55 protein-coding genes and 1 pseudogene (2 of these 56 only partly in view) are annotated in these 55,672 nt (G+C 65.6%); 27 read left to right on the top strand and 29 right to left on the bottom strand.

What is annotated here, in order from left to right:
- Positions 1-66, top strand: partial view of a sulfur carrier protein ThiS gene (gene thiS, locus GO615_RS08750; RefSeq protein ID WP_169127008.1) — the end only. 186 nt of this gene lie to the left of the window's left edge; the window shows 66 of its 252 coding nt (coding positions 187-252); its start codon lies off the left edge, out of view; it ends in the stop codon at positions 64-66.
- 7 nt (positions 67-73) lie between these two features.
- On the opposite strand, the gene GO615_RS08745 is transcribed toward thiS, so the two are convergent.
- Positions 74-1,408: a protein kinase family protein gene (locus GO615_RS08745; RefSeq protein ID WP_169127006.1), complete on the bottom strand. Its 1,335-nt coding sequence runs from the start codon at positions 1,406-1,408 to the stop codon at positions 74-76.
- A gap of 279 nt (positions 1,409-1,687) precedes the next feature.
- Here GO615_RS08745 and GO615_RS08740 point away from each other — a divergent pair, with 279 nt between their 5' ends.
- The 3 genes from GO615_RS08740 (at position 1,688) to GO615_RS08730 (ending at position 3,483) form a co-directional block, all read left to right on the top strand.
- Complete coding sequence (locus GO615_RS08740; protein ID WP_169127004.1) at positions 1,688-1,996, top strand: hypothetical protein; 309 nt, start codon at positions 1,688-1,690, stop codon at positions 1,994-1,996.
- A 66-nt stretch (positions 1,997-2,062) separates the two neighbouring features.
- On the top strand, positions 2,063-2,767 hold the full coding sequence (locus tag GO615_RS08735) for an ABC transporter permease (protein WP_169127046.1): 705 nt from the start codon (positions 2,063-2,065) through the stop codon (positions 2,765-2,767).
- A gap of 2 nt (positions 2,768-2,769) precedes the next feature.
- Entirely contained in the window at positions 2,770-3,483 is a 714-nt protein-coding gene (locus GO615_RS08730; RefSeq protein WP_211167006.1) for an ABC transporter ATP-binding protein, read from the top strand.
- Between the two features lie 5 nt (positions 3,484-3,488).
- Here the strand turns inward: GO615_RS08730 and GO615_RS08725 are convergent, their stop codons facing one another.
- A complete protein-coding gene (locus tag GO615_RS08725; RefSeq protein ID WP_169127002.1) occupies positions 3,489-4,385 on the bottom strand; it encodes a LysR family transcriptional regulator in 897 nt (298 codons plus the stop codon).
- Between the two features lie 106 nt (positions 4,386-4,491).
- On the opposite strand from GO615_RS08725, the gene GO615_RS08720 reads away from it, so the two are divergent.
- The 9 genes from GO615_RS08720 (at position 4,492) to GO615_RS08680 (ending at position 12,319) form a co-directional block, all read left to right on the top strand.
- On the top strand, positions 4,492-5,364 hold the full coding sequence (locus GO615_RS08720) for an SDR family oxidoreductase (protein WP_169127000.1): 873 nt from the start codon (positions 4,492-4,494) through the stop codon (positions 5,362-5,364).
- A gap of 38 nt (positions 5,365-5,402) precedes the next feature.
- A complete protein-coding gene (locus tag GO615_RS08715) occupies positions 5,403-5,945 on the top strand; it encodes a cytochrome b (RefSeq protein WP_169126998.1) in 543 nt (180 codons plus the stop codon).
- 26 nt (positions 5,946-5,971) lie between these two features.
- Positions 5,972-6,565 (top strand): YceI family protein, encoded by a 594-nt coding sequence (locus tag GO615_RS08710; RefSeq protein ID WP_169126996.1) that lies wholly within the window; start codon positions 5,972-5,974, stop codon positions 6,563-6,565.
- A 60-nt stretch (positions 6,566-6,625) separates the two neighbouring features.
- Entirely contained in the window at positions 6,626-7,204 is a 579-nt protein-coding gene (locus GO615_RS08705; RefSeq protein WP_169126994.1) for a YceI family protein, read from the top strand.
- Between the two features lie 99 nt (positions 7,205-7,303).
- Positions 7,304-7,549: a CDGSH iron-sulfur domain-containing protein gene (locus GO615_RS08700; protein ID WP_169126992.1), complete on the top strand. Its 246-nt coding sequence runs from the start codon at positions 7,304-7,306 to the stop codon at positions 7,547-7,549.
- 266 nt (positions 7,550-7,815) lie between these two features.
- The gene (locus GO615_RS08695) at positions 7,816-8,337 is read left to right on the top strand and encodes a hypothetical protein (RefSeq protein WP_169126990.1); all 522 of its coding nucleotides are present in this window, start codon (positions 7,816-7,818) and stop codon (positions 8,335-8,337) included.
- Positions 8,338-8,763: 426 nt separating this feature from the next.
- Complete coding sequence (locus GO615_RS08690) at positions 8,764-9,105, top strand: c-type cytochrome (protein ID WP_339379988.1); 342 nt, start codon at positions 8,764-8,766, stop codon at positions 9,103-9,105.
- Between the two features lie 68 nt (positions 9,106-9,173).
- Entirely contained in the window at positions 9,174-10,130 is a 957-nt protein-coding gene (locus GO615_RS08685; RefSeq protein ID WP_169126988.1) for a DmsE family decaheme c-type cytochrome, read from the top strand.
- Positions 10,131-10,150: 20 nt separating this feature from the next.
- Positions 10,151-12,319 carry an MtrB/PioB family decaheme-associated outer membrane protein gene (locus GO615_RS08680; protein ID WP_169126987.1) on the top strand — a complete coding sequence of 723 codons (2,169 nt, stop codon included), beginning with the start codon at positions 10,151-10,153 and terminating at the stop codon, positions 12,317-12,319.
- A 159-nt stretch (positions 12,320-12,478) separates the two neighbouring features.
- Here the strand turns inward: GO615_RS08680 and moaC are convergent, their stop codons facing one another.
- On the bottom strand, positions 12,479-12,973 hold the full coding sequence (gene moaC, locus GO615_RS08675) for a cyclic pyranopterin monophosphate synthase MoaC (protein WP_169126985.1): 495 nt from the start codon (positions 12,971-12,973) through the stop codon (positions 12,479-12,481).
- Between the two features lie 79 nt (positions 12,974-13,052).
- On the opposite strand from moaC, the gene GO615_RS08670 reads away from it, so the two are divergent.
- Both GO615_RS08670 and GO615_RS08665 read left to right on the top strand, forming a co-directional pair.
- Complete coding sequence (locus tag GO615_RS08670) at positions 13,053-14,501, top strand: beta-barrel assembly-enhancing protease (protein ID WP_169126983.1); 1,449 nt, start codon at positions 13,053-13,055, stop codon at positions 14,499-14,501.
- 77 nt (positions 14,502-14,578) lie between these two features.
- Positions 14,579-14,809, top strand: a complete 231-nt coding sequence (locus GO615_RS08665; RefSeq protein ID WP_018990453.1) for a sulfurtransferase TusA family protein — start codon at positions 14,579-14,581, stop codon at positions 14,807-14,809.
- Between the two features lie 92 nt (positions 14,810-14,901).
- Here GO615_RS08665 and GO615_RS08660 read toward each other — a convergent pair whose 3' ends face one another.
- The 4 genes from GO615_RS08660 to GO615_RS08645 form a co-directional block, all read right to left on the bottom strand.
- The gene (locus GO615_RS08660) at positions 14,902-17,748 is read right to left on the bottom strand and encodes a valine--tRNA ligase (protein ID WP_169126981.1); all 2,847 of its coding nucleotides are present in this window, start codon (positions 17,746-17,748) and stop codon (positions 14,902-14,904) included.
- Positions 17,749-18,076: 328 nt separating this feature from the next.
- A complete protein-coding gene (locus GO615_RS08655; protein ID WP_169126973.1) occupies positions 18,077-18,556 on the bottom strand; it encodes a hypothetical protein in 480 nt (159 codons plus the stop codon).
- Positions 18,553-18,993: a DNA polymerase III subunit chi gene (locus GO615_RS08650; RefSeq protein WP_169126971.1), complete on the bottom strand. Its 441-nt coding sequence runs from the start codon at positions 18,991-18,993 to the stop codon at positions 18,553-18,555. Before GO615_RS08650 ends, GO615_RS08655 begins: the two co-directional genes overlap by 4 nt.
- Positions 18,994-19,010: 17 nt before the next feature.
- Positions 19,011-20,510, bottom strand: a complete 1,500-nt coding sequence (locus tag GO615_RS08645; RefSeq protein WP_169126969.1) for a leucyl aminopeptidase — start codon at positions 20,508-20,510, stop codon at positions 19,011-19,013.
- A 108-nt stretch (positions 20,511-20,618) separates the two neighbouring features.
- On the opposite strand from GO615_RS08645, the gene lptF reads away from it, so the two are divergent.
- On the top strand, positions 20,619-21,698 hold the full coding sequence (gene lptF / locus GO615_RS08640; protein WP_169126967.1) for an LPS export ABC transporter permease LptF: 1,080 nt from the start codon (positions 20,619-20,621) through the stop codon (positions 21,696-21,698).
- A complete protein-coding gene (lptG, locus tag GO615_RS08635) occupies positions 21,695-22,774 on the top strand; it encodes an LPS export ABC transporter permease LptG (protein ID WP_169126966.1) in 1,080 nt (359 codons plus the stop codon). The genes lptF and lptG overlap by 4 nt, the downstream gene beginning before the upstream one ends.
- Before the next feature lie 77 nt (positions 22,775-22,851).
- Here the strand turns inward: lptG and GO615_RS08630 are convergent, their stop codons facing one another.
- A complete protein-coding gene (locus GO615_RS08630; RefSeq protein WP_169126964.1) occupies positions 22,852-23,091 on the bottom strand; it encodes a hypothetical protein in 240 nt (79 codons plus the stop codon).
- Positions 23,092-23,264: 173 nt separating this feature from the next.
- On the opposite strand from GO615_RS08630, the gene GO615_RS08625 reads away from it, so the two are divergent.
- Entirely contained in the window at positions 23,265-23,702 is a 438-nt protein-coding gene (locus GO615_RS08625; RefSeq protein ID WP_169126962.1) for an Rrf2 family transcriptional regulator, read from the top strand.
- Positions 23,699-24,874, top strand: a complete 1,176-nt coding sequence (locus GO615_RS08620; RefSeq protein ID WP_169126960.1) for an HPP family protein — start codon at positions 23,699-23,701, stop codon at positions 24,872-24,874. Before GO615_RS08625 ends, GO615_RS08620 begins: the two co-directional genes overlap by 4 nt.
- 32 nt (positions 24,875-24,906) lie before the next feature.
- Here GO615_RS08620 and GO615_RS08615 read toward each other — a convergent pair.
- Positions 24,907-26,085, bottom strand: a pseudogene (locus GO615_RS08615) (MFS transporter); the annotation flags it as partial.
- 138 nt (positions 26,086-26,223) lie between these two features.
- On the opposite strand from GO615_RS08615, the gene GO615_RS08610 reads away from it, so the two are divergent.
- The gene (locus tag GO615_RS08610; RefSeq protein WP_169126956.1) at positions 26,224-27,123 is read left to right on the top strand and encodes a LysR substrate-binding domain-containing protein; all 900 of its coding nucleotides are present in this window, start codon (positions 26,224-26,226) and stop codon (positions 27,121-27,123) included.
- A gap of 24 nt (positions 27,124-27,147) precedes the next feature.
- On the opposite strand, the gene GO615_RS08605 is transcribed toward GO615_RS08610, so the two are convergent.
- The gene (locus tag GO615_RS08605; RefSeq protein ID WP_169126954.1) at positions 27,148-27,948 is read right to left on the bottom strand and encodes an ABC transporter substrate-binding protein; all 801 of its coding nucleotides are present in this window, start codon (positions 27,946-27,948) and stop codon (positions 27,148-27,150) included.
- Positions 27,949-28,160: 212 nt separating this feature from the next.
- Between GO615_RS08605 and GO615_RS08600 the strand changes: the two genes are divergently transcribed.
- Positions 28,161-28,805: a pseudouridine synthase gene (locus GO615_RS08600; protein ID WP_169126952.1), complete on the top strand. Its 645-nt coding sequence runs from the start codon at positions 28,161-28,163 to the stop codon at positions 28,803-28,805.
- Between the two features lie 24 nt (positions 28,806-28,829).
- Here GO615_RS08600 and GO615_RS08595 read toward each other — a convergent pair whose 3' ends face one another.
- Positions 28,830-29,720, bottom strand: coding sequence for a cation efflux transmembrane domain-containing protein (locus tag GO615_RS08595; RefSeq protein WP_339379987.1), 891 nt, complete (start codon positions 29,718-29,720; stop codon positions 28,830-28,832).
- 196 nt (positions 29,721-29,916) lie between these two features.
- Here GO615_RS08595 and GO615_RS08590 point away from each other — a divergent pair, with 196 nt between their 5' ends.
- The 5 genes from GO615_RS08590 to arsB are packed head-to-tail and all read left to right on the top strand — an operon-like array spanning position 29,917 to position 34,080.
- A complete protein-coding gene (locus GO615_RS08590) occupies positions 29,917-30,288 on the top strand; it encodes an ArsR/SmtB family transcription factor (protein ID WP_169126950.1) in 372 nt (123 codons plus the stop codon).
- Positions 30,285-30,764, top strand: a complete 480-nt coding sequence (locus GO615_RS08585) for an arsenate reductase ArsC (protein WP_169126948.1) — start codon at positions 30,285-30,287, stop codon at positions 30,762-30,764. The genes GO615_RS08590 and GO615_RS08585 overlap by 4 nt, the downstream gene beginning before the upstream one ends.
- A 42-nt stretch (positions 30,765-30,806) precedes the next feature.
- A complete protein-coding gene (gene arsD / locus GO615_RS08580) occupies positions 30,807-31,166 on the top strand; it encodes an arsenite efflux transporter metallochaperone ArsD (RefSeq protein WP_169126946.1) in 360 nt (119 codons plus the stop codon).
- Between the two features lie 16 nt (positions 31,167-31,182).
- A complete protein-coding gene (arsA, locus tag GO615_RS08575) occupies positions 31,183-32,958 on the top strand; it encodes an arsenical pump-driving ATPase (protein WP_169126944.1) in 1,776 nt (591 codons plus the stop codon).
- Positions 32,959-32,973: 15 nt separating this feature from the next.
- Positions 32,974-34,080, top strand: a complete 1,107-nt coding sequence (gene arsB, locus GO615_RS08570) for an ACR3 family arsenite efflux transporter (RefSeq protein ID WP_211167005.1) — start codon at positions 32,974-32,976, stop codon at positions 34,078-34,080.
- Positions 34,081-34,161: 81 nt separating this feature from the next.
- Here arsB and GO615_RS08565 read toward each other — a convergent pair whose 3' ends face one another.
- The 14 genes from GO615_RS08565 to GO615_RS08500 all read right to left on the bottom strand — a co-directional run bounded on the left by GO615_RS08565 (position 34,162) and on the right by GO615_RS08500 (position 50,286).
- Positions 34,162-35,538, bottom strand: a complete 1,377-nt coding sequence (locus GO615_RS08565; protein ID WP_246262204.1) for an OprD family outer membrane porin — start codon at positions 35,536-35,538, stop codon at positions 34,162-34,164.
- A gap of 192 nt (positions 35,539-35,730) precedes the next feature.
- The gene (locus GO615_RS08560; RefSeq protein WP_169126942.1) at positions 35,731-36,828 is read right to left on the bottom strand and encodes a 4-oxalomesaconate tautomerase; all 1,098 of its coding nucleotides are present in this window, start codon (positions 36,826-36,828) and stop codon (positions 35,731-35,733) included.
- A gap of 98 nt (positions 36,829-36,926) precedes the next feature.
- Positions 36,927-37,916 (bottom strand): D-2-hydroxyacid dehydrogenase family protein, encoded by a 990-nt coding sequence (locus GO615_RS08555; RefSeq protein ID WP_169126940.1) that lies wholly within the window; start codon positions 37,914-37,916, stop codon positions 36,927-36,929.
- A 15-nt stretch (positions 37,917-37,931) separates the two neighbouring features.
- Positions 37,932-39,092: a tricarballylate utilization 4Fe-4S protein TcuB gene (gene tcuB, locus GO615_RS08550; protein WP_169126938.1), complete on the bottom strand. Its 1,161-nt coding sequence runs from the start codon at positions 39,090-39,092 to the stop codon at positions 37,932-37,934.
- On the bottom strand, positions 39,079-40,506 hold the full coding sequence (gene tcuA / locus GO615_RS08545) for an FAD-dependent tricarballylate dehydrogenase TcuA (protein ID WP_169126929.1): 1,428 nt from the start codon (positions 40,504-40,506) through the stop codon (positions 39,079-39,081). Before tcuA ends, tcuB begins: the two co-directional genes overlap by 14 nt.
- 124 nt (positions 40,507-40,630) lie before the next feature.
- Positions 40,631-41,566 (bottom strand): LysR family transcriptional regulator, encoded by a 936-nt coding sequence (locus tag GO615_RS08540; RefSeq protein WP_169126927.1) that lies wholly within the window; start codon positions 41,564-41,566, stop codon positions 40,631-40,633.
- A gap of 212 nt (positions 41,567-41,778) precedes the next feature.
- Positions 41,779-43,137 (bottom strand): class-II fumarase/aspartase family protein, encoded by a 1,359-nt coding sequence (locus tag GO615_RS08535; RefSeq protein WP_169126925.1) that lies wholly within the window; start codon positions 43,135-43,137, stop codon positions 41,779-41,781.
- Positions 43,138-43,191: 54 nt separating this feature from the next.
- Positions 43,192-44,013 carry an HpcH/HpaI aldolase/citrate lyase family protein gene (locus tag GO615_RS08530; protein WP_169126923.1) on the bottom strand — a complete coding sequence of 274 codons (822 nt, stop codon included), beginning with the start codon at positions 44,011-44,013 and terminating at the stop codon, positions 43,192-43,194.
- Between the two features lie 18 nt (positions 44,014-44,031).
- The gene (locus GO615_RS08525; protein WP_169126921.1) at positions 44,032-45,213 is read right to left on the bottom strand and encodes a CaiB/BaiF CoA transferase family protein; all 1,182 of its coding nucleotides are present in this window, start codon (positions 45,211-45,213) and stop codon (positions 44,032-44,034) included.
- Between the two features lie 10 nt (positions 45,214-45,223).
- Positions 45,224-46,069, bottom strand: coding sequence for an HTD2 family dehydratase (locus GO615_RS08520; protein ID WP_169126919.1), 846 nt, complete (start codon positions 46,067-46,069; stop codon positions 45,224-45,226).
- Between the two features lie 73 nt (positions 46,070-46,142).
- Complete coding sequence (locus GO615_RS08515) at positions 46,143-47,426, bottom strand: TRAP transporter large permease (protein WP_169126918.1); 1,284 nt, start codon at positions 47,424-47,426, stop codon at positions 46,143-46,145.
- Entirely contained in the window at positions 47,423-48,103 is a 681-nt protein-coding gene (locus GO615_RS08510) for a TRAP transporter small permease (RefSeq protein ID WP_169126917.1), read from the bottom strand. The genes GO615_RS08515 and GO615_RS08510 overlap by 4 nt, the downstream gene beginning before the upstream one ends.
- A gap of 69 nt (positions 48,104-48,172) precedes the next feature.
- On the bottom strand, positions 48,173-49,174 hold the full coding sequence (locus GO615_RS08505; RefSeq protein ID WP_169126916.1) for a DctP family TRAP transporter solute-binding subunit: 1,002 nt from the start codon (positions 49,172-49,174) through the stop codon (positions 48,173-48,175).
- Positions 49,175-49,224: 50 nt separating this feature from the next.
- Positions 49,225-50,286 carry a 4-oxalomesaconate tautomerase gene (locus tag GO615_RS08500; protein ID WP_339379989.1) on the bottom strand — a complete coding sequence of 354 codons (1,062 nt, stop codon included), beginning with the start codon at positions 50,284-50,286 and terminating at the stop codon, positions 49,225-49,227.
- 166 nt (positions 50,287-50,452) lie between these two features.
- Between GO615_RS08500 and GO615_RS08495 the strand changes: the two genes are divergently transcribed.
- Entirely contained in the window at positions 50,453-51,340 is an 888-nt protein-coding gene (locus GO615_RS08495; protein WP_169126915.1) for a LysR family transcriptional regulator, read from the top strand.
- 84 nt (positions 51,341-51,424) lie between these two features.
- Here the strand turns inward: GO615_RS08495 and GO615_RS08490 are convergent, their stop codons facing one another.
- From GO615_RS08490 to GO615_RS08475, 4 genes are all read right to left on the bottom strand, one after another.
- Entirely contained in the window at positions 51,425-52,273 is an 849-nt protein-coding gene (locus GO615_RS08490; RefSeq protein WP_169126914.1) for a TorD/DmsD family molecular chaperone, read from the bottom strand.
- A gap of 163 nt (positions 52,274-52,436) precedes the next feature.
- Complete coding sequence (nrfD, locus tag GO615_RS08485; RefSeq protein ID WP_169126913.1) at positions 52,437-53,561, bottom strand: NrfD/PsrC family molybdoenzyme membrane anchor subunit; 1,125 nt, start codon at positions 53,559-53,561, stop codon at positions 52,437-52,439.
- 13 nt (positions 53,562-53,574) lie between these two features.
- Complete coding sequence (locus tag GO615_RS08480; RefSeq protein WP_211167004.1) at positions 53,575-54,333, bottom strand: 4Fe-4S dicluster domain-containing protein; 759 nt, start codon at positions 54,331-54,333, stop codon at positions 53,575-53,577.
- A gap of 13 nt (positions 54,334-54,346) precedes the next feature.
- Positions 54,347-55,672, bottom strand: the 3' portion of a protein-coding gene (locus GO615_RS08475; RefSeq protein ID WP_169126912.1) for a molybdopterin-dependent oxidoreductase. 1,164 nt of this gene lie beyond the right edge of the window; 1,326 of the gene's 2,490 nt are visible here — the last part of the coding sequence; its start codon lies beyond the right edge, outside the window; its stop codon occupies positions 54,347-54,349.

Raw genomic sequence — 55,672 nt, 5'->3', positions numbered from 1 at the left:
CGCGCCTCGCGCGCGCTCGCGGACGGCGACGAACTGGCCATCTGGCCGCCGATCGCCGGCGGATGAACTCCCGCTAGAGAACACTTCCTGCCCGGCGTGGCAGCGACGCGAGGCTGGCGCGTGCGAGGATCATGGCGCGCAATGCCTTATCCTGCCACCCGGCGCAGTGACGCGCGAAGCATCGGTGCGCCTCTCGCAGCAGCGCGAACTGCAGATGCCAGTCGAGTTCGGTTTCCGCCAGCCTGCCGCCGCAGTGCGCCCGATAACGCGCGACGAAATTCGCCGCCAGCTGTGCCCAGTCGGCCTTGCCATCGTCGCGGCACAGCAGGTTGCTGACGAAGCCGGAGACGTCGCGCGCCGGCGAATCGATGGTGAAACTGTCATAGTCGAAGAGCGCAATGCGTCCGTTCCACCACTGCATCCGGTCCACGTGAAAGTCACCGTGCGTCGTCACCACGCGACGGGGCCGTGCCGCGCCGCGCTCGAGGTGAAACAGCAGTGCGTCCAGATCGGCAGCAAAGCGCCCGTCCTCGGCCCCGAGTTCGGCGCACCACGTACGAGCCTGCGTCACGGTTGCGGCCAGCTGACGCGCCTCGCGCACAATCAGCGGACCGGCATGCAGCGCCGCCAGCGCCGCGGCCACCGCATCCAGCGTCGCTTCGGCATGCGGACCGGCCAGGCGCAACGCGAGCGGCTCGCCGCGCACTTCCGCCTGCCACACCGCGTGCAACGCCGGGCACGAGCCGAGCGGTCGGCCGACGACGAAGGCCTGCGGATCGACGCAACCGGTGCACCACAAGGAATGCATGCAGTCGCGCGCGTCGCGCCATCTTTCCCCCGCGTAGCTCTTCCCGTAGATCGCTTTCTCGTCTGCTGCGCCGGGAATGGCGATTCGCGCGAGGCAATGCTCCTCGGGCTCGTAGCGCACCACGCTCACCTCGCCGATGCCTCCCGACCCCTTGGTCCCCAGCGCACCGGAAGGCAGGTGCGGTCTGACCGCAACCGGATCGAGCAGGGCAGGGAGTTGCTCCATCACCGGATCATTCGGCAGCGGCCACACCACGAGGTCGAGTTCCGGCATGTGCATCACCGGTTCCCCCAAGCCGGGAACCACGCATGCAGCGGGCAGCGCCGCCCGGAACGCATCGGCGCTGCGCCCAAGCGAGTAGGCCTTCGCATACAGCCACAGTGCCTGCCGTGCGCCGCGGTCCCGGTCCTGCAGGGCGAGCCGGTAACATATGTCGAGCCACGCGCTGCCATCGCCGGACGCGGGCCGTGCGGCGTGCCGGCGAGCCTGCACGACGCGGCATTCATCAATGTCCCAGCGCGTGTTGCCGTCTCCCGTCAGCCGCTGCAGCAGCGGGCGGGCCATCGCGTCTCCGTCGGTCAGCAGCGCGGCGATTTCCATGTCGCTCTCGTAGCACCGCGGAACTGGCACCACATGGGTAGCGGCGTTGCCGGGGCGCGGTGCGATGGGGTTGGAGGTTTGCGACCACATGACTGTTTCGCATGCGACCGTACGGGGCAGTCTTACTGCACCTGCAACAAGCAGGCCAGCTCAATAATTCGGCAAGTGACTGATTCGCAGATCGAATATTCTGAAACGGGTTGGCCGCGTGCCCCCGCTTTCGGGTGATATGCCCAGAATGTCGGGGACTGCATCCCCCAGATCAAAGGAGAGGATTCCATGGCTTTCGTAAGCGGCCCGGTGCCCGAGCGCTTCGAGCGCGAGGTGACTGCCTCTGTGGCCGAGTTCGAGCGCGATCTGCGCAAGGCCTCGCCGTGCGCAGTCGAAACCGTCGCCCCCCGGCACTTCCGCCTGCGCGTCGGGCCGACCCGGCTCGACATTCACGTTTCCGCGCGCGGTGTGCGGCGGCTCGGCATCCTCCAGTTGCAGACCCTCGGCGTGCGCTACGAGTTTTCCGGCGGCACCGAGTCGGACCGCAGGGCCATGCTTGTTCCGCTCGACCGCGCGATGCAGCGCGGCGGCGGGTGAGGCGGTTTCCGTTCTGCATGCCGCGCAGGGCTCCCGAAACGCAGCGCTTGCGCTATGCTCCGACGCATGTACGGACTCGCCGCGACCTTCGCTGACGCCTTCGCTCTACTTGCCACCTTCGATCACCGCGCGGTCGAAATCGCCGTCCTGTCGCTGCAGGTCAGCGGCTCGGCCGTGATCCTCGGCACAGTCATCGGCCTTCCCCTCGGCGCCTGTCTGGCGGTAGGTCGCTTCCCCGGCCGCAGTGCGGCGCTCGTCGTCGTCAGTGGCTTGATGGGGGCTCCATCCGTGGTGGTCGGAGTGGTCGTGTATCTGGTCCTGTCGCGCTCGGGCCCGCTCGGCGGGCTGGGCATGCTCTACACGCCTGCGGCGATGGTCGTCGCGCAAACCCTGCTGGTCGTGCCCCTGATGGCCGCCATCGCACGGCAGATCATCGACGATTCGTGGCAGCGCTATGCCGAAGAATTCAGGGCGATGCGCTTCACATGGATGCAAAGCGTCACGACCCTCTTGTACGACTGCCGCCATTCGCTGCTCGTTGCCGTCCTTGCCGGACTCGGGCGGGCCATGAGCGAAGTGGGTGCGGTGATGATCGTCGGCGGCAACATCGACCACGCCACGCGCGTCATGACCACCGCGATCGCGCTGGAAACCAGCAAGGGCGACCTGCCGCTCGCCATTGCGTTGGGCATCGTGCTCGTCGCGGTCATTCTCGTCCTCAATGCCGCGGCATTCGCGATGCGAGGCTGGGCGATGCGCAGGTACGGCTGAACATGTTTCCCCTGCGTCTGTGCGACATCCGATTCCAGCCCAACGGCCGCAGCGTCCTCGATGGCATCGAACTCGAACTCGGCGGCGAGGGCATCACGCTCGTGCTCGGCCCCAACGGTGCCGGCAAAAGCGTGCTGCTGCGCACGATCTGCGGCCTGCTCGAACCCACGGGCGGGCGGATCGACTGGGGCGGGGGCGCGCGCCCCCATCTCGGCGTGATGATGGTGTTCCAGCACCCGATGATGCTGCGCGCCTCGGTGCTGGAAAACGTCGCCCTGGCGCTCAAGCCCCACGGCATCCCGCGCGTCGAGCGCAGGCGTCGCGCCGCGCGGATGCTCGATCGCGTCGGCCTCCTGGCGCGTGCGTCCGAGAGTGCGCGATTGCTGTCCGGCGGCGAACAGCAGCGCCTGGCGCTCGCCCGTGCATGGGTCACTGCGCCGCGCCTGCTGCTGCTGGACGAACCCACCGCCAGCCTGGATCCCTCCGCGACTGCCGAAGTCGAGCGCATCGTCCGCGAGATCCGCACCGACGGAACGCGCATCCTCATGACCACGCACAATCTCGGCCAGGCTACCCGCCTGGGCGACGACGTCGTCTTCATGAGCGCCGGACGGGTGCGGGAGCACGCCTCGGTGCAGCGCTTCTTTTCCCGCCCCGCCTCGGACGAAGCCCGCCTGTTCATCCAGGGTGAGCTGCCGTGGCGGATGACCTTCTGAGCGGGTCAGTCCCAGTACGGAACCGGTCCGATGCGCTCGGCCAGATAATCGACTAGCGTGCGCACGCGGTGCGGCACATAGCGTGTGCCGGGAAACACCGCGTAAATGTGCAATTCCGTCGTCGAGTATTCCGGCAACAACACCTCCAGCAGGCCGGCCCGCACCGCCTGCGAGGTCAGGAAGCTCGGCTCGCGCACCACCCCCAGCCCGCGGATCGCCGCATCCAGCAGGGCATCGCCGTTGTTGGCTCGGAAACGCCCCTTTACCGGCACCGAATGGGTTTCCCCGTTTACAGTGAAATTCCAGCCCAGGCTGGACCCCAGCGTGTACGTGAGGCAGTGGTGCTGCAGCAACTCGTCGGGATGCTGGGGCCGACCGTGCCGATCCAGATAATCGGGCGAGGCGACCACCGCCAGCGAACTCCGGCTGAGACGGCGGATCACCAGAGACGGATCGATCTGTTCGGAGATGCGCACGGCGAAATCCATGCCTTCCTCGATCAGATTCACGCGGCGGTCGCTGAACTCGACGTCGACGCTGACTTCCGGATAGGTGGTGATGAAGTCCGCGACCAGCGGCATCAGGTGGCGCACACCGAAGCTCATCGGCACGCTTGCGCGAATCTGCCCGCGCGGCGCCTGCTTCTCGCCCGCCAGGTCCCCCTCCGCCGCCTCGACCATCGCCAGGATTTCGCGGCACTTTTCCAGGTAGGCAGAGCCGGACGAAGTCAGGCTCAGTCTCCGCGTGCTGCGGGCGAGCAGCTTGGTGCCCAGGTGTGCCTCCAGCGCCGCGATCTGCCGCGTGATCGCCGAGCGGGCGACATTCAGGCGGTCCGCGACCGCGGTGAAACTTCCGGCTTCCGCAACGCGCACAAACACTTCCATTGCCTGCAAGCGATCCATTGTTCTCCTCGGTGCAACAAAGAGTTTGCTTGGGTCCGCTATTTTAGAACCAATCAATCCCATAAAGTGCGCTTACACGCTAAGCACGCACCCCAAGGACGCCAATATGATTCTCGTAACCGGAGCAACAGGGCAGCTAGGACTGCACATCGTGCAGCAGCTCGCCGTGCGGCTGCCGGAGGCGGGAGTCGGCCGGCTCGCCGTCAGCGTCCGCAATCCTGAGCGCGCCGCGGCGCTTGCAGCACGAGGCATCGAAGTGCGCCGTGGCAACTTCGACGAAACCGAAGCCCTGCGTGCGACCTTCGCCGGCGCAACGCGGCTGGTGATCGTCTCCACCGACGGCCCCAAGGCGCAGCGCATCGCCCAGCACCGCAACGCAATCGAAGCCGCACGCGCCGCCGGGGTCGAACACATCCTCTACACCAGCTTCCTCGGCGCCGACGCAGCGTCGCCGTCGGAATTCGCGCAGGTGCATGCCGACAGCGAAGCGGCACTTGCCGCGTCCGGCGTCGCTTACACCATCCTGCGCAATGGCATGTACGCGGACTTCCTGCCCATGACCTTTGCCGGCGCGCTCAGTTGCGGCCTGCTGCAATTGCCGGCCGGGGAGGGCAGGGCGAGCTACCTGTCACGCAGCGAGCTTGCGGGGGCGATCGCCGCCGCCGCAGTCGCGCCGCGGCTCGAGAAACGCATCTACGAACTTACCGGCCAGACTGCCCAAGACTATCACGACCTCGCTGCGCGGGTCGGTGCCGCGACCGGCAAGACGCTGCGTTACGAACCGCTCGGCGAGGACGCCTACGCCGCCATGCTCGAGGGCGCCGGCATGTCCGCCTGGCTCGCCCGCGCCATGGCGAACATGTACACCGCGGTCGCCGCGAACAACATGGCGCGCACCACCAACGATTTCGCCGCACTGGTCGGTCATCCGCCCAAGTCGATCGACTGCCTGATAGCTGAGTTCTTCCGCGCAGTCTGAGCGCCGAAACGATAACAACGGAATCAGGGGGAAACGCAATGAATGCAAGCAACAAATACTCAAAACCGGCGGTGATCGTGCACTGGATGGTCGCCATCCTGGTGCTCGTTGCACTGCCGCTCGGCTACTACATGACCGACCTGTCCCTGTCACCGCGCAAGCTGCAGCTCATCTCGTGGCACAAGTGGATCGGCTTCACCGTGCTTCTGCTGCTCATCCCCCGCCTGTTCCTGCGCCTCACGCGACCGGTGCCTGCGCCGGTCGATACCATGCCCGGTTGGCAACGCGCGGTGGCGTCGCTGACCCATGTCGTGCTTTATGTGCTGATCATCGCCGTGCCCCTCACCGGCTGGCTCATGAGTTCGGCCAAAGGCTTCCCGGTCGTCTATCTGGGGCTCATTCCGCTGCCTGATCTCGTAGGCAAGGACGAGGCCCTGGGCGACCTGCTCAAGTCGGCCCACGAAGTCCTCACTTCCGGCCTGTTGATCCTCGTCGGCCTGCACATCGCGGCCGCGCTCAAACATCACATCATCGACCGCGACGAAACGCTGGTGCGCATGGTGCCCCTGCTCAAACGCTGATCCGGACAATCAAAGGAATCCACGCCATGCAAGGCAAGAAAATTCTCGCTGCCACCATCCTGTCGCTAGCGCTGCCCCTGGTCGGGATGGGCGCCCACGCGGCGCAACCCGCAGGTACCTTCGATCAGGTGCAGCCCGCCAAGAATCGCATCGACTTCGTCTTCAAGCAGATGAACGTGCCGGTGAAGGGGCACTTCAAGAAGGCCAAGGTGGATCTCGTCTTCGATCCGGCCGCCCCGGCGAATTCCACCGTGCGTCTCGACCTCGACCTCGCCAGCATCGATGCGGGCTCCGCAGACGCGAACAGCGAGGTCGTCGGCAAGCCCTGGTTCGACATCAAGTCCTTCCCCACCGCGACCTTCGTGTCGTCGTCCGTGAAACCCCTCGGCGGCGACCGCTACGAAATGACCGGCAAGCTCACGATCAAGGGCAAAACCCGCGACGTGACGACGCCGGTAACCGTCACGCAGAACGGCAACACCGCTGCGTTCGACGGTGGCTTCACCTTGAAGCGGCTGGAGTTCGCCATTGGCGACGGCAGCTGGTCGGACACCTCGATCGTCGCCGACGAGGTCAAGGTCAGCTTCCACGTCGAAGCCGAACGCCGCGCTGCGAAATAAACCTCCCTGCAACAAGACCCACTTCCTATCCGAACCAAACCTGAATTCAGGAGATTCAAGATGAAGCAACTCAAGCGCCTCGCCCTCGCGTCCATCCTCGCCGCCACCGTCTCCGCCCCCGCGATGGCCGCCCCGGAAACCTTCGATATCGACGGCTCGCACACCTTCGCGCGTTTCGCCTACAGCCACTTCGGCTATTCGAAGCAGGAGAGCCGCTTCAACAAGACCTCCGGCACGATCAAGCTCGATCGCGCCGCCAAGTCCGGCGTGGTCGACGTCACGATCGATGCCAAGTCGGTCGATACCGGCTTTGAAATGTTCAACGGCCACATCCAGGGCGAGGACTTCTTCCACACCGAGAAGTACCCGACGATCGCCTTCAAGTCGACCAAGCTGAACTTCAGCGGCGACAAGCTCGCCTCGGTCGACGGCAACCTGACCATCAAGGGCGTCACCAAGCCGGTGAAACTCGAGGTCACCTCCTTCCACTGCATGGAGCACCCCATGCTCAAGAAGGAAGCCTGCGGCGCCAACGCCTCCGCCGTCGTCAAGCGCTCCGATTTCGGTGCCGGCAAGTTCGCCCCCCACGTCGGCGACGAAGTCACCCTCGAGATCGCCGTCGAGGCCGTCAAGCAGTAATCCGGTTTTCCGTCTCCATTGATCCCGCCCCCTGGGGATCACTTTCGCCACCCCGTAATCCGGGGTGGCTTTTTTATCCACCGCATGAGGAGTCGACGCATGTCGAACGAAACCGCAAAGATCGCCCAGAAATCCCCCTACGCAGTCGACATCGAGGCTGGCAAGAGCTACTGGTGGTGTTCCTGTGGCAAGAGCGCCAAGCAGCCTTTCTGTGACGGGTCCCATCAGGGCAGCAGCTTCACCCCGGTCGAGTACAAGGCCGAGGAAAGCAAGACCGCTTACTTCTGCGGCTGTAAGCAGTCGGGCAACGGCGTGATGTGCGACGGCGTCCACCAGAAGCTGTAAATAATCATCGCTCCGGCGCGAGACCGCTCATTCGCGGGTCTCGTGATCGGGCAAAACTCCCGTTCGTCCGGCAATTGTGGGGAATCTCACCCGCAACACCTCCCTTCTTGTGTGCAGTTGTAAAAGCAGTCCGATCAACTCGATGTCGATGTGATAATCGCGCCACGAGCACGCTCCGGCCTGCCCTCACCGCGGGATGCCCAATCCCCGGTATCGGCAACCCTCGCCGATCGCGTACTCCGTCTCCAACTGATCGGGCTGCAAACATGAGACGTTGCGCCGCGGCCTTTGCCGCATGTCTTCCGCTCCTTGCGCATGGCGCCTGGACTGCCGGCGAGCACAATCGTGATGCAGCGCGCAGCGACGCGCACGGAGCCGAGCACTTCGGCGCCCAGCTCGTGCTCACTCCTGACGAGATGCGCTTCCTGCAGGCGTGGCGGATGGCGAGCACGCCCCTCCAGTTGCCCGCCACTGCGACCGTCAAGCGCGGATCGTCGGTCACGGCCATGCTAGTCTTCCAGGGATGTGCGAGGGATGCGACCGGCCGATGCGATGTCGTCGCCGAGCTTGCGCTCGAGGGTCCGGACGGCGGCTACATTCCCGCCGGCTCGATGTCCCTGTGGTCTGCAGAATCCATGCCGGGGCGTCTCCATCTCGGCAACGGCAGCATGCAGGTCAGTTTCGATCCGCACGACCGTACCGGCCGGTACAAGGTGATCGCAACCGTCCGCGATCGCGTGTCCGGCCAATCACTCGTCCTGAGTTCGGGACTGCAAGTCCTCGAATAGCCGGCGGGCATCGCCCCGACCATCGCCGGCGCGTCAGGCTCTTCCGACCGCGGCGTTGCCGGAAGGCAATGTGTCGGCTGCCCCCATTACTACTTCCCGCAGTGACGACCGACCGGTTCCCGGATCGGCAAGGCCGCGGTCCGCTTGCTTCATGCGAACATCACAATGTGCTAATTAAGATGTGTTGCATATACATTCAATTAGCCATCAGTAATATGCAGCGGAGCAGTGAAATACGGATCCTGTATAAAAAACCGTCAGTGTGTCAAGGTCTTGTGTTGTAACGAGGCAATTGTGTCTTTTTGTACGCTCGTGTCGAACACCCTTTCAAAATTTGGGGGTATATTCCACCAGCAAAATATCCGGAGGGTCTCGCTCCGACGCCCACGGGTATTTGGATGTGCATATATCGAAAGGAGAATCAGCGTGAAGGCACGAATTCTTGCGAGCATGATCCTGGTCGGACTGACGGCAGCCCTCGCTACCCCGGCCGCAATGGCCGTGGACGCCGACGCGGCCAAGGCCACCGCCAAGCGCAACGACTGTTTCAAGTGCCATGCGGTCGACAAGACCAAGAAGGGCCCGTCCTACAAGAAGATCTCGGCGAAGTACAAGGACAAGGCGGATGCCGAGCAGAAAATGATCGAGCAGGTCACCAAGGAGCACAAGGTGAAGCTCGAGGACGGCACCGAGGAAACGCACAAGGTGATCGACACCACCGACAAGGCCGAGATCAAGAATCTCATCGACTGGATCCGCGCCCAGTAACACGCGGCAAGAGATCCGGCGCGCACCGCCACGGTGCGCGCCACTCATCAGCAAATCAGGGGGTTAATATGAAGCTGCTAGGAAAAGCGCTGCGCACGTGCGCATTCGCCGTCCTCGCCGGGAGCCTGTTTCCGGCGTTGACTGCGACCGCTGCCGAGAAGGAAGCGCCCAAGGACATCGTCCTCACGGGCGATGCAAAGTGTACGAGCTGCCACGACGAGAACGACTCGCCCGAAGCCCTGCGCATCGGCAAGACCAAGCACGGCACCGTTGCCGACAAGCGCACGCCGGGCTGTACGAACTGCCACGGGGAGAGCGAGAAGCACGTAAAGGAAGCCGGCCGTGGTAGCGGCCCGACGCCGCTCGTGGACGTCGGCTTCACGAAGAAGAACACCGCGACTTCGGCTGAGGCCCAGAATGCCGCCTGTCTGAGCTGTCACCAGGGCAGCACCCGCATCTTCTGGCAGAACAGCACCCACGCGCGTCGTGACGTGACCTGTGCTTCCTGTCACACGGTCCACGACGGCCACGACAAGGTTCGAGAAGCCAAGTCGCAGCCCGAAGTGTGCTCGAATTGCCACAAGGAGCAGCGCGCCCAGTTCGCTCGTCCCTCTCACCACCCCGTGCCGGAAGGCCAGATGAGCTGTTCGTCCTGCCACAACGTGCACGGCGACAATCCCTCGCAGCTCCAGAAGGCCAGCGTGAACGACACCTGCTATTCCTGCCACATGGAAAAGCGTGGCCCGTTCGTGCATAACCACCAGCCGGTGGCCGAAGACTGTGCGATCTGCCACAACCCGCATGGCACCAACGTCGCAAACCTGTTGAAGGCGCGCGCGCCCTATCTGTGCCAGGAATGCCATAGTCACGACAGCCACCCCAGCAGTCTCGCTGGCCTGCCGACCGATCGCGCGGCCAATAGTAATGCCTATACCGTCGGTCGTGGTTGCGTGAATTGCCACACGAACATTCACGGAAGCAACAGCACCGTGAACAGCGCAACTGCCGGACGCTTCCGTCGCTGATCGGTCCGAGGGAGATTGACATGAAAAATTTCAATACGACGTTCAGGTTGACCGCGATTGCTGCGGCCATGCTTGCAGCATACGGTTCGGCTTTCGCGGAGGACGATGATCTCGAGGCGCTCACCAAGCCGGATAGTTCCATCTCGGTGGGTGCCGGTTACTGGACCAACGATCGTCAGCAGCAGGGCATCTTCGACGGAATGCGGGATGACCACGGTTATGCCCTGATCGATGCCGACGTCGTCAAGCGCGATGACGCCACGGGCACTTGGTTCAAGTTCGAGACGGACAATCTCGGGCTTGAAAGCCGCAAGATTTCCGCCGAAGTGCAGCAGCAGGGCAATATGGGCGGGTTTATCAGCTATTCGCGCATTCCCCGCGTGAATCCGCTCAAGATCAGCTCGGGAATTCAGGGCGTAGGATCGGAAAACCTTCGGATTAGCGGGGCGCGCACCAGTACTACTGACAGTAGGTTGCCGTTCCATGACGTTGACTTGGCTACATACCGAGATCTGGTGCATGTCGGGTTCAACAAGAACCTGCTCAAGGACTTCGATCTCAAGCTCAGCTTCAAGAACGAGGAGAAGAACGGCAGCCGGCACTGGGGCCTCGGGAGCGCGGCGCTGTTCACTGCGGAGCCGATTGACAGCACGACGCAGCAACTCGACGTGACATTGGAGTACACCGGCGAAAAACTGCAGCTCGCAGGCGGTTATGCGGGAAGCTGGTATCGGAACAAGAACGACATGGTGTGTGCGGGCGTTAACGTCAATAACAATCCCGTTAACTGCCTTACCGCGACTGGCAGCGCGAGCTCCCCTTCCTGGACTCCCCTGTCATTGCCGCTCGACAATCAGGCGCACCAGTTCTTTGTCAATGCGGGGTATTCGTTTACTCCTTCGACGCGGGCAACGTTGAAGCTTTCGCGCAGCGTTGCGACGCAGGACGAGACCATTCCGAGCATTCGGTTGGGTGGTGTCAATGCGCCCTTTTCCGGGGCGCCGAGCAAGCTCGATGGCGAGATCGTGAGCACTCTGGCGGAACTCGGCCTGAGTTCGCGGCCGACGAGCAAGCTGTCGCTGAACGCGAACCTGCGCTATTACGACGTCGATGACAACACCCCGCTGTTCGGTTTCGTCGGCAACAACACGACGCGTGCAGTGACGGTTCATAACACGCCGCACTCGTATGAGACGAAATCCGGAAAGTTCGAAGCCAGCTATCTTCTGCCTGAACGCTTCAAGCTGATCGGGGGCATCGACATCAAGGACCAGGACCGTTCCGCGCCGAAGTTTGTCGATGAGCGTTATGTCCCGTTTGTCGAAAGCGTCGACGAGACCACGTACCGTCTGCAGTTGCGCCGCTCGATGTCGGAGACCCTTAACGGCTCCGTCGCAATCCTCCACAGCGTCCGTGATGGTTCGTCCTGGGTAGCGCCGCATGAGCCTAATACCCTGCGCGACGGAGGGTCCATCTACGACAGGATCAACCCGCTCCACATCGCCGACCGCACTCGAAACAAGTGGCGGCTGTCGCTAGACTGGGCGCCGGTCGAGGCCTTCAGCCTAAACTTCAACATTGAGGACGCGCGCGACGACTATCAGCGAGAGGATGGTCGGCCTTTCGGCCTGAAGGATGGCCGTGCGTCTTTGGTGTCAGTCGATGCACGCTACGCCTTCTCCGACAATTGGCAAATTACCGGCTGGGCGTCGCACGACGTGACTCGTGCGAAGCAACTTTCGGGTCGGTGGGCACGTAATACCACCTCGTCGGTGCCTAATATGCTGAAGGACGCCGACCTGAACGACACGGGTGACTCCGTCGGTTTCGGGTTGCGCGGTACGCTGACTGCGAAGCTGAAGATTGGAGCAGACGTTCAGTGGACCCGTACGCAGAGCTCGTATGATGAAGATACGTCCGCGGCACGAACGGCTTCCGAAATTCCGCTCGCGGACATCGAAAGCAGGCTGACCCGTCTGTCCATGTTTGCGAAGTACGCGCTTCGCAAGAACGCCGACCTTCAGTTCGACGTCATTCACGAGCGCTGGAAGACCGACGACTGGAGCTGGAGTTTCGCCAATGGCTCGGACTTCACCTACGGCACGACGACCGACGGTACCGTCGTCTCGAACAAGCCCAAGCAGACCGCCAATTTCATTGGCGCACGCTACATCTACAAGTTCCAGTAAGCGGATCTTGTAACGTGGCTCAGGACGGGGCGGCGTAAGCCGCCCCGTTTTTTTTAAGTGCAAGTGTGTGGAAACGCTTAAGGCGCGGCAGCCAAGGGAGCGCTTCGGCTGCGGGGGGGCGACCGGCGCTAAACGGCTAGTGCTGGAGGTTGGGTAGGGTTATTGCCCCGCGACCCAGTGCCCCGACTTCCCGCCGAGCTTCTCCATCAGCTGGATGCCATCCATGCGCATGCCGCGGTCGACGGCTTTACACATATCGTAGATGGTGAGCAGGGCCACGTTCACGGCCGTCAGCGCTTCCATCTCCACGCCGGTCCGGCCGACCGTCTCGGCGGTGACGCTGCAGTCGATGCGGCTTTGCGCCTCGTTGAGTTCGAATTCGACGGCGACACGGGTGAGCGGGATCGGGTGGCACAGGGGGATCAGGTCGCTGGTCCGCTTCGATGCCTGGATCGCCGCGATGCGCGCGATGCCGATGACGTCGCCCTTTTTCGCATTGCCGGACTTGACCATCGCAAAGGTCTCGGGCTTCATGCTGATCGAGCCGTGGGCGACGGCAACGCGGCGGGTTTCGCTCTTGCCGCCGACATCGACCATGTGGGCCTGGCCTTGGGCGTCGAAGTGGGTGAGGGCGGAAGCTTTCTGCTCGGTCATGGCTCGGTGTGCGCGGTCTCGTACAGAGGGATACATTCCGCGCTGAACGGTTGGTGGTGGGCCGGTATCATAGCACCCGATGATCAGACGAATTCTTATCCTGCTGATGTGCGCCGCCCTCGTGCCGCCGGTGAATGCGGCCGGTTTGCCGGATCTCGGCGACGTGGGCGCCTCGGAACTTTCGCCGCTTGCGGAACGCAAGCTCGGCGAGTCGATCATGCGCGAGATCCGTTGGCGCGAGGCGAGCTATCTCGACGATCCCGAGGTTGAGGATTACATCAACCGCATGGGACGCCGTCTCGTTGCGGCGAGTTCGGCACCGGAGCTGGAGTTCGAATTCTTCGTCGTGCGCGACGGCACGCTGAACGCCTTCGCGATGCCGGGTGGCTTCATCGGCGTGCACACCGGGCTGATCGTTACCGCCGAGTCCGAGTCGGAGCTGGCCTCGGTGCTCGGGCACGAGGTCGCGCATGTGACGCAGCGGCACATCGCACAGATGTTCGGCAAGCAGAGCCAGACCAGCATGGTCATGCTGGCCTCCATGCTGGTGGCGGTGCTCGCGGCGCGCGGCGACGGGCAGCTCAGCCAGGCGGCCATCGCCGCAGGGCAGGCAGGGGCGCTGCAGGCGCAGCTCGGCTATACGCGGGATTTCGAGCGCGAGGCCGATCGGCTGGGCCTGCAATCGCTCGAAGGGGCCGGCTTCGACGTGCGCGGCATGCCCAGCTTCTTCGAGCGGCTGCAGCGTTCGAGCCGCTTGTACGAGAACAATGCGCCGAGCTACCTGCGCACGCACCCGCTTACCCAGGAGCGGATCTCCGACATGGGGAACCGCGTGGCGCAGTTGCGTTACCGACAGGTTCCCGATTCGCCCGACTTCGGTTTCGTGCGCGCGAAGCTGCGCGTTGGAGCGATGCCGGCGATCGATGCCGTGCGCGACTTCGAGGCACAGATCGCGAAGAACGGCAGCGATGTCGCACAGCGGTACGGTTATGCGCGCGCGCTGCTTGCGGCGGGCCGTCTCGACGAGGCCGGCAAGCAGGTCGAGGCGCTGAGGCGCGAGGCGCCTCCGTCGTCCTTCGTCGACATGCTGGCAGCGGAGCTGCGGCTGGCGCAGCGCGATGGCGCCGGTGCGGTGCAGATCCTCGAAGCGGCGCAGAAACGCTTCCCCGAGAGCCAGGCGCTGCGGTACGCGCTGATGGATGCGATGCTGCAGGCGGGGCGTGCACGCGATGCCGGCACAATGGCGCGGACGGCGGTGCAGAGTCGCAAGGAGGATCCGCGCTTGTGGGCCTTCCTGGCCCGTTCGGAGGCCGAGCAGGGGCGTCGCGCGGCCCAGCACCGCGCGCAGGCGGAAGTCTATGTGCTGCGCGGTGCGGTTCCGGCTGCGATCGAGCAGCTGGAGCTCGCGCGCCGGGCAGGGGACGGCAATTTTTACGAACTTTCCGCAGTCGATGCTCGCCTGCGCGAACTGAAGGAACAGGAACGAGAACGCCGCCGAGAGGAGCGCAAGAACGGCCGTTCGGAATGATTTCACCGGTACCGTCCGCAGGCGCGGATATGGCTGTGGGGTAGAATTGCGGTAACTGTCAGTGAGGGTTACGCGTAATGGAGTTTCAAAAGGAAGTCGATGCGCGCGGGCTGACCTGCCCGCTGCCGATTCTGCGGGCCAAGAAGGCGCTCGCCGAGATGAGCGCCGGCCAGGTGCTGCGGGTGCTGGCCACCGATCCCGGTTCGGTGAAGGATTTTCAGGCGTTTGCGCGGCAGACCGGGAACGATCTGCTGCAGCAGGGCGAAACGGCCGACAAGGCGTTCGAGTTCTATCTGAAGCGCAAGTAGGAGCCTGATCGTTCCGGCCGGTTCGGGCTTGGGACAAGAGAAAGGGGCCGCCCGAACGCCGGGCGGCCCCTTCCTTTTTGGCGCGATGTCGCTTAGCTGCGATCGAGCTTTTCGAGCTGCGGGCGCAGTTTTTCCAGCGTCGCGACGAAGGCGTCGAGGCGATCGCGTTCCTGCTGCACGACGGCGGCGGGAGCGCGTTCGACGAAGCTGGCGTTGCCGAGCTTGCCTTGGGCCTTGCCGATCTCGCCTTCGAGACGGGCGATCTCCTTCGCGACGCGCTCGCGCTCGGCCGCGATGTCGATCTCAACGCGCAGCATCAGCTTGAAGGCACCGGACACCGACACCGGGGCGAGTTCGTCGGCGCCGATGTCAGCGACGATCTCGACGCCCGAGAGGCGCGCGAGGCCGGCGAGGTAGGGGGCGTAGACGTTCAGTGCGGCGGCGTCGCCTGCCGCGACCAGCGGCATGCGCTGGGCGGGCGAGATGCCCATTTCGCTGCGCAGGTTGCGGCAGGTGCCGACGATGGCCTTGAGCTCCGCGATCTTCGCTTCGGCTGCCTCGTCGATGCGGCCGAGGTCCGCTTCGGGGTAGCGCGCGAGCATGACGCTGTCGGCGTCCTTGCGGCCGGCGAGCGGTGCGACGGTCTGCCACAGCTCTTCGGTGATGAAGGGGATCAGCGGGTGGGCGAGGCGCAGCACGGTCTCGAGCACGCGCAGCAGCGTGCGGCGGGTGGCGCGCTGTTGGGCTTCGCTGCCGTTCTGGATCTGCACTTTTGCGAGTTCCAGGTACCAGTCGCAGTACTCATCCCATACGAACTCGTACACGGCCTTGGCGACGAGGTCGAAGCGGTAGTCCTTGAAGTGCTGCGCGATGTCGGCTTCGGTGCGCTGCAGGCGGGAGACGATCCAGCGGTCGGCGAAGGAGAAATCGAGCGTTTCCGCGTTGCAGGCGGCGCTGCCGGCGACGGCGTCGATGCCGCAGTCGTGGCCTTCGCAGTTCATCAGCACGAAGCGGGTGGCGTTCCACAGCTTGTTGCAGAAGTTGCGGTAGCCTTCGCAGCGCGACAGGTCGAACTTGATGTCGCGGCCCGGCGTGGCGAGCGAGGCGAAGGTGAAGCGCAGCGCGTCGGTGCCGAAGGCGGCGATGCCTTCCGGGAATTCCTTGCGCGTCTTCTTCTCGATGCTCTGCGCCTGCTTCGGGTTCATGAGGCCGAAGGTGCGCTTCTTGACCAGATCCTCGACGGAGATGCCGTCTATCAGGTCGATCGGGTCGAGGACGTTGCCCTTCGACTTCGACATCTTCTGGCCTTCGGCATCGCGGATCAGGCCGTGCACGTAGACGTCGCGGAAGGGGATCTTGCCCGTGATGTGCTTGGTCATCATGACCATGCGGGCGACCCAGAAGAAGATGATGTCGAAGCCGGTGACGAGCACCGAGGACGGCAGGTAAAGGTCGAGCGCGTCGTTCGACTTGGCCGGCCATTCGGGCGTCCAGTCGAGGGTCGAGAAGGGCCACAGCGCGGACGAATACCAGGTGTCGAGCACGTCCTCGTCGCGGCGCAGCTTGCCGGTGTAGCCGTCTTTCGCCGCGAGGGCCTTCGCTTCGTCTTCGCTGTGCGCGACCCACACGCGCGCGTCGCCTTCGACGTCGGCGTACCAGGCCGGGATCTGGTGGCCCCACCACAGCTGGCGCGAGATGCACCAGTCCTGGATGTTGTTGAGCCACTGGTTGTAGGTGTTGACCCAGTTCTCGGGGTAGAAGCGGATCTCGCCCGAGGAGACGCATTCGAGCGCCTTTTCGGTGATGCTCTTGCCGTCCGCGCCGGGTTTCGACATCGCGACGAACCACTGGTCGGTGAGCATCGGCTCGATGACGGCGCTGGTGCGGTCGCCGCGCGGGACCATGAGCTTGTGCGGCTTGACCGCGGCGAGGAGCCCGAGGGCTTCGAGGTCCTGCACGATCTGCTCGCGCGCGACGAAGCGGTCGAGGCCGCGATACTTCTCGGGGGCGTCGTCGCTGACGTGGGCGTCGAGGCGCAGGATGCTGATCATCGGCAGCTTGTGGCGCAGGCCGACGGCGTAGTCGTTGAAGTCGTGGGCCGGCGTGACTTTCACGCAGCCGGTGCCGAATTCGCGGTCGACGTATTCGTCGGCGATGATTGGGATCTCGCGGTCGCACAGCGGCAGCGTGACGGTCTTGCCGATGAGGTGCGCGTAGCGCTCGTCCTCGGGGTGCACCATCACGGCGACGTCGCCGAGCATGGTCTCGGGACGGGTGGTCGCGACGGTGAGGCCGGGCAGGCCTTCGATCGGGCCGTCAGAGAAGGGGTAGGTGATGTGCCACAGGAAGCCGTCTTCTTCCTCCGACACCACTTCGAGGTCGGACACCGCGGTGCCGAGCTTGGGATCCCAGTTGACGAGGCGCTTACCGCGGTAGATCAGGCCTTCGTTGTACAGGCGGACGAAGGTCTCGGTGACGATTTTCGACAGGCCGGCGTCCATCGTGAAGCGCTCGCGCTTCCAGTCGGGCGAGGTGCCCATGCGGCGCATCTGGCGGGTGATGGTGCCGCCGGAATATTCCTTCCACTCCCACACCTTCTCGAGGAACTTCTCGCGGCCGAGGTCGTGGCGCGAGACGCCCTTGGCGTCGAGCTGGCGTTCGACGACGATCTGCGTCGCGATGCCGGCGTGGTCGGTGCCCGGCTGCCACAGCGTGTTGAAGCCGCGCATGCGGTGGTAGCGGGTGAGCGCATCCATGATGGTCTGGTTGAAGCCGTGACCCATGTGCAGCGTGCCGGTTACGTTGGGCGGCGGCAGCAGGATGCAGAAGGCGTCGGGGTTGGACTTGTCCAGTCCGGCGTCGAAGTGACCGCGCGATTCCCATTCCGGATACCAGCGGGCTTCGATGTCCGCGGGCTCAAAACTCTTGGCCAGTTCCATGGTGTGCTCTGGGGCTGAAGGCAAAGGGCGGATTATAGCGGATGGAGGCCGCCTGCCTTCCCGCCGGGGTGTTTGCGGTCAGGTAATCGCACGAACCCTCGCTCTGTGTCGCGCGCGATGAATTTTTCTCCGTCCGTACGAAGATCCCCGCCGTCCCCGGCGCGCGGGCGTTTCCCTGTGGGAGCGGCTTCAGCCGCGAATAGGCCGCGTGATGTGCACTACCGCCCTTTCGCGGCTGAAGCCGCTCCCACAGCGGAATATCCGTCCTTTCGAGGCTGAAGCTCCCACACGAAGCCGTTCGTGCGATTGCCGCAAGCGTTTGCGGTGCTCAGGACTGATCCGGGGGGAGAACGTCGGTGTTCTTCTCGAGGTGGCGGGAGATGTGCGCGGACAGCTCCGGCAGCAGGGTGGCGCGCAGGTGGGCGAGGGCCTGTTCGCGGATGCTGGTGCCGATGCGGTCGAGTTCGCGTGCGACGATCTGCGGCAGTTCGGCGTGGAACCAGGCTTCGACGGCGCGCGACACCTCGGTGTCGAGGCTGATGAGCTGTTCCGCGAGTTCGCTGGCGGAGCGTTTCGGCTGCGGCGGACGGGGCGAACTCAGTTCGGCGGGCAGGTCTTCCGGGGCGACCACTTCGGTCAGGACGGGAATGTCCTCGTCGTCCAGTGAGACTACTTCCTCCGGGGCGGGCGGCTGCGGTTCCGGGACGCGGTGCCGCTTGAGCAGGGCGTCGGCCTTGCCGAGGAGGAGGTCGGCGGCCTTGAGGTCGTCGTCCGGTTCGAGGCGTGGTGGTAGGGGCCAGGTGCTCACAGTGCCTCCCTGCGGATCGCGTCGAAGGCCTGCAGGGGCAGGTCCTGTTGCTTGTAGTGCATCCAGCGTGCCCGTGCGGGGAGCTTCTGCGCTTCGCCCTGGCCGATGATCTCGATCAGCATGCGGAAACGTTCATGGCCCGGCGGGATGTCGTCGGCGAGGTTGAAGAGGATCTCGCTGTGCGGCCATTCGTTCGGCGCTTCCGCATGGCCGATGACGACCGGCGTTTCGCCCGCGAGCGGCGAGCCGGCCATCACGTGCGGCACGAAGGACTGCTGCTCGAAGCTCCACAGCAGCTGGTCGAGCTGGCGGGCGGACGCCGCATCGCGGGTGCGCAACGCGACCTTGCGGCCGCTGCCGTAGGCCCGCGCGGCGAGTTCGCAGGCGAGCGCCAGCGGGTTCTCGGCGTTGTGGTAGAACTGCACCCGCGGTGCCATCGCGACCGTTCCCCGGTTCAGGCCGCTGCGCCCAGGCTGCGCGCGATCAGGAACTCGGCGAGCAGCGGCACGGGGCGGCCCGTTGCACCCTTGGCGTCGCCCGACAGCCAGGCGGTGCCGGCGATGTCGAGGTGCGCCCATTTGTACGCCTTGGTGAAGCGCGCGAGGAAGCAGGCCGCGGTGATGGTGCCGCCGTAGCGCCCGCCGATGTTGGCCATGTCGGCGAAATTGCTCTTCAGCAGCTCCTGGTATTCGTCCCACAGGGGCAGCTGCCACACGCGGTCGCCGGACACGGTGCCGCAAGCAGTGAGTTCGCGCGCAAGGTCGTCGTCGTTGGCGAGCAGGCCGCTGGGAATCTTGCCCAAGGCGACGACGCAGGCGCCGGTCAGGGTGGCGATGTCGACGACGCAGGCCGGCTTGAAGCGCTCGGCATAGGTGAGCGCGTCACACAGGATGAGGCGGCCTTCGGCATCGGTGTTGAGGATCTCGATGGTCTGGCCGCTCATCGAGGTGACGACGTCGCCGGGCTTGGTCGCGCCGCCGCCGGGCATGTTCTCGGTGGTCGGGACGATGCCCACGACGTTGATCGGCAGCGCCATGCGCGCCAGCGCCTTGAAGGTGCCGAGCACGCTGGCGGCGCCGCACATGTCGAACTTCATTTCGTCCATCTCGGCGCCGGGCTTGAGCGAGATGCCGCCGGTGTCGAAGGTGATGCCCTTGCCGACGAGCACGACGGGCTTGTCCTTGGCCTTGCCGCCCTTGTAGTGCAGGACGATGAACTTGGGCGGCTGGTGCGAGCCGCGTGCGACGGACAGCATGGAACCCATGCCGAGCTTTTCCATGTCCTCGCGTTCGAGCACCTCGACCTTGAGCTTGAACTGCTTGCCGAGCTCGACCGCGGTTTCGGCGAGGTGGGTCGGCGTGCAGAAGTTGCCCGGCAGGTTGCCGAGGTCCTTCGCCAGCGCCATGCCTTCGGCGATGGCCTGGCCGCGCTTGACGGCGGCCTCCAGGGCGGCGGAAATCTTGCTGCGCGTCGCGAGCACGACCTTGCGTGCGCCGCGCGGCTTGTCGTCCTTCTTCTTCGACTTGGTGACGTCGTAGCGGTAGGTGCCATCGGCCAGGATGCGGGCGAGTTGCTGCAGCGCCCATTCGAGGTCGCGTCCGGGAGGTGCGACGTCGGCGAGGCAGACCGCGGCGTCGTGGGCGGGCGAGGCGGCGAGGGCCTTGGCGACGGCGCCGACGGCGTCACGCCAGGCGCGATCGGCGAGTTCGTCCTGCTTGCCGAGGCTGACGACGAGCACGCGCTCGGCGGCGCAGCCGGGGAGTTCATGCAGCACGAGCAGCGCGCCGGCCTTTTCGTCGAGGTCGCCGCGCGCGATCAGGGCGGCGAGCTTGCCTTTGGCCGCCTTGTCGAGGGCAGCTGCTGCGTCGGTGAGCGTACCGCCGGCAAACGCTCCGACGACCAGACAGCCGGTCTTGAGCTTTTCCGGGGCTCCGGTCTTTATGGTAAATTCCATGCCCTGTTCCTTTATAAGACGCGTCGTTCCGATTGCCGCCGATTATGGCCCGTTCGCGGCAAACGCGTCAAAAACCCCGCACTCCAACGAGATCCAGGCTTTCGCGCGATGATTTTCAGCCGCGCCCTCCGGCGTGAATTCTCCCAGTCGGCAGCCGGTGTGTTCGTCGCCCTGTTTGCGATCGTCATCACCGTCGTGCTGGTGCGCCTGCTCGGCCAGGCGGCCGGCGGCCGCGTACCCCCGGACGCAGTGCTGGCGCTGATCGGTTTCGGCGCCCTGACCGAATTGCCCATCGTGCTGTCGCTGACCGTGTTCATTTCGGTGCTGATGCCGCTGTCGCGCTCTTACCGCGATTCGGAGATGGTCGTGTGGTTCGCCTCCGGCGTGCCGCTGACGGGCTTCATCCGACCGGTGCTGCGCTTCGCGCTGCCGATGGTCGTCGCGATCGCCGCGGCGACGCTGTTCCTGTCGCCGTGGGCGCATACGAAGAACGCGGAGTTCCAGGCACGGCTCGACTCGCGCGACGACGCGTCGCGCGTTGCGCCCGGGGTGTTCCGCGAGTCGGCTTCCACCCAGCGTGTGTTTTTCGTCGAGATGGGAGCGGGCGAGAACGGCAAGGTGCGCAACGTGTTCGTCAGCTCGGAGCAGAACGGGCGCCTGAGCGTCATCGTCTCGGCCGAGGGGTCCCTGCACACCGATGCGAACGGCGACCGCTTCGTCGTGCTCGAGAAGGGGCGGCGCTACGAGGGCGAGCCCGGGACGCCCCAGTATCGCGTGATGGAGTTCGAGCGTTACTCGGTCCTGATCGAGGAACGCAAGGTGGCGAGCCAGTCCTCGCGCACCCGCGTGATCCCGACGCTGGAGCTGCTGCAGTCGCCGACGGACCGTAACCTGGGTGAGCTGCTCGGGCGCATCGGGGTGCCCGTTGCCGCGCTGCTGCTGGCGCTGATGGCGATACCGCTGTCCTTCGTGAATCCGCGCGCCGGGCGGGCGAACAACCTGCTTTTCGCGATTCTGACGTATCTCGTGTATAGCAACGCGATCAGCATCTTCCAGTCCTGGGTCGGCCAGGGGCGGCTGCGTTTCGAACTCGCCGTGTGGCTGCCACACGTCGTCGTGCTCGCGGTCCTCGCGCTGATGTTCTACCGGCGCCTGGCGGTGTCGCCGTTCTGGAGGGCGCGCGCGTGATGAAGGTGCTGACGCGCTACCTCGCGCGGGAGGTCGTCGGGGCGACCTTCACGGTGCTGCTCGCCTTCCTCGGCCTGTTCGCGTTCTTCGATTTCCTCAACGAACTCGATTCGGTCGGCAAGGGCGGGTACGAGCTGCATCATGCCCTGCTGTACGTGGCGATGATCCTGCCTGGCCGGGTGTATGAGCTGCTGCCGATCGCAGTCCTGATCGGGACCCTGTATTCGCTCACGACGCTCGCGCGGCATTCGGAGATCACCGTGATGCGCGCGTCGGGGATGTCGACGCTGAAGATGTTGCGCGTGCTCGCGGCGATCGGTTCGATCTTCGTCGTGGCGACCTTCGTCTTCGGCGAATACATCGCGCCGCCGGCCGAGCGGGCAGCGCAGCAGTGGCGCCTGACCGCGACCAATTCGACGGTTTCGAGTCAGCTGAAGTCCGGCCTGTGGGTGAAGGATGGCCCGCGTTTCGTTAACGTGCGGACCATGCAGCCCGACCGCAGCATGGAGAAGGTGCGGATCTTCGAATTCGACGAGCGTCACGTGCTGGTTTCGGTGACCGACGCGGCCACGGGGCGATACTCCGCCGACGAGAACAGCTGGCGCCTGAACGGCATCCGGCAGACGCGCTTCCTTGGCGATCGCACCGAGGTCGTGGACCTGCCGGAAATGGACTGGAAATCCGAGCTGACACCCGAGGTTTTGAGCGTGCTGATGGTGCTGCCGGAGCGGATGTCGGTTGCTACTCTGGTGGCGTACGTGAATCACTTGCGCGAGAACCAGCAGAACTCGGACCGCTACGAGATCGCGCTGTGGAAGAAGCTGATCTATCCGTTTGCCGTGCTGGTGATGATGGCGCTGGCGCTGCCTTTCGCGATGACCCACGACCGCATGGGCGGGGTGAGCGTGAAGGTCTTCCTCGGCGTGATGCTGGGGGTGGGCTTCCACCTTCTGAACGGGCTGTTCTCCAACCTCGGCGTGATCAACAGCTGGCCTCCGGTCCTCGCGGCGTCGACGCCGAGCCTGATGTTCCTGCTGGCAGCCGCCGGGCTGCTGTTCTGGGTCGAGCGGCGCTGAGGCCTGTCCCGGGGGGGCGCTTGGCGGCGCCCTTCGACCTATGTTCGTGAGGGGCGGCGCCGAAGCGGCAAGCCGGTTCAACCGGCCGACATGTTGCCGAGCGCGTGGTGCGATGCGAGGCGCACGACGTATCCGATCTTGAAGAAGGCCGCGGAGATGGGCAGCACGAGGTGCCCCGTGATCTGCATCCCCATGCCGAATCGTTCCGCAAAGGGATAGGCGACGAGGGTGGCGGCGATCATGCCGATCACGGAAAGGACCATCGTTGCGCGTCCGAGCGCAAGCGTGTGGCGGGGGTTGAGACGGTCAGGGCGCATCGCTGTTCCTCCTGGGGCAAGAAATGGCGTGCGGCAGGCGGACGGGACCGGGTGCCGGCTTTAAGAGGAATATAAAGTGACTCTTTAAAAAGAGTCAACAAATATGAATCTTTTGTCCCCGTTGCGTATAATGACTTTCATCGCCTGGCCCGATGGCCGCAGCAGGAACGCTCATGCATCTGACCCAGCACACCGATTACGCCCTGCGCGTGTTGATCTACCTCGCGGTGAACGCGGATCGTCTCGTCACGATCGCTGAGGTGTCCGAGCGCTTCGACATCTCGCGCAGCCACTTGATGAAGATCGCGAACCATCTCGTGCGGGACGGGTTCGTCGAAGGTTTGCGGGGCAAGGGCGGCGGCTTGCGGCTTGCCCGTACGCCCGAGGCCATCAATATCGGGGCGGTGGTGCGCAGCATGGAGCGCGGCATGGCGCTCGTCGAATGCTTCGGGAGCGGCAGCCAGTGCCTGCTGACGCCGGATTGCAGGCTGAAGGGCGTGCTGGGCCGTGCGCTGGAGGCTTTTCTGCAGACCCTGGACGGGGTGTCATTGGCCGAACTGGTCGACAAGCCCCAGCGCGAGAGGCTGCACGTGCTGCGGCGTAGCGCGTGAGCGGGGTGTCGTCCTGGCTGCGCGGCTTCGTCCCGGCAGCCCATGTGGTGAGCCGGCGCGAACGGGTGGCCGGAGTGGCGGGGGCGCTGCTGGGGCTGTTCCTCAGCGAGTGGATCGGGCGCATGGCGCTCGGGCAGTCGAGCCCCTGGTTCATCGCGCCCATGGGGGCGTCCGCGGTGCTGTTGTTCGCGGTGCCGTCGAGCCCGCTGGCGCAGCCGTGGCCCCTCGTGGCGGGCAATGTCATCGCGGCGTTGATCGGCGTGACCTGTGCAAAGCTGGTCGGGCATCCGGGCCTTGCCGGGGCCTTGGCGGTGGCCCTGACGATTGCCGTCATGTTTCCGCTGCGCTGCCTGCATCCGCCCGGGGGGGCCGTGGCCCTTACCTGTGTGCTCGGCGGGCCGGCGGTGAGCGAACTCGGCTACGGTTTCGCCTTATGGCCGGTGGGCATCGATTCGCTGTGCCTGCTTCTGATCGCCCTGGTATTCAATGCCGCGGCGGGGCGCCGTTATCCGCACCGGCACGTGGACGCCGCCCACCCCCACCGGACGGCCGACCCCTTGCCGAGCGCCCGAGTCGGCGTGACCGCGGAAGACCTGAATGCGGTGCTTGAGGCGCGTGGCGAGTGGGTGGACATCAGCAGTGACGATCTCGAGGAGATCATCGTGGCCGCCGAAGCAAGGGCATACCGCCGTCGCCTGGGGACGGTCCGCTGCGGCGACATCATGGCTACGGACGTCGTCACGGTCGGCCCGGATGCGCCACTCTCGGAGGCGTGGAGACTGCTTGCGCGCCATCGCGTGAAGGCGCTTCCCGTCGTTGCGGCCGACCGCCGCCTCGCCGGCATCGTGACGCTCCATGATTTCTTCGTGCAGGCCGACGGCATGCCGCGGCCGCTCGTGGGCGAGGGGCCGGAGCGGCGTGGCCGCGTGCGCGACGTCATGGCGGCGCGCGTGGTGACGGCCCGGCCTGAGCAGTCGATCGACGAGATGGTCGGACTCTTTTCGGACGCCGGATTGCATCACCTGCCGGTGGTGAGCGTGGCCGGTACGGTGATCGGGATGGTGACGCAATCCGATCTGGTCGCCGCGCTGGCGCGCATGCGGCTGGACGACCCGGCCGCGAATGCGCCCTCGCGCGAACGGGCGGACCTTGGCTGGAAGATGTCGGCCTAGGGTGCTGTGGCGGCCTTTCGCGGGCCGGATGGTTAGCCTGCCGGGGTGAGGGCGGGCGGTTGCGCCATGGGCTGTAGCGTGCGCAGTTGCCAGGCGCACAGCAGGCCCAGGGCGACGCACAGGGTGAGTGCGGCAGTGACGCCGGTCCATGCGGCGTATTCCCATGCGAGGCCGGAGAGGGTGCCGATGAGGCTGGCGCCGAGGTAGTAGCTGCACAGATAGAGCGCCGTTGCGAGGGCGCGCCGCTCGCCCGACCGGCGTGCGACCCAGCCGCTCGCCGTGGTGTGGGCGCCGAAGTACCCGAAGGTGAAGACGGCGACGCCGGCGATGATGGCCGCGAGGTGGTCGAAAAGGGTGATCGCGAGGCCCGTGCCGCAGAAGACGATCATGATCCACAGCAGGGCGCGGCGGCCGATGCGGTCGACCAGGCGCCCCGTCCATGCCGACGACAGCGTCCCGACCACGTACAGCAGGAAGACGGCGCCGATGGCGGTCTGACCCAGGGAGAAGGGCGCGGCGTGGAGGCGGAAACCGAGGTAGTTGTAGACACTGGTGAAGACGCCCATCATCAGGAAGGCGATCGCGAAGAGGCGCCGCAGCCCGGCGTCCGCAATCAGCGCGGTGATGTCGCCGAGCACCCGTGCAGGGAGGGCGGCCCGTGCGCGGAAGTGGTGGGACGGCGGCAGGCAGCGCCAGAAGACCAGGGTTGCGACGAGCCCGAGCACGCCGAGTGCTGCCGCGGCGATGCGCCATGAGCTCATGTCCGTGAGGCCGGCGACGAGGAAGCGCCCGCTCATGCCACCCAGGGCGTTGCCGGCGATGTAGAGGCCCATTGCGCGGCCCTGGGCGCTGGGCGCGATTTCCTCGCCGAGCCAGGCCATCGCCGAGGCCGGCAGGCCGGCGAGGGCCGCTCCCATCAGCATCCGCAGCACGAGGAGCTGGGTGAAATCCGCCGCGAAGGCGGTCGCAAATGCGATTACGGTCGCGAGTGCCAGAGATGCCTTCATCAGGCGCTGTCGGCCGTAGCGGTCGGACAGCACGCTGGCGGGCAGGAGCATCAGCGCCAAAGCGGCGGTGCCGAGCGATACGGACAGGCTGGCGCTTGCCGGTGCGACGCCGAAGTCGGCGGCGAGGCGCGGGAGGATGGGTTGCGTCGCATACAGCAACGCGAAGGTCGCGAACCCGCCGAGGAACATCGCGAGGTTGGCGCGGCGGGGGCTTGCATGGTGGTCGGGTGCGCTTTGCGGAGGCGATGAGGTTGCGTTGCACTGCTCCGGCGAATCCTAGGTTGCGATCAATGCATACGTCCAATATATTTTTAGGTGAAAGATCATCTATGGAATATATGAATGGAGCTGCGCCATCTTCGCTACTTCGTCGCGGTCGCCGAGGAGCTCAACTTCACGCGGGCGGCCGAACGGCTGCACATCGGCCAGCCGCCCTTGTCGATGCAGATCCGCGATCTAGAGGAGGAAATCGGCACGCCGCTGTTCGAGCGCAGCAAGCGTCGTGTCGCGCTGACCGAAGCGGGGCGGCGCTTTTTCGATCATGCGTGCGAGATCCTGGCGCGCTCGCAGGCTGCGACGGAAGACGCGCGTCGCGCAGGGAAGGGCGAGCTGGGCGAGTTGCGGGTCGGGTTCACGTCGTCGCTGCCATTCACGACCATGCTCTCGGACGTGCTGCATACGTATCGGCGCGACTTCCCGCAGGTGAGCCTGTCGCTGCGTGAAATGTTTACGGTGGCGCAGGTGGAGGCACTGCAGCGGGGGGAGATCGATGTGGGCTTCGTGCGCTACCGCGGCCTCGACGTGTCGGCGGGGATCGTCACGCGCGAGATCGGGCGCGACCCCCTGCGGCTCGTCGTCAATGCGGCGCATCCCCTGGCGCACCGTGCCGAGGTTTCGCTCGCCGAGTTTCGCGACGAGGGTTTCATCGCCTATCCGACAGACGTCGGGACCGGCTTGCCGGCGATCGTCGACGAGCTGTGCCGCAAGGCGGGCTTCGCCGCGCGCATCGTACAGCGAGCGCGCGAGGCGACGACGCAGATCGGGCTGGTCGCGTCCGGGCTCGGCGTCGCGGTGCTGCCGGCGCCGCTGGAGTGCGTGCGGCTACCGCGCGTGCGCTATCTCAGGATCGGCGACGAGGGCGCTTACCTTTCGCTGTCGGTCGCGCATGCGGACCGGCCACCCACGCCTGTGCTGGATACCTTTCTCGGCGTGATCGGGCGTATCGCGGCGCAGTCGGTCTGACGGCGCTGCGTCTTGTCGTCGAGCCTACGCGCTTGCCTTGGCCCAATCGGCGAACAGGCGTGCGAGGGCGGGCAGCCCTTCGCGGATCGCGGTCGGGCCCGGCGCGAGGATGATCGCGGACTTGATTTCGTGGATCTGCGCGTTGCGCACGGCGGGCACGTCCTGCCAGCCCGGTCGGGCGACGACCTTTTCGGGCCGGAAGCGTTTGCCGCACCAGGAGCCGATGACGATGTCCGGGGCGCGGCGCGCGGCTTCCAGCGGGTCGGCGAGGCAGCGGTCCTTGGCCGACGGGCGGCTGGCGAGCTCGGCGAAGATGTCTTCGCCGCCGGCGATCCCGATCAGCTCGGACACCCAGCGGATGCCGGAGATTGCCGGTTCGTCCCACTCCTCGAAATAGACGCGCGGACGCCGCGGAAGCCGTGCGGCGGCGGCACGTGTCGCGTCGATCAGCTGCTCCAGTTCGCCGACCAGCGCCCGCGCGCGGGGCTCGGCACCGACGAGGCGGCCGACTGTTTCGATCATCGCGAGGATGTCCTCGACGCTGCGCTGGTTGAAGACATGCACGGCGACGCCGGCCTTGACGAGATCGCGGGCGATGTCGGCCTGCAGGTCGCAGAAGCACAGCACGAGGTCCGGTTTGACGGCGAGGATGCGGTCGAGGTCGCCGGTGCTGAAGGCGAAGACCTTGGGCTTTTCCTTGCGGGCCTGCGGCGGGATGACCGTGTAGCCGGAAATGCCGACGATGCGGTCCTGTTCGCCCAGGGCGTAGAGGACTTCCACGGTTTCGGTGCTGAGGCAGACGATGCGTCGGGGTAGTCGGGGCATGTGTTTTCGATCCGGTGAGAAGGTCGGTATTCTGCCGCCAAAGGCGACGGATGCCTAAGCTGAGTGCGCGCGGGTTTGCCGGCGCGTGGGAATCCTGCTAAAACGCGGCGTCGGGTGACGGTTGACGAGGGGGTTCGGGCCAGGATTCCGTTGCGGTCAGCCGCGCATTTTCTTTTCCTGTTTGCCGCCATTGCTCCGCGCTTCCTGAGATCGTGCCCCACCTCGCTCCTGCCATCGTCTACGCCGACGACGCCATCGTCGTCGCGGACAAGCCGTCCGGTCTCCTGTCGCAGCCTGCGCGTGGCGAGGACCGGCAGGATTGCCTCGAGCTGCGCGTGCAGGCGCAGTACCCGGACGCGCTGCTGGTGCATCGGCTCGACATGGCGACATCGGGACTCATCCTGCTGGCGCGCGGCCCCGAGATGCTGCGACGGATGAATCATGCGTTCGCCCAGTGTACGGTCGGCAAGCGCTACGTCGCCGCGGTGCATGGATTGGTCGCGGGCGACCGGGGGGAAATCGACCTGCCGCTGGCAGCCGATCCGGACAACAATCCGCGCCAGCGGGTCGACCGTGTGGGCGGGCGGCGGGCGCTGACCCGGTATCGGGTCGTCGAGCGCCGTGGCGAGGGCGATGACGCGGTGTCGCGCGTCGAGCTGGAGCCGGTGACGGGACGTACCCACCAGCTGCGCGTGCACCTGATGTCGCTGGGGCATCCGATCCTGGGCGATGTGCTGTATGCACCTCCGCACAGCGCACAGCGCCATGCGCGCCTGCACCTGCATGCTGCGGCGATTGCCTTCATCCACCCGGAGCGGCGCGTCCCGCTCAGCTTCGAGAGCGCCGTGCCGTTCTGAGCGGCTGCGCCGGTTTGGCGGCGGTCAGCGCAGGCGCAGGATGCGGATCGCGCCGGCCACGACGACTCCGCCGATAATGCCGCCGATGATCCAGTCCGGCCAGGGACTGGCGGTGGCACTCACGAGCAGGCCCGCCGCGATCACGCCGGCGTTGGCGATGACGTCGTTGGCCGAGAAAATGTAGCTCGCGCGCATGTGGGCGCCGCGATGCCGGTGGCGGTGGATCAGGAGCAGGCAGCTGGCGTTGGCAAGCAGGGCGAGCGCGGCGATGCCGATCATCGCGATGCTCTCCGGTTCGGCGCGCGTGAGAATGTGCCGCGCGGTCTCGGTCAGGGCGCCGAGCGCGAGGATCAGCTGAAGGACCCCGGCCAGGCGCGCGGCGGTGAGCTTCATGCGGGTGGCGCGGCCGACGGCGTAGAGGGCGACGCCGTATACCGCTGCATCGGCGAACATGTCCATCGCGTCGGCGATCAGGCCGGCGGAGCGCGCGAACCATCCCGCTCCGATCTCGACGACGAACATCAATGCGTTGATCGCCAGCAGCAGCCACAGGACGCGGGCTTCCGCCGCGGGGTCTGCCTGGTCCGCGGAAAGCGTGGCTTCGGTCAGGGGCGTCGAGCCGGTGAGCGTCGCGCCGAAGCCGAGGGGTTCGAGTGCTAGCAGGATTGCAGCCGCTTCGCCTGCGTGGTCGACGGCCAGCCTCCGCGCCGGCAGGTCGAAGTGCAGTGCGCCCACCGGAAGTGGTGCGAGCCGCAAGCGGATCATCTGCTCCTCGGATGGGCAGTCCATGCCGGGGATGTGGAAGGTGGAGCGCAGTAGCGGGCCGTCGCCGGGTTGCGCCGCGCCGGCCTCGTTGTCGCATGGCGTTGGTGAGCTCTTGCAGCTGCACGCGGAGGAACACGGAGGGGCATCCACGGCCGGCAGTCCATCTGGATAATCATCAAATGCTAATTCTTGTCGAGCTGCGTGGCTAGCCCAGGCCATGCCAATCATCGGGTCGGAGTCCTCGCGGAGATGCGGCGTTGCGTCGGAAGCGCTGCGGTGGCGGTTGCATTGACGTCACTCACGTCTATCGATACGATATTTCAACAACTTTGGAAGTGTCGAAGAGATGGACGAAAAAGCCGCCCTTGCCGTATTCGAATGCCTCTCGTCGGGTGTCCGGCTCGGTGTATTCCGGCTGCTCGTGAAGGCGGAGCCGGTCGGCATCGTCGCCGGGGATATCGCCGCAGCGCTCGACGTCGCACCGAGCAGCCTGTCCTTCCATCTGCGCACGATGACGCAGGCCGGACTGCTGCGCGTGGAGCAGGAGGGGCGATTCCTGCGTTACCGGGCGAATCTCGCGCTGATGACCGAGGTCGTCGGCTTTCTCACCGAAAACTGCTGCAGCGGGGTGTCCGGCGGGTGCCGGGACGCGGATCTCCTATCCGGAGGGATTCCCGCTTGTGGCTCATCCAACCCTGTGCGGGAATCGAAAGCATGAATGTGTTGTTCCTATGTACCGGCAACTCGTGCCGGTCCATCCTCGCCGAGGCGACCTTCAATCATCTGGCGCCGCAAGGCTGGACGGCCGTGAGCGCCGGCAGCAAGCCCGCCGGTTACGTGCATCCGCGCTCGCTCGCCCTGCTGGCACGCGAGGGGATCGCCACCGAGGGCTACCACAGCAAGTCGTGGGATGCGCTGCCCGTGACGCCGGACATCGTCGTGACCGTCTGCGCAAGTGCCGCGGGCGAGACCTGCCCGGCCTACCTCGGCCCGGCGCTGCGCACGCACTGGGGCGTCGAGGATCCCGCGCACGCGACCGGCACCGACGCCGAGATCGACGCCGCCTTCATGACCGCATACCGCATCTTGCGCGCACGCATCGAAGCCTTCCTCGCGCTGCCGCTCGACGAACTGCAGGCCGACCGTGCCCGCCTCAAGGCCGGACTCGACCGCATTGGCACGCTGCTGCTCTGAATTCCCTTTTCGCCTCATTCGTCTTCCCAAGGAGCATCCGACATGAAATCGATCCAGATCTTCGATCCCGCGCTGTGCTGCAGCACCGGAGTGTGCGGCGTCGACGTCGACCAGCAGCTCGTCAGCTTCGCAGCCGATGTCGAGTGGGCGAAGCAGCAGGGCATCGCGCTCGAGCGCTTCAACCTCGCCCAGCAACCCTTGGCGTTCGCGCAGAATGCGGTCGTGAAGGGTTTCCTCGAGCGGTCGGGCGCCGAGTCGCTGCCGCTGATCCTGATCGACGGCGAGTTCGCGTTGGCGGGGCGTTATCCGACGCGCGACGAACTCGCCCGCTGGGCCGGGGTGCAGGCTGAGCCTGCCGGCAAGGCCGCCGGCGGGTGCTGCAGCGGCGGCCGCTGCTGCTGAGCGGAGCGCCTCCGACATGCGCTTCCTCGATCAGCCGCCGCGTTACCTCTTTTTCACCGGCAAGGGTGGGGTCGGCAAGACTTCGCTGGCCTGCGCCACTGCAATCCATCTCGCCGGACTCGGCCGCAAGGTGTTGCTGGTGAGCACCGATCCGGCCTCGAACGTGGCACAGGTGTTCGAGCAGGAGATCGGCAACCGGGTGACGCCGATCGAGGCGGTGTCGGGGCTTTCCGCGCTGGAAATCGACCCGCAGGCGGCGGCCCGATCCTATCGCGACCGCATCGTCGGTCCGGTGCGCGGGATCCTGCCGGATGAGGTCGTACGCGGCATCGAGGAGCAGCTTTCTGGCGCTTGCACCACCGAGATCGCGGCGTTCGACGAGTTCACCGGACTGCTGACCGATACGCAGCTCACGAGTGGCTTCGACCACGTCGTATTCGACACGGCGCCGACCGGCCATACGATCCGCTTGCTGCAGCTGCCGGCGGCATGGTCGGGATTTCTCGCGAACAACACCGAAGGGGCGTCCTGCCTCGGCCCGCTGGCCGGGCTGCAGAAGCAGCGCGAGCAGTATTCGTCCGCCGTTGCGGCGCTTGCGGATGCCACGCGCACGCGGCTCGTGCTCGTCGCACGTGCCCAGGTCTCGACGCTGCGCGAAGTGGCCCGTACGCATGCCGAGCTGGCGGCGATCGGGCTCAGTCGCCAGTTCCTCGTCATCAATGGCGTGCTTGCCGATGATGCCGCCGCGCGCGCGGACGGGCTGGCCGCGGCCGTGCTGCGTCGCGAACGGGACGCGCTCGCCGCGCTCCCCGAGCCGCTGCGCGGGCTGCCCACGGACTACGTGCCGCTGATGCCCTTCAATCTCGTCGGCTTGCGGGCGCTCCGCGCCTTGCTCGGCACGGGCGGTTTGCCGTCCTGCGACGTGTCGCGCGATGCGCGTGCGTCGGCCGCGCTCGCGTTGCCGAATCTCGCGGGCCTGGTCGACGGCATCGCTGCGGACGGCCACGGGCTCGTGATGCTGATGGGGAAGGGCGGGGTCGGCAAGACAACGCTCGCGGCCGCGATCGCGGTGGAGCTCGCGCGCCGGGGTTTCCCGGTGCATCTGAGCACCTCCGATCCGGCGGCGCACCTCGCGGAGACGCTAGAGGGCTCGCTCGGGAATCTCGCCGTGAGCCGCATCGACCCGCAGGTGGAGACGGAACGCTATCGCCAGCATGTACTGGAGACGAGCGGCAAGGACCTGGATGCGCACGGACGCGCGATGCTGGAAGAGGACCTGCGCTCGCCTTGCACCGAGGAAATCGCCGTTTTCCAGGCCTTCTCGCGCATCATCCGCGAAGCCGGGAAGAAGTTCGTCGTCATGGACACGGCGCCGACCGGACACACCTTGCTGCTGCTCGACGCGACCGGCGCGTATCACAAGGAAATCGCGCGCCACATGGACAAGAGCCGCGTCACGCACTTCACGACGCCGATGATGCAGCTGCAGGATCCGACGCAGACCAAGGTGCTCGTCGTGACGCTCGCCGAGACCACGCCGGTGCTCGAGGCCGCGAACCTGCAGGCGGATTTGCGCCGCGCGGGGATCGAGCCGTGGGCGTGGATCATCAACAACAGCCTCGCCGCCGCACGCACCGACGCGCCGGTGTTGCGTTGTCGCGCCGAGCAGGAGTGGCCGCAGATCGAGGCCGTGCGCGAACACCACGCCAAGCGGGTCACGCTGGTGCCGGTGCAGGCCGAGGAGCCGGTCGGCGTAGCGCGGCTGCATGCGCTGGCCGCAGGAAAGAACTGAAGGAAGACGTGAAACATGTCCGTTCAATGTGAAATTACCGCCAAGCATGCGGCGGCTGCCCCGATGAGCGTCTTCGAGCGCTATCTCACGGTGTGGGTGTTCCTGTGCATCGTCGCCGGAATCGCCTTCGGCCAGATGGCGCCTGCGCTGTTCCAGGCCATCGGTCGCATGGAGGTCGCGCAGGTGAACCTGCCGGTCGGCGTGCTGATCTGGGTGATGATCATCCCGATGCTGATGAAGGTCGATTTCGGTGCGCTGCACGAGATCCGCGGCCACGTGCGCGGCATCGGCGTGACGCTAATCGTGAACTGGCTCGTGAAACCGTTCTCGATGGCGCTGCTGGGATGGTTCTTCATCCGTCACCTGTTCGCGCCGTGGCTGCCGGCGGAGCAGATCGACAGCTACGTCGCGGGCCTGATCCTGCTCGCGGCGGCCCCGTGCACGGCGATGGTGTTCGTGTGGAGCCGGCTGACCAACGGCGACCCGATCTTCACGCTGTCGCAGGTCGCGCTCAACGACGCGATCATGGTGGTCGCGTTTGCCCCCATCGTCGGCGTGCTGCTGGGCATTTCGGCGATCACGGTGCCGTGGGACACGCTGTTCACGTCGGTGGTGCTCTACATCGTGATTCCGGTCGCGCTCGCGCAGGTTGCACGCAAGGCACTGCTCGCGCGCGGGCAGGCGGTGTTCGACGCCACGATGGAGCGCATCGGCCCGTGGTCGATCAGTGCGCTGCTGGTGACGCTGGTGTTGCTCTTCGCCTTCCAGGGCGAGGCCATCCTCGCGCAGCCGCTGGTGATCGCGCTGCTCGCGGTGCCCATCCTGATCCAGGTGTTCTTCAACTCGACGCTCGCCTACCTGCTGAACCGCATGGTAGGCGAGAAGCACAGTGTCGCCTGCCCCTCGGCACTGATCGGGGCGTCGAACTTCTTCGAGTTGGCGGTGGCGGCGGCGATCAGCCTGTTCGGCTTCGAGTCGGGCGCGGCGCTGGCGACCGTGGTCGGCGTGCTGATCGAGGTGCCGGTGATGCTGCTCGTGGTGCGCGTGGTCAATGCGAGCAAGGGGTGGTACGAGGCGGGCGTGGCGTCCCCGGCCGCGGCCGGCCGCCGCGGGGGCGGCTGATCGCGGGCAAGGCGCCTCGGGGCATCATTTCGCGCGGCATCCGGATGCCGCGCGCGACCATGCGCTGTACCCCTCTTGGCGTCAGAAGAAGCGATACGTGTAATCGAGGTACACGCGATGGTCGGTGTTGTCCTGCAGGACGCCATCCACTCGACCCGTCTTGTCGGACTTGTATTCAAGGTATCGGTACCGTAGGTTCAGGCCCTTGAGTAGCGGGATCTGGTAGCGCACATCGACTTCCAGTTCACTTTCGTCCGCCTTGCCCAGCGACGAAACGTGACTGTTCCTGGCTCCCGTGCCCTGCTTGTACTTGACCGTTGTCTTGAGTCCCTTGACGTAGTCTTTCCAATCGTAGCCCGCGCGGGCCATCCAGACCGTCTCGTCGTTGTTGGTCATGTCCGCCAGCACGCCGCCCGTGGGAAAGGGGTTCATGCCGTGGTCGCCGGTGAAATTGTCCTCGATCCACGCGCCATCGAACTTCGCTACCGCAGCCCCGAGCATGACGTTTCCGGCCGTCCACTCCGCATCCAGATAGACGCCGCGCCCGTCGTTGTCGCTGCGGGTCACGCCGGCACGCGAGCCGGGGACATCCTCGTCGTCCAGTTCCGCCCCCTCGGCGGCCGTGACGAACAGCTTGCCCGCATCTCGCGAGGTATGCAGACCGGCACTCAGCTTCAGCTTGTCCTTGTCCGCCAGACTGAATGTATAAGCTCCCACGAGACCGACCTTGGTCAGGAAGTCCTTCGAGTTCAGGTACTCGAGGGTGATTTCGTAGGGTCCCTTCGCATAGCGTGCGCCTGCGGCGGCGACGTAGTCGATGTCGCCCTCGTCGGAACGATCGGTCGCGAATTTCTCGAAATGCGCTTCGCCGCGCCGTGACCATTCGTCGAACATCGCGCCGTAGAGCGTGAGCCCCGGGATGAGCGTCAGCTGGCCGCTCGCACCGGAGTAGGTGTTGGGCACCGCACGGCTCGTCGAGCTGATCAGGAGCAGGCTGTCATAGAGTTGCCGGCCGATCTTGAGCTGGGCCTTGTCCTGGTACTTCAGTTTGACGAACGCTTGGGCGACCTTGCCGAAGGAGTCGTGCAGCTCTCCGTTGTTGTCGGCGGAGAGCACGTCCGTTGTGACAAAGCCGGTCGCATCGAGCTTGGTGACACTGTAGCCCGACACGCCGAATCCGACGATGTCGCCGAAGTACGGCGACTCGTAGTTGAGCTGCAGGCCGAGCCCGGTCTGGGTGCGATCCCTCGAGGATGTCTCGAACTCGCGGTCGAAATGCACGCCGCGCACTTTCAGTTCCAGCTTGTGCCCGTCCGCTTCGGCCGCCACGCAGATTGCCGGTGCAAACAGCCCGGCCACGAGCAGGGGCAGGACGCCCGCATTGATCTTCTTCATGCCTTCCTCCTTGGTTAGATTCGTCTTCTCGCCGTCGCCCCGGACTTCGGCCAGGGTCGTCATCAGCTCTTGCAGCCGCAGTGGATTTCTTCCGAGACTGTCGAGTGCAGGCGAAGTATGGGGACCGTACTTAATTGCGTGAAATGCAAAACTTAGACGGATTAATGCGGAATTAGCATCATGAGGCCGGCGCGTGCCGACGGCGGCCTCCAGGCTTCCGACGACGCGCGCTTGGTTATTTCGGGACCGTTGCGGTTATGCGGCTTGGCCGGGTTCGCACAGAGGAACGTGAACGGCTCCCCGAAACAGTGGGCGGGCCGTCCGGATCAGGCCTGCGGACTGGATGAGCGGAATGCCGTCGGCCCCCTGCGCCGCGACGTCGAGGCGGATGTCCAGCGTTCCGGCAGGCTGCTCGATGCTCACGAGGTACGGGTCGTCAGACTTCGGCCGGGCGAGACCTTGCACCACGGAGCCGGGAATGATGCTCGCGGCCGCGAGGCACAGCGCGCCGGTCACGGCATAGGCGGAATGGCAGTTCCACGGGGTGAAGTAGCGCGAGGCGATCACGCCTCGGCCCTGCGGCGACGCAACCAGCGCGATCTTCGGCAAGACCTTGTCGCGCACGTCGCCGAGTCCTGCCAGCAGCGCAACCTGCAGCCGGATGGACTCGAGTCGAATCTTCAGTTTCCGGTCGGCATCGAGTTCGCCCTTCGTCTCGTGGCCGGTCTTGCCCATCGCTTCGGCCGGGACGAAGATCAGCGGCGTCGAGAAGTCGATGCAGGACACGCCCACGCCATCGACGACATCGACCACACGCCCGGTCGGCAGCAGGCGTCCGGTCTTGGCACCGGCGGCATCACGGAAATTCAACTGGATCGGCGCGCCACTGCCGGGGACGCCGTCGATTCGTGCGAGTCCGTCGTAGCTCACCTTGCCGCCAGGAGTCTGGATCACGGCCTCGACGATCTTGCCGGTGTTCACGTTGAGGATGCGCAGGGTCGTGACGGGGTCGGTTGCGGAGACCAATCCGTTCTCGATTGCGAAGGGGCCGACGCCGGCGAGCATGTTGCCGCAGTTCGGTGTCGTGTCGACCGTGGCCGTTTCCACCGACACCTGGGCAAAGAGGTACTCGATGTCGATGTCGGCCCGGGACGCGGGGCTCACGATGACCACCTTGCTCGTGAGCGTGTCGCCGCCGCCGATGCCGTCGATCTGACGTGCATGGGGCGAACCCATCGCCGCGAGCAGTACCCGATCGCGCTCGGCGGGATCGGCGGGAAGATCCGCGGCGTGGAAATACGGCCCCTTCGACGTGCCTCCACGCATCAGCGTGCAAGGGATGGTCAGCATCATGGTGGTGTTCCTCCGTCTGAACGATGGCGCGATTCTGGGCGCACGACGGAAAAACCTGAAATGCAATAATCGCTACGACTTTTGCGAGAGCGGCATTATTAGGACCGCGCGGTTCCCTGACCGGATGTCGCCTGTTTCCCGGCCACGAATCGCCGTACATGGGCGAATGCCTCGCGAAAGTAGGCCTCGTAGGTATCCTGATCGACGAAGCCCAGATGCGGGGTGCACAGGATTGCCGGGTGGTTCAGATAAGGTGCCGCGCCATCCGGCTCGCCCTCGAAAACGTCGAGCGCTGCGGCGCCCGGTCGGCCACGGGCGAGCGCGTCGAGCAGGGCGCCCGGCGCGAGAAGTTCGGCACGGCTGGTGTTAACCAGTAAGGCATCCGGACGCATGCACGCAAGATTGTCGGCATCGATCATGTGGCGCGTGTCGGGGCCGAGCCGCAGATGCAGGGTCAGGACGTCGAGTTGCGCCAGGAACTCGCTGCGGTCGGCGATGAACTCGTATCCTGCACTCGCTGCCGCTTCCCGTGACTGCTCGCGCCCATGCACGACGATGCGCATCCCGAAGGCCCGTCCGATGGCCGCGACGCGAGCGCCGATCTTGCCGAGCGACCAGACGCCGAGCGTTCGACCGTGCACGGCTCGTCCGAGCTGTTCATCCTCGATGTGCTCGCGGCTCCGCTGCCACTGCCCCTGCGACAGCCGGGTCGCGTAGGGCAGCAAGCGCCGCGACGCAGCGAGGATCAACGCCCAAGTCAGCTCGGCCGGGGCGATCGGATTGCCGCCGCCGTCGCGGACTTCGACGCACCGCCGCTTGCAGGCCTCGAGATCGATGCAGCCGGAAAGCCGTCCGGTCTGGACGATCAGTTTCAGCCGCGGCAGGGCTTCGACGACACGAGCGGTGATCTGCGTGCGCTCGCGAATCAGCACCAGGCAGTCGGTATCCTGCAGCGCGGCGATCAGCGCGTCCTCGTCGGCGAGGCGTTCCGTGAGCGCCTGCAGGCTTACCGGGAGACCCGAGAGCTCCTTCGTCGCCGCGAGGCGCGGGACCAGGCCCTGATAGTCGTCGAGTACCGTCACTCTCATCATGTTGCTCCGGCGTCACTCGCTGCCGACGCCGACCGGATTGGGCGCGCGCTTCTCGATGGCCCATTTCAGCAGCGCAGCGGTGCGAAAGATGCCGTGGGCGAACTTGCCATAGGGCATCGTCAGGAACAGCGCCATCACCGCGCCGAGATGTGCGGCAAGGAGGAGTGCCATCGCTGCAGTGTCGCGTCCCGCGAGGAGCGCGAGGCCCGTGGCGCTGGTGAGCAGGAGCAGCGCGATGAAGCCGCGGTCCATCGGTTTTTGCGCGGCGTCCCCGTGCTGCGCATGGCGCCGCACGTTCAGCCACAGCAGGCCTGCCGGACCGATGAGCAAGCCGATCCCGCCCAGGGTGCCGAGCACGACGGGCAGACTCGTCAGCGCGTACGGCGCCGCCCAGCCGAAGACGTAGTGGTAGATCGTCGCCACACTGGTCGCAGCGAAGCACAGCATGAAGCCGTAGAAGGTCAGGTGGTGGAAGCGGCGGCGGGCGAGGGTGCTGGCGTCGTCCGCGTTCGGGCAGCCTTGCCCGTGGCCGCCGTCGAGGTACTTGAGCTTGAGCACGTCATGCGCCGTCTCCGCGATCGCCGCGGCATTGGGGTCTCCCGCCGAGATGCCGCGCCAGAATTTCGCGACCCCCAGGCCCAGCGCGACCGCGACGAACAGGAACACCGGCCCGAACATCGACACCAGCAGGTTGTGCGGGAAGGTCGCGTAGAAATCGCCGGCGAGCGGGGCATGGAACAACGTGCCATTCTTCGCCAGTGCCATCATCAGGAAGAGCGCGAGGCCGGCCGCAAGCGCCAGCGCGACGGTCAAGCCATTGTTGCGGTAGAGCGTGCCGAGACTGCTCGGCCACGCGAAGTCCGAGTAGGTCTGGCCGCGTACCTTGGCCATCGCCTGCGGGATGTTCACCGCAAACTCGTGCGGGGGTGCGTACTGGCATGCGTGGAGGCAGGCGCCGCAGTTGTGGCAGAGATTCGCGAGGTAATGGATGTCGGCCTGAGCGAATTCGAGCCGGCGCGTCATCGCCGGGAAAACCGCACAAAAGCCTTCGCAGTAGCGGCAGGCGTTGCAGATCTTCATCACGCGTTCGACTTCGGCTTCCGCGGCGCTGGGCGCGATGACGCCCTCGGCGAGATCGCTCGCTTCGCGGAGCAGGGCTTCAAGCTGCTGCATGTTCGACTCCTTCCTTCCTGGTCGCCGCGGCGGCCGAGGCGCCCGCGATACGTCCGAATACCGTGCCGATCGTCATGCCGACGCCAGCGGTGTAGCCCTGCCCGAGTACGTTGCCGGCCATCATTTCGCCGGCGACGAATAGATTGCGGCTGGGCTCACCCTTGAAGTGGGCGGCAGCCCGTTCATCGACCTTGAGGCCGAGGTAGGTGAAGGTGATGCCGGGCTTGAGTGCGTAGCCGTAGAAGGGAGCGGTATCGAGCGGCAAGGCCCAGTGGGTCTTGGCCGGCGTCACGCCTTCCGTATGGCAGTCGTCGAGCACCGTGTGGTCGAAGGTGCCGACGCGGCAGGCGGCGTTGTAGTCGCGCACCGTGCGCACGAAAGCCTGCTCGTCGAGACCGAGCTGGCGAGCGAGACCTTCGAGCGTGTCCGCCTTCGCACCGGGGAACACAGGGGGCATGAAGCGTCCGACGGCTTTCGAGTCGATGACCGAAAAGCCGACCTGGCCGGGCTGCTGGGCAACGAGCCGGCCCCAGATCGCGTAGCGCTTGGGCCAGAAATCCTCGCCTTCGTCGTAGAAGCGCTGCGCATGCTTGTTGACGACGATGCCGAGGGAGACGCAGTCGATGCGCGTGCAGATCCCGCCGTCGTAGAGCGGCGCACGCGCGTCGACCGCGACGCAGTGCGATTGCGAGGGATCGCCGATCGTGTCCGCGCCGGCCTCCATCATCGCTTTCAGCAGCACGCCACGATTGAAGCGCGTGCCGCGGATCGCGAAATTGTCCGCCGGCCACTCGCCGTCGGCGTTCTGTCCCCAGGCTTCGCGCAGCCACTCCCGGTTGGATTCGAAGCCGCCGGACGCGACCACGCAGGCACGTGCCGCGATGCGCTCCTGCCCGATCCAGGCGGCACGGAACTGGCCATCGACCACTTCCAGGCGATCCACCGGCGCCTCGTAGCGGATCTGCACGCCGAGCGCTTCGGCGCTGCGGTAATAGGCGTTCACCAGCGCCTTTCCGCCCCCCATGAAAAAGGCATTGGTGCGCGAGAGATGCAGCGTGCCCGACAGCGAGGGCTGGAAATGCACGCCGTGTTTGCGCATCCAGTCACGGCAGCGCGAGGACTCGCGGATCGCCAGCCGCGCGAGTTGCTCGTTGGTGCGACCACCGGTCACCTTCTTGAGGTCCTGCCAGAACTCTTCCTCGGGATAGGCGTCGGTGAGGACGTCCTGCGGGGCGTCGTGCATGCAGCGCAGGTTGCGCGTGTGGCTGGAGTTGCCGCCACGCCATTCGCGCGGTGCGGCCTCCAGCAGCAGCACGGAAGCGCCCGCCTCGCGGGCGGTCAGCGCTGCACACAAGGCCGCATTGCCACCGCCGATGACGAGCACGTCGGGGGTGCTCGAGGTATCTTGTTTCATGTCCTGAACTCCATTCGGGGCTGGTTCCTCGTCGTGCGCTCACCGCAATCTGCGGACTCCGCACGTCGACAGCTCCACTATCGTGTCTGGCGTACCGCCTGCCCTAAGCCGCTCCGATATCGCCTCATCTCGAATCGAGATGGCTGGTCGTGACGCCGCGCCAGCGCCCCTCGTCAATGAGCTGATTCACGACGCGGGTCACCATGCCGCGCGTCGCCAGCGCGGCCGGCGACAGCTCGTCGTCGGAGAGACTGCACAGGAGATTCCGGCGGGAAGTCCCGTCGTCCGTGATCTCGCTCCAGCTCAGGCGCGACACCGCATCGGGCTGGCGCGCGAGCGCTGCCCAGGGTTGCAGCGTTGCCGCCATGCCGCGCGCCACCATGTCCATCAGCACATACAGCGAATCGACTTCGGCGATGACTGCGGGACGCACGCCGAGCGCCGTGAACGCGGCGTCGATGACCCGCCGCAGACCGTGGCGCGGAGTCGGCAGCACAAGCGGGACGTCGACGATGTCCGCGAGGCGCGTCGGCAAGGCCGAGGGGCGTGCGTTGGCACCGCAGATGAAGAACAGTCGCTCTTCCAGCAGGGGCTGCACACTGCAGCGGCTCGCAGGTCCGGTGTCGAAGAGGACGGCGAGATCGAGCTCGCGGCCGTTCAACATCTGGCCAAGGTGACCGGACATGCCCTCGACGAGGTGAATACGGATGTCCGGATAGTGCTCGCGCATCGCTTCGATCAGAGGGAAGCCGAGCACCCCGGACGTCGATGGCGCAAGGCCGATACTGACGATGCCCGACAGGCGCGATTGCTGCGCGGCCGTCGCAGCCTCCTTGGCATGGCGCAGGGCAAGCTGCGCATGGGCGAGGAAGGCGATGCCGGCATCGGTCGGCATCACCCCGGTCGCGGTACGCTGCAACAGCCGTGTCGCGAGCTCGCCTTCAAGGCGCTGGATCTGCAGGCTCACCGCGGATTGAGCGATCCCGAGATCGAGCGCAGCCTGGCTGATGCTGCCGAGCTCGATCGTGCGCACCAGATAGCGCAGCTGTCTGAGTTCCATGCTGTAGCCCTCCTTTGGCGATCTCTCTCCGCGATGCGAGTCACCGCTGCGCTAATTCGTGCTCAGCACTGCCACGGCTGCGAGTTCGTCGGATTCCTCACGTCCGTCCGGCGTACGCTTGACGACCGGGGCCGACTCGCGGGCGGGAGACTCCCTCCCGCGGAACGGCTGTGACCTGCTTTCCGGCAATGACCGTGTCTGCGTTGCGTCGCTCATCGCACCGCTCCCGCCGCCCGCTGCAGCACCTTGTCGACCATTACACCGGCCTGCCCGAGGTAGTTCGCCGGATCGCACAAGCGCGCGAGTGCGTCACGGTCGAGGTGGACGTTGATCTCGGGATGTTCGGCAAGGATGTCGAGCAGCGGCCGATTCGTGCGGATCGCCTCGCGGCACAGGTCGTAGACCAGGTCGTGCGCGTACTCGCGGCCGATGTAGGGGCCGAGCCCCATCATGACCGCTTCGGACATGACGAGACCGTTGGTGATGTCGATGTTCGCGCGCATCTTCGCCGCGTCCACCTCGAGTCCCTCGAGCACGAAGCGCGTCTGCTTGAGCGCGCCGGCGAGGAGGCAGAAGGCCTCGGGCAAGGCGATCCACTCGATCTCCCACGGGCCGGTCGAGCGCTCGTGGTCGGCGATCATCGCATCCATCAGCGCCGCGGCGTGCTGGCGCACGACCGACACGGCGGCGTGGATGTAGCAGCTCGAGATCGGGTTGCGCTTCTGCGGCATCGTGCTGCTCGAACCGCGGCCCGGGTGGAAGGGTTCGAACACCTCGGCCACCTCGTGCTGCATCATCAGCTTGACGTCCATCGCGATCTTGCCGAGCGAGCCGCCGACCAGGCCGAGGAAGGCGCCGACCTCGGCGATCGTGTCGCGAACCGTGTGCCATGCGATGTCCGGCTGGGAGAGACCGAGTTCCTCCATCAGGCCAGCCTGGGTCTCCATCGCGCCCCGCTCGATCGACGCGAGCGTGCCGCAGGCGCCGCCGAACTCGCCCATCAGCACGCGCGGTCGGAGTTGCGCGAGGCGCTCGCGGTGGCGTTCGATGCCGGCGAGGATCGCGGCGGTCTTGAAGCCGAAGGTGACGGGAATGGCCTGCTGCAGGTTGCTGCGGCCGATCACCGGCGTGTCGCGATGGCGGCGCGAGATTTCCACGAGGGCCGCAGAGATGCCCTGCAGGTCGGCGTCAACCAGTTCCAGGGCCTCGCGGATCTGCAGCACGGTGGCCGTATCGGTGATGTCCTGCGTCGTTGCGCCCCAGTGGCAGTATTCGCCCAGTTTGTCGCGGCACAGCGCGTTGAGCTGCGAGACGACACCGAGCACCGGATAGCCGATGCGCTCGGTCGCCGCACGCAGCTTGTCCATGTCGATCTTGTCGATGTCGCAGTTCTTGACGATCTCGTCGGCGGCTTCCTGCGGAATGATGCCGAGCCGCCCCTGCACGACGGCGAGTGCGCGCTCGATTTCCACGTATTTGGCGGTGCGGTTGCGGTCGGACCAGACCTGACGCATTGCGTCGGTGCTGAAGATGTTGCCGAAGATGCTTGAATCGATGATGGTCGCGCCCATGGCACGTTCTCCTGAATGCTTGAAATGTGGGAATGCTGGATTGGGGTCGTGCGGCTAGCCGTGGCTGGAGCGGCTGCGCGCAACGATCGCCTGCGCCTTGAGCACCACCGGACGATCGATCATGCGGCCGTCGAGCTGCACGGCGCCCTCGGAGTCCTGCGCCGCAGCGAGCACGCGCTCGGCCCACGCCAGCTCCTCGGCGGTCGGGCGGCAGGCTTCGTGGATGACGGCGACCTGCCTGGGGTGAATGCACAGCTTCGCGCCGAAACCGAAGGCGCGCGCGGAGGCGAAATCCGCGCGGATGCGGACCTCGTCGTCGATGGCGGGCGTCACGCCGGCGACCGGAGAGGGGAGCTCGGCGCAGCGCGATGCGATCGCGATCCGGGCCGAGGCGTAGGCGAGGCCGGCCTCGTCGCCCGACAGATCGAGGTCGACCGCATAGTCCAGCGTGCCGAACGCGAGCCGCAGCACGCCCTCGCTCGCCGCGATGTCGTCCACGTTGCGCACGCCGCGCGCCGTCTCGATCAGCGGCAACACCGCGACCGTCGGCGAAGTGGCGTCGACGACCTGACGGACCTGCTCGCGCCATTCGGTCTTCGGCAGCATGACCTGACGGATCCCGATGGCTTCGAGCAGCGCGAGGTCGTCCGCAAAGAAGGGTGACTGCGCGTCGTTGATGCGCACGACGATGCGTGAGGCATCGTCCGCGTGGCCGGGGAACCAGTCCGCGATCGCATCCCGTGCGAGGGATTTCTCGGCAGCGGCGACGGCATCCTCCAGGTCGAGGACGATTGCCCCGGCTCCGGCAGCCAGCGCCTTGTCGAAACGCTCGGGCCGGTTGCCCGGCACGAAGAGATAGGTGATCGGCATCTGCATGGTCGGAACTCCCGCCGCTCAGATCACGCCGTCACGGCGCAGGGCCGCGATGCGCTCGGCTTCGTAGCCGAGTCCCGCAAGGATCGCCGCGCTGTGCTCGCCGAGCGCGGGAACGGGGTCCATGCGCGGCTCGCCCTCTTCCCACGACCCGGGGGGGAGCAAGGCCGGCACGACGCCGGCGGCGGTGCCGACCTCACGCCAGCGACCGCGCGCCTTGAGCTGCGGGTGCTCCCACACGGCGTGCATGTCATTCACGTGGGCGTTGGCGATCTGCGCCTCTTCCAGGCGCGCGATGACCTGCTCGGAGGTCAGCGCGCTAAACGCGTCGAGGATGATCGCGCGCAGCTCATCACGCGCTGCGCTGCGCCGCGAGTTGCTCGAAAAACGCTCCTCGCGTGCGAGCCCGGGCTGCAACAGCACCTTCTCGCAGAACGCGCCCCATTCGCGCTCGTTCTGCAGGCCGAGCATGACGACCTTGCCATCGCCGGCCGGGAACGGCCCGTAGGGATAGATCGTTGCGTGCGAGGCGCCGGTGCGGCGCGGCGGTGAGGCGCCGTCGATTGCGTAATAGAGCGGATAGTTCATCCACTCGACGAGGCTCTCCAGCATCGAGATGTCGAGGTGCTGGCCGCGGCCGGTCTTCTGCCGCTGCAGCAGCGCCGCGAGGATGTTGCTGTAGGCGTACATACCGGCCGAGATGTCGGCAATCGACGGCCCCGCCTTCGACGGCTCGGCTTCCGTACCGGTCACCGACAGGAAACCGGACTCGCTCTGGATCAGCAGGTCGTAGGCCTTCTTGTCGCGGTACGGGCCGTCGCTGCCGTAACCCGAAATGTCGCACACGATGATCTCCGGCTTCAACGCGGAAAGCTCGCGGTACGACAGGCCCAGGCGGGCGGCGGCACCGGGCGCGAGGTTCTGCACGACGATGTCGGCCTCCTCGACGATCAGGCGCTTGAGGATCGCCTGCGCCTCGGGATGCTTGACGTCCAGCGTCAGGCTTTCCTTCGAGCGGTTGGTCCACACGAAGTGCGACGCCAGCCCGCGCACGCGCTCGTCGTAGCCGCGGGCGAAATCGCCGACACCCGGGCGCTCGACCTTGATGACCCGCGCGCCGAGATCGGCGAGCTGACGTGTCGCGAACGGCGCGGCGATCGCGTGCTCGAGCGTGATGACGGTAATGCCTTCCAGGGGTCTCATCGCGCGCTCCTCACTTGATCACCGCGGTGGCTTCCATCGTCAGCCAGTCTTCGTGGTCCTTCGCCCACAGGCGAATCGTCTTGCCGTCCGCCTGCGGCTCGCCGCAGACGAAGAAGTGGTTGATGTCGAACACGGGGCGGATCGCGCGGAACTCGTAACGGACGACCTCGGCGTCGGGCATCTCGTGGCGTAGCAGGTCGAGCAGCAGCGTCGCGATCATCGGGCCATGGACGATCAGGCCCGGATAGCCCTCGACCTCGGTCACGTACTTGCGGTCGTAATGGATGCGGTGGCCGTTGAAGGTCAGCGCCGAGTAGCGGAACAGCAGCACGTCGTCCGGCACCCACTTCTTCTCCCAGGTCGAGCTCGCGGGGGCGGCCTTCGGCGGCGGCGCGACGTCCTCGGGTTTCGGCGCCTCGCGATAGACGATGTCGTGGAACTCGGTGAGGGCAACGTCCGATTCCCCCTCACGGCGGATCTCGTGGCGCACCTTCACGAACACCAGCGGCCCGGTGCGCCCGGTCTTCTCGGTGACGTCGTGGATCGTCGAGGTGCGCGTCATGGCATCACCGATGCGCAGCGGCTTGTGGAACTCAAACTGGCTGCCTGCCCACATGCGACGCGGCAGCGGCACGGGCGGCAGGAAGCCGCCGCGCTTGGCGTGGCCGTCGGGGCCGATTTCCGATTGCTTGTGCAGCGGCAGGAAGTACAGCCAGTGCCACAGCGCGGGCAACGCGGTGCCCACCGGGGGCCGAACCGCTTCGCGGTCGAAGGTCGCCGACAGCGCGGCATACGGGGTCGCCGTCGCGATGTCGGAGACTTCCTCCGCGCGGCCGATCCATTCTTTGAGGTTCATGTTGGGTTCTCCGTGGGGTATGACGAGGATGACTCGCTCCCCCGACGGCCCCGCTGGGGCCGCCGGGCACGCATCACATCATTCCGAGGGTCTTGGGCAGCCACAGCGTGAGCGGCGGCCAGTAGGTGACGATCGCGAGGAACACCAGCATCGTCAGCAGCCAGGGGCCGACGGCCTTGCTCATGTCCGTCAGGCCGAGCTTGCTGATGCCGCTCGCGACGTAGAGGTTCAGGCCGACCGGGGGCGTGATCATCCCGATCTCCATGTTCACCGTGATCATGATTCCGAAATGCACCGGATCGATGCCGAGGCTCATCGCGATGGGGAACAGGATCGGCGCGAAGATCAGGATGATCGACGCCGGTTCCATGAAGTTGCCGGCGATCAGCAGGATGATGTTCGCCATCAGCAGGAAGCCGATCACCCCCAGTCCGCTTGCGACGATCCATTCGGACATCGCCTGCGGGATCTGCTCGTTGGTGAGCAGGAAGGAGAACATCACGGCGTTGGTGATGATGTAGAGGAGCATCGCCGACAGGTTCGCCGACGAGATCAACACCTGCTTGAGATCGGACAGGCGCAGATCCTTGTAGACGAAGGTGGCGATCACGAACGCATAGACCGCACTCATCGCCGCTGCCTCGGTCGCGGTGAAGATGCCGGTGTAGATCCCGCCCATGACGACGATGATCAGCAGCAAACCCCAGATCGACTCGCGGAAAGCCTTGGCGCGCTGGGCCCAGGTGGCTCGTGCGGCGCGCGGATAGTTGTTCTTGCGCGCAATCCACCAGGTCGTGAACATCAGCATCGCGGCAAGCACCAGGCCCGGAACGACCCCCGCCATGAACAGTGCGCCGATCGAGCTGTTGGTCGACACGGCGTACATCACCATCGCGATCGACGGCGGAATCAGGATCCCCAGCCCGCCGGCGGAGGCAACCACGCCCGCGCCGAACTTGTTCGGGTAGCCCGCCTTGACCATCGCCGGCAGCAGGATCGAACCGACTGCCACGACCGTCGCCGGACTCGAACCCGACACTGCGGCGAACAGCGAACACGCGACCACGGCGCTCAAACCGAGACCACCGGGTAGATGCCCGACCATCGAGGTCGCAAACGCGATCATCCGCTTCGCCACCCCGCCATGCGTCAGGAAGTTGCCCGCGAGGATGAAGAACGGCACCGCCATGATTTCGAACTTCTCGATGCCGGTGAAGAGCTTGAGGGCGACACTCTCGATCGGCACCTGGGTCATGAAGAACAGGAAGCTCAGGACCGTCAGGCCGAGCGAGATCGAGATCGGCATGCCGCTGATCATCAGGACCAGCAGCAGCACGAAGATGACAGCGGCGCTCATCGCACACCCCCGGTTTTGTCATGGATTTTCTTGCCGAGGTCGCGCGGATACACGTCGCTCGGATCGGGCATGTCGAGCCCGACGTCGACCTCCTCGTCCATGCCTTCGACATGGCCGTGGTCGTGATGCGGCAGCTCGCCGGTGCGGATGAAGGACCGGCATACCTGCAGGAAGCGGAAACACATCAGGGCACTGCCGAGCGGGATCGCGGAATAGACGACCCAGGTCGGCCACTCGAGGTCGACCGTCGTCGGCCCCTCCAGCGCTTCGCCCGTATCGAGGCCGAGCGTGCTGAAGATCGCGTAGTGGGCACCGTTCTCCCACACGAAATGGCCGCCTAGCGTCGCGATGATGCCGGTGAAGAACGCGCCCGCGAGCAGGCCGAAGATGACGAACTTGGCGCGCGTGCGATCGGGCAGGCGGTTGATCAGCACATCGACGCCGACGTGGATGCCGGTGCGCACGCCGTAGGCGGCGCCGAACTTCGCCATCCACACGAACATGATGATCGTGAGTTCCTGTGCCCAGCTCATGTTGATCGAGATGAGCCAGTCCTGCACGACGGGAATCGGGAGTCCGGCGCCGTAGCGATGGACCACTGCGGCGAAGGTAATGACCGTCGCGCCGCCAATCAGGAGCGTGACGAGCCATTCCTCCAGAGCATCGAGGAATTTCATGGGGATCTCCTTGCGGAGTTAGGGGGAGCGGCAGTCGGACGTTCGCGTCCGGCCTGCCGTGGGGGATACTTAGTTCTGTGCGACCGTCGCGGTTTCCTTGCGGATCGCGTCGATCAACTCACGCCCGACACGGGGGGCCATCTCTTCCTGAACGGGCATCATGGCCTTCATCCATGCGTCCTTTTCCTGCGGGGAGGGCGTATGGACTTCCGTCTTGCCGGAGGCCTTGATCGCGGCCAGAGACTTCGCATCGTCCTCGACGGCGACCTTGCGATTGAACTCCGTCGCGTCCTTGACTGCAGCCTCGAGTTCCGTGCGGATATCGGCAGGCAGCTTGTCCCAGAAGGGTTTGTTGGCGACGACCACGTAACCGCTGTAAGTATGATTGGTCAGGGTCAGGTGCTTCTGCACCTCGTACTGCTTCTGCGTGTAGAGATTGGAGAGGTTGCCGTCGGCGCCGTCGACCACTCCCGTCTGCAGCGCCTGGTAGACCTCGGAGAACGCCATCGTCTGCGGCAACGCGCCGATCGACTTCATGATCGACTGATTCACCTTCGACGAGTTGATGCGGATCTTCTGCCCCTTGGCCTGGTCAGGCGTGCGGATCGGCTTGTTCGAGCTCAGGACGCGGAACCCGGCATCCCAGTACGAAAGCCCGACGAAGCCGCGCGGTTCGAGCTTCTTCAGCAGTGACGCCCCGATCGGCCCCTGGGTGATACGGTGCAGCGCGGCGTCATTCGGGAAGATGTACGGGAGATCGAAGACCTCGAACTCCTTCACGCCCGCAGGCCCGAACTTGCCCGCAACCGGCGCCAACATATGCACAGACCCCATCTGCAGCGCTTCGAGCTCCTCCTTGTCCTTGTACAAGGTGCTGTTCGCGTAGATCTCGACCTTCACGCGGCCCTTCGTGCGCTCCTCGGCCACCTTCTTGAAGTGCTCGGCTGCGCGCCCCTTGGGCGTGTCGGCGGCTGCGACGTGCGCGAACTTGATGACGATCGGGCTCTGCGCGAACGCCCCGCCGGAAAAGGCGATACCGACTGCAGCGGTCAATGCAATGATGGTTCTCATGTTTGGTCTCCTTGGTGTGAGCGTGAAACTGTTTTGATTACGGTGATGAATCAGGTCGCCGTCCGCACGTACACCTCGCCACTGAGCAGTGGTCGCGCCGACGTCACGATCGAGGCCGAGTCGATGACCGGCACGTCGTGGATGGCATGCTGTGCGATGTGCAGGTCACAGGCCATCTGGCCGCTCGGGTGCTCGATGACGATGCGGTACGGGGTGTTTTCGTCGATCTCTGCGAGCTCCTCCGCGACGGTGTCCGGCGTGTGACAGGCCGCCGCCAGTGCCAATGCGCCCGTGGCCGCGTGCACCGGATGGCAGCTCGAGGGAACGAAATAGCGCGACGCAATGCTTCCACCGTTGCGCGGCGCCGCGATCATCGCGATCTTCGGTACCCCGCGATCCGGTGAAACCTCCAGCCTCATGAGGGTCGCGGCGGCAACGCGAATCGACTCCAGGCGCTGAAGAAAGTCGGCGTCGCCGTCGAGTTCTTCCTTCGACTCGTGCCCTGTCTTGCCGAGAGAGACCGCCTTCACGAAAACGATGGGAATCGCGAAATCCATGCAGGTAACGGGAAGCCCATCGATCACATCCTGGGCATTTCCGGTCGGGAGCAGGCGCCCGGTCCGCGTCCCCGCCGGATCGAGAAAATTGAGGGTCACGGGCGCGCTGCTGCCCGGCACACCGTCGAGATGAAAGCTCCCCTCGTAGGTCACTTTTCCACCGGGCGTCTGCACGATCGCCTCGACTTGCTTGCCGCTATTGATATTCAGGATGCGAACGCGCGTGACCGGGCTGGACGCCTTGACCAGGCCGCGTTCGAGTGCAAACGGCCCCACCGCAGCGAGCATGTTGCCGCTGTTGGGCAGCACATCGACCAGATCGCGGGCTACCGAGACTTGGGCGAAGAGATACTCCACATCGACATCGGGCCGGCGCGACGGCGCCACGATCACGACCTTGCTGCTTAGGTCGTTGCCTCCACCCATGCCATCGATCTGCCGAAGATCAGGGGACCCCATCGCTGCGAGCAGAAGGCGATCGCGGGCGGTCGTGTCGTCGGGCAGGCTCTCCGCGAGGAAGAACAACCCCTTCGACGATCCGCCTCGCATCAGCACACACGGAATGTGATCCACTTGCCTGTCTCCTTGTTGCACGTTCTGCTGTTTTATGAGGCAATGTTAGACACGCTGTAGTGATTACTGAAATGCAACGGATGTCGGTTTTATTGCGATTTGCGCATAGCCGGATCCCTCCGCCCTGCCTTGAGTGCGAGGACATGAGATGAAGATCGATTTCGACGGCATCCAGGCGTTCGTGGTGATTGCCGAACTGGGCGGATTCAGCAAGGCCGCGGAGCACCTCCATGTCACGCAGACGGCGCTGACACGCCGCGTGCAGAAACTCGAGAGCTACCTCGGATTGCGGCTCCTCGACCGCACGACGCGCTACGTCGAGCTCACGGCCGTCGGACGCGAGTTTCTTCCCCAAGCCAAGGCCATCGTGGGGGAGATGACGCTTGCTGTCGGCCGACTGAAGGACATGTCGAAGAATGCTCGCGGGAGCTTCACCCTCGCCTGCGTGCCGACGATGGCCTCACACGTCCTGCCTGCGGCAATCCGGCGTTACCGGGAATCCCATCCCGGCAACCGGGTGCGTCTGATCGACACGACCGCCTTCGAAGTCCGCGACGCGGTACTCCACGGCCAAGCCGAACTCGGAATCGGAATTCCCACGGAGCGCCATCCGGAGCTTATTGAAACGCCGCTCCTGGAAGACCCGCTGATGTTCTTCTGCCGCGAGGAACATCCCCTCAGTCATCGAGAGGCCGTTACCTGGTCAGATATGCGCGAAACCGAGCTGGTCGTCGTCAGCAGCATGACTGCCACACGGGTCTTCATGGACTACCAACTGGCGAAGCGCGGAATCAGCCTCAGCGGGGCCTACGAGGTTCAACACCACGCCACGGCCATCAGTCTCGTCGCCGCGGGTGTCGGGACGGCCATTCTTCCTGCATCGACGCTCGAGGAGGGGGCCCGGCCGGGCGTGTGCCGGATTCCATTGGTCAGCCCGGTCGTCAAGAGAAGAATCACTCTGCTTCGTCGCAAGAACAGCACCCTGTCGCCTGCGGCAAACGCATTCTTCGAATTGCTGAAGAGCGGCGCCCAGTGAGGGGTTGGAGTAAGGTGATCGCGGCCAGCGAGTGCCCGGTCACGCGCCGGCCGAATGACCGTGCCGGCGGTCCTTCCGCCGGCGTCATCCGTAACGCGACCCCGTGCGCGGCCCGGGCGGCGTGCCGCGCGAGTAGCCGCGAGCCTCGTCGCGTCGGTCCGGCGGAATGGCGAGGTGATCCGTCGCCAGCCCTTTTTCACGCAGGCGCTGTGCGATGAAGTCGAGGTCTTCGGGTGTCACGCCGCGGATGGCCCGGTCGTGCCTGGCCTTCGTGATCGCCTTGTGGGCGCGAGCTTCGGCGGGTGACAGGGGCGCGGCCTCCGCGTCGTGGGCGACTGCGAGGGCAAGGAGGCGGGCAAGCGGTAGCCACGGGTTCGGGGTGTCGGCCGCTGCGAGGTCGCGCACGAAGGCGGGGAGCCAGCGCTTTACGTAGTCGTGGAGGAAGTGCGGGGGATTCACCGGCGGCTGCGACGCATCGGCCGAGGCCGCTTCGGCTCCGAGCAGGTAGAGCAGGGCGACGAATTCGAGTTGCACGGAGAGGTGGTCGGAGAGGTCGTGGAAGTCGGGGCCGCGTTCGACGCCGCAGCGGCGGTAGGCCCCTTCCATCGCCGCGACGGTGCCGCCGTTGATCGCGCCGTCGAGGTAGGTGCCGGTGGTGATCTGGATCGTACGCGGCGGGCTCACGAACAGGGCGCTGTAGCGCTGCAGCAGCGCCGCATGGTCGGGGATTGCGGCGATCGCAGTGCGGTAGTCGGCGAGCGCGTCGGCGCCGCCGTAGCCGAGGAGGTCATCCAGTTCGGCGAGGTCGTCGGCGAGTGCGTCGCGCATCGCGGCGAAGTGTTCCGGCTGTAGCGGCGTCAGGAAGGCGCGTGCGAGGCACAGGTAGAACTCGCCGCGTTCGGCCAGGGATTCGATGTGGCGGGTGTCCATCATGGGGCGTTCCGGAAGTTGTGTAGGTGGGGGATGGGTTCGGCTAAGTCTGGTAACCCCATCCCCACCCCAGCCCTCCCCTTGAAGGGGAGGGAGCGACTGCGCTGACTCAGGCTGCCATCATGTAACTGTCGCCGGGTTAATAGCTGGTGGCCGGAGGAAGCGCTCAGTCCTGTGGCGCGGCGTCGAGCTTGAGCATCTTCTCGCCCAGCGCCCAGCCGAAGAAGGCGATGGAGAACGCCAGCAGGGTCAGCATCCACTCCGTCGTCGAGGGCGTGTAGGCGATCAGGTCCGGCACCCAGCTGCCCTTGAACAGCGGCAGGAGCTGCCCGCCGATGACGAAGTCGTAGCGGTCGATGAAGAAGCCGCCGATCACCATCACCGCTGCGACCGCCAGCGCCTTGCGCTGCAGCAGCAGGAAGAAGGCGCCGATCAGCAGGGCGGCTTCGACCCAGTACCACGGCGAGGCGACGACCGCGTCCCACACCTGCAGGCCGTCGGCGTTGCTCCACAGGCCGATCACGGTGCGGTAGCCGATCACGAGGATGGTGAGCCCGAGCAAGGCGGCGAAGGCCATCGGTAGCGAGCCCTGCATCAGCTTGCGCACCGGCTCCGGCATGTTGTCGGGGCCTCCGTAGCTGAGGCAGGTCACCAGCACGGCAAAGGCACCGCCGGTGCACGCGGCGGTGAGGATGAAGTACAGCGGCACGAGGTTGCCGTACCACATCGGCCGCATCGCCATCGCCCCGAAGGCCATGCCCAGCATGCCGCCGGCGAGCAGTTCGGTGACGAGGGCCGCCAGCCCGATCTGCTTGCTGCCGCTGCTGTTCCAGTCGCCGCCGTGGATGCGCATGAACTTGAGGATGCCGAGCACGAGGAAGACCGCGTAGAAGATCCCCATCCAGTTCAGCTGCGACACCAGTTGCGCGTTGAGCGGGATCGCCCACAGCATTCGGAAGGGGTGTCCCAGCTCCATCGCGAGCGAGGCGAAGCCGGCCACGAGCGTGACCAGCGACAGCCACACGCATCGCTTCGCGATCGGGTACCAGGCCTTGTTGCCGAAGGTCATTGCGACCGAAGCGACCAGCGTGAGGCCGGTCGAGGTCAGCGCGAAGAATACGTAGTTGACTACCGGCAGGCCCCACGACACGCCGTCGCTACCTGTATTGAAGGCACTGTGACCGCCCGAGACGAGGTTCGTGAAGGCGATCGCGAGGCTGATCACGAGGCCTGCGAGCCCTGCCATCATCACCGCGGTCACCGCCCCGCTGCCATGTGTTTGTGTTGCCATGGTTGTTTCCTCCTCAAGCCTTCTTGTTCGCACGGGTGCCCGGGACTGCCGCAGCGGCCGCACCGCCGCCGGTCAGGTAGTACACCTGCGGCTTGTTGCCGGTGTGGTCGAGCAGGCGGGTGCCCTGCTTGTCGGAAATCAGCCGGCTGACCTGCGAGTTCGGGTTGTCGAGGTCGCCGAAGTAGCGGGCCTTGGGCGCGCAGGTGCGCACGCAGGCGGGCACGTATTCGACGAGTTCCGGGTTGCTCTCATCGAGGTCTGCCGTACCCTTGGGCGCCTTGCTTATCTTGTGGTAACAGAAGTTGCACTTCGACACGACGCCGTTGGGCTGGATGCCCACGCCATGCTTCGGGTCCTGCTGCGGCCCCTTGTACGGCGGGTTCCACGACAGATCGCCATCGCCCTTGAACACCTGCTTGATGTTCGGCTCGATCAACGCCTTCTCGTCGGTGTAGAAGCGCACGCCGTACGGGCAGGCGATCATGCAGTACTTGCAGCCGATGCACTTGTCCCAGTCGATGAGCACGACGCCGTCCTCGGTCTTGTAGGTGGCCTTGGTCGGGCACACGTGCATGCACGACGGTTCCTCGCAGTGCATGCAGGGCCGCGGGAACCACTTCAGTTGCGGCGTCGGCTGCCTGCCTTCCGTGTAGTACAGGACGTCCTGGTAGTTCTCGCCGGGCAGGCGGCTGTTCTCCATCTGGCAGGCGGTGCTGCAGGCCTGGCAGCCGGTGCACTTCTCCAGGTCGATGACCATTCCCCATTTAGCCATTTTGGTGATCTCCTCAAGCCTTCTCGACCGTTACCTTGCCGGTGTAGTAATTGGCCATGCCCGAGATGCGGTCGGACTGGTTGTCGATGATCGAATCCACATGCGAGCCGCGCCCCTTGGCCCAGCGCCCGTGTGCCCAGTGGCCGTGCTCGAAGGGCAGCACGATGGTGTCGGGGCGGGTGAGCTCGGTGACGCGTGCGACGGCGGTGATTTCGCCCAGCGTCGACTTGATGCGGATGAGGTCGCCATCCTTGAAGCCCTTGGCCTTGGCGACGGAGGGATGCACCTCCGCGCATACCTGCCGGCGTCCGCCCGCGGTGGGCTGCATCAGCGCGATCGCGTTGGGCAGGTTGGCGCTGCGTCCTTCGGCGTGCATCGCGTTCTTCGAGGTGACGAAGTGCAGGTCGCCGCTGCCGGTGTATCTCGGCTCCTCCCAGTGCGGGAAGTTGAATTTCGCCGGATCGCGGCCGGTCTTTTCGAGCACCCAGTCGCGTTTGCTGTCGAGGTAGGAGGACTTGAACTCGAAGCGGCCCGACTCGGTCTTGAGCAGCTTCTTCTTCACGTCCTCGGCGCTCATCGGCTTGTTCCAGCCCTGGCCGTCCCACTCGAAGAACTCGCCGCGGACTTGCCGCCAGTGGTAGGGCTTCTTGTACCAGACGCCCTTCTCGACCCAGGATTCGAAGCTGTTCACGCCGTTGTCGCCGGGCGTCGTCTCGAAGCCCTTGGCGAGATGGCGCAGGATGTTCTCGACGTTCTCGAGCTTGGCGTAGTACTCGCTCGCCGGCCCCTTGAGCCTCTTGCCGATCTCGATCAGCGTGTTGCCGAAGGTCTGCGTGTCGTACAGAGGCTTGATCGCCGGGGTGCGGATCTGCGCCAGCGGCCAGCCCTGGAAGGGATAGGTCGGTGCATCCTGCCAGCGTTCGAGGTAGGTCGAATCCGGCAGGATCAGGTCGGCCATCATCGCGGTTTCGCCCGGGAAGGGCGAGGTGTCGATGACGAAGACTTCGGCGAGCATCTTCTCCCAGGCAGTCGCATCGGGCGACGAGAACACCGGGTTGGTCATGTAGAACATCACCGTGTCCATCTTGTACGGCTTGCTCGCGAGATGGTTCTTCGGCACTTCCTGCAGCATGTTCTTCGCGAACAGGTAGCCATCCTCGTGCCCCTTCAGGTCGATGCGCGGCACGTCCTTGTGCGGGCCGTTTTTCGCGTAGTCGTCGAGGTGATCGTCCGGGTTCGCGGGCGCCGGGCCGTAGGCCGGACCCATCTGGTAGGCGAGGCCGCCCTCGGCGAAGAGCGAGCCGACCAGCGCGTTCAGCGAGTGGATCGCCATGCCGTT

The organism is Aromatoleum evansii (genome assembly GCF_012910805.1).
GTDB classification, from domain to species: Bacteria; Pseudomonadota; Gammaproteobacteria; order Burkholderiales; family Rhodocyclaceae; genus Aromatoleum; species Aromatoleum evansii.
Note: the sequence above shows the minus strand (reverse complement) of the source record. Positions and strands in the feature narration are given on the sequence as shown.

What these genes read in the sequence shown, in the direction of transcription:
- lptF (WP_169126967.1), top strand. Translation starts at nt 20,619, where the DNA reads ATGATTTTCAGCCGCGCCCTCCGGCGTGAATTCTCCCAGTCGGCAGCC.
- GO615_RS08505 (WP_169126916.1), bottom strand. Translation starts at nt 49,174, where the DNA reads ATGAGAACCATCATTGCATTGACCGCTGCAGTCGGTATCGCCTTTTCC.
- GO615_RS08745 (WP_169127006.1), bottom strand. Translation starts at nt 1,408, where the DNA reads ATGGAAATCGCCGCGCTGCTGACCGACGGAGACGCGATGGCCCGCCCG.
- GO615_RS08490 (WP_169126914.1), bottom strand. Translation starts at nt 52,273, where the DNA reads ATGATGGACACCCGCCACATCGAATCCCTGGCCGAACGCGGCGAGTTC.
- GO615_RS08625 (WP_169126962.1), top strand. Translation starts at nt 23,265, where the DNA reads ATGCATCTGACCCAGCACACCGATTACGCCCTGCGCGTGTTGATCTAC.
- GO615_RS08730 (WP_211167006.1), top strand. Translation starts at nt 2,770, where the DNA reads ATGTTTCCCCTGCGTCTGTGCGACATCCGATTCCAGCCCAACGGCCGC.
- GO615_RS08670 (WP_169126983.1), top strand. Translation starts at nt 13,053, where the DNA reads ATGATCAGACGAATTCTTATCCTGCTGATGTGCGCCGCCCTCGTGCCG.
- GO615_RS08510 (WP_169126917.1), bottom strand. Translation starts at nt 48,103, where the DNA reads ATGAAATTCCTCGATGCTCTGGAGGAATGGCTCGTCACGCTCCTGATT.
- arsA (WP_169126944.1), top strand. Translation starts at nt 31,183, where the DNA reads ATGCGCTTCCTCGATCAGCCGCCGCGTTACCTCTTTTTCACCGGCAAG.
- GO615_RS08695 (WP_169126990.1), top strand. Translation starts at nt 7,816, where the DNA reads ATGAGACGTTGCGCCGCGGCCTTTGCCGCATGTCTTCCGCTCCTTGCG.
- moaC (WP_169126985.1), bottom strand. Translation starts at nt 12,973, where the DNA reads ATGACCGAGCAGAAAGCTTCCGCCCTCACCCACTTCGACGCCCAAGGC.
- GO615_RS08560 (WP_169126942.1), bottom strand. Translation starts at nt 36,828, where the DNA reads ATGATGCTGACCATCCCTTGCACGCTGATGCGTGGAGGCACGTCGAAG.
- GO615_RS08555 (WP_169126940.1), bottom strand. Translation starts at nt 37,916, where the DNA reads ATGAGAGTGACGGTACTCGACGACTATCAGGGCCTGGTCCCGCGCCTC.
- arsD (WP_169126946.1), top strand. Translation starts at nt 30,807, where the DNA reads ATGAAATCGATCCAGATCTTCGATCCCGCGCTGTGCTGCAGCACCGGA.
- GO615_RS08495 (WP_169126915.1), top strand. Translation starts at nt 50,453, where the DNA reads ATGAAGATCGATTTCGACGGCATCCAGGCGTTCGTGGTGATTGCCGAA.
- GO615_RS08715 (WP_169126998.1), top strand. Translation starts at nt 5,403, where the DNA reads ATGAATGCAAGCAACAAATACTCAAAACCGGCGGTGATCGTGCACTGG.
- GO615_RS08605 (WP_169126954.1), bottom strand. Translation starts at nt 27,948, where the DNA reads ATGCCCCGACTACCCCGACGCATCGTCTGCCTCAGCACCGAAACCGTG.
- GO615_RS08480 (WP_211167004.1), bottom strand. Translation starts at nt 54,333, where the DNA reads ATGGCTAAATGGGGAATGGTCATCGACCTGGAGAAGTGCACCGGCTGC.
- GO615_RS08680 (WP_169126987.1), top strand. Translation starts at nt 10,151, where the DNA reads ATGAAAAATTTCAATACGACGTTCAGGTTGACCGCGATTGCTGCGGCC.
- GO615_RS08740 (WP_169127004.1), top strand. Translation starts at nt 1,688, where the DNA reads ATGGCTTTCGTAAGCGGCCCGGTGCCCGAGCGCTTCGAGCGCGAGGTG.
- nrfD (WP_169126913.1), bottom strand. Translation starts at nt 53,561, where the DNA reads ATGGCAACACAAACACATGGCAGCGGGGCGGTGACCGCGGTGATGATG.
- GO615_RS08705 (WP_169126994.1), top strand. Translation starts at nt 6,626, where the DNA reads ATGAAGCAACTCAAGCGCCTCGCCCTCGCGTCCATCCTCGCCGCCACC.
- arsB (WP_211167005.1), top strand. Translation starts at nt 32,974, where the DNA reads ATGTCCGTTCAATGTGAAATTACCGCCAAGCATGCGGCGGCTGCCCCG.
- GO615_RS08520 (WP_169126919.1), bottom strand. Translation starts at nt 46,069, where the DNA reads ATGAACCTCAAAGAATGGATCGGCCGCGCGGAGGAAGTCTCCGACATC.
- GO615_RS08735 (WP_169127046.1), top strand. Translation starts at nt 2,063, where the DNA reads ATGTACGGACTCGCCGCGACCTTCGCTGACGCCTTCGCTCTACTTGCC.
- GO615_RS08535 (WP_169126925.1), bottom strand. Translation starts at nt 43,137, where the DNA reads ATGGGCGCGACCATCATCGATTCAAGCATCTTCGGCAACATCTTCAGC.
- GO615_RS08720 (WP_169127000.1), top strand. Translation starts at nt 4,492, where the DNA reads ATGATTCTCGTAACCGGAGCAACAGGGCAGCTAGGACTGCACATCGTG.
- GO615_RS08515 (WP_169126918.1), bottom strand. Translation starts at nt 47,426, where the DNA reads ATGAGCGCCGCTGTCATCTTCGTGCTGCTGCTGGTCCTGATGATCAGC.
- GO615_RS08610 (WP_169126956.1), top strand. Translation starts at nt 26,224, where the DNA reads ATGGAGCTGCGCCATCTTCGCTACTTCGTCGCGGTCGCCGAGGAGCTC.
- GO615_RS08540 (WP_169126927.1), bottom strand. Translation starts at nt 41,566, where the DNA reads ATGGAACTCAGACAGCTGCGCTATCTGGTGCGCACGATCGAGCTCGGC.
- GO615_RS08630 (WP_169126964.1), bottom strand. Translation starts at nt 23,091, where the DNA reads ATGCGCCCTGACCGTCTCAACCCCCGCCACACGCTTGCGCTCGGACGC.
- GO615_RS08585 (WP_169126948.1), top strand. Translation starts at nt 30,285, where the DNA reads ATGAATGTGTTGTTCCTATGTACCGGCAACTCGTGCCGGTCCATCCTC.
- GO615_RS08700 (WP_169126992.1), top strand. Translation starts at nt 7,304, where the DNA reads ATGTCGAACGAAACCGCAAAGATCGCCCAGAAATCCCCCTACGCAGTC.
- GO615_RS08645 (WP_169126969.1), bottom strand. Translation starts at nt 20,510, where the DNA reads ATGGAATTTACCATAAAGACCGGAGCCCCGGAAAAGCTCAAGACCGGC.
- GO615_RS08660 (WP_169126981.1), bottom strand. Translation starts at nt 17,748, where the DNA reads ATGGAACTGGCCAAGAGTTTTGAGCCCGCGGACATCGAAGCCCGCTGG.
- GO615_RS08565 (WP_246262204.1), bottom strand. Translation starts at nt 35,538, where the DNA reads ATGACGACCCTGGCCGAAGTCCGGGGCGACGGCGAGAAGACGAATCTA.
- tcuB (WP_169126938.1), bottom strand. Translation starts at nt 39,092, where the DNA reads ATGCAGCAGCTTGAAGCCCTGCTCCGCGAAGCGAGCGATCTCGCCGAG.
- GO615_RS08665 (WP_018990453.1), top strand. Translation starts at nt 14,579, where the DNA reads ATGGAGTTTCAAAAGGAAGTCGATGCGCGCGGGCTGACCTGCCCGCTG.
- GO615_RS08685 (WP_169126988.1), top strand. Translation starts at nt 9,174, where the DNA reads ATGAAGCTGCTAGGAAAAGCGCTGCGCACGTGCGCATTCGCCGTCCTC.
- GO615_RS08530 (WP_169126923.1), bottom strand. Translation starts at nt 44,013, where the DNA reads ATGCAGATGCCGATCACCTATCTCTTCGTGCCGGGCAACCGGCCCGAG.
- GO615_RS08590 (WP_169126950.1), top strand. Translation starts at nt 29,917, where the DNA reads ATGGACGAAAAAGCCGCCCTTGCCGTATTCGAATGCCTCTCGTCGGGT.
- GO615_RS08710 (WP_169126996.1), top strand. Translation starts at nt 5,972, where the DNA reads ATGCAAGGCAAGAAAATTCTCGCTGCCACCATCCTGTCGCTAGCGCTG.
- tcuA (WP_169126929.1), bottom strand. Translation starts at nt 40,506, where the DNA reads ATGAAACAAGATACCTCGAGCACCCCCGACGTGCTCGTCATCGGCGGT.
- GO615_RS08725 (WP_169127002.1), bottom strand. Translation starts at nt 4,385, where the DNA reads ATGGATCGCTTGCAGGCAATGGAAGTGTTTGTGCGCGTTGCGGAAGCC.
- GO615_RS08525 (WP_169126921.1), bottom strand. Translation starts at nt 45,213, where the DNA reads ATGAGACCCCTGGAAGGCATTACCGTCATCACGCTCGAGCACGCGATC.
- GO615_RS08650 (WP_169126971.1), bottom strand. Translation starts at nt 18,993, where the DNA reads ATGGCACCGCGGGTGCAGTTCTACCACAACGCCGAGAACCCGCTGGCG.